Origin of the sequence: Flavobacterium sp. PL12, from assembly GCF_039123485.1 — a bacterium.
In the GTDB taxonomy this organism is placed as follows: Bacteria; Bacteroidota; Bacteroidia; order Flavobacteriales; family Flavobacteriaceae; genus Flavobacterium; species Flavobacterium weaverense.
In genome coordinates, this window is sequence record NZ_JBANDI010000010.1 from 1 (window position 1) to 57671 (window position 57671).

Annotated in this window: 35 protein-coding genes, 1 tRNA gene and 1 pseudogene (1 of these 37 running past the window's edge); 5 read left to right on the forward strand and 32 right to left on the reverse strand. The window is 33.1% G+C overall.

Annotation, left to right across the window (positions count from 1 at the left end):
• Positions 1–137: 137 nt before the first annotated feature.
• The 4 genes from istB to RCH19_RS06345 all read right to left on the reverse strand — a co-directional run bounded on the left by istB (position 138) and on the right by RCH19_RS06345 (position 2834).
• Positions 138–875 carry an IS21-like element helper ATPase IstB gene (gene istB / locus RCH19_RS06330; protein WP_343022512.1) on the reverse strand — a complete coding sequence of 246 codons (738 nt, stop codon included), beginning with the start codon at positions 873–875 and terminating at the stop codon, positions 138–140.
• Between the two features lie 17 nt (positions 876–892).
• On the reverse strand, positions 893–1342 hold the full coding sequence (locus RCH19_RS06335) for a transposase (RefSeq protein WP_343022513.1): 450 nt from the start codon (positions 1340–1342) through the stop codon (positions 893–895).
• Positions 1308–2441: an IS21 family transposase gene (istA, locus tag RCH19_RS06340; RefSeq protein ID WP_343022514.1), complete on the reverse strand. Its 1134-nt coding sequence runs from the start codon at positions 2439–2441 to the stop codon at positions 1308–1310. Before istA ends, RCH19_RS06335 begins: the two co-directional genes overlap by 35 nt.
• A 114-nt stretch (positions 2442–2555) precedes the next feature.
• On the reverse strand, positions 2556–2834 hold the full coding sequence (locus RCH19_RS06345; RefSeq protein ID WP_343022515.1) for a hypothetical protein: 279 nt from the start codon (positions 2832–2834) through the stop codon (positions 2556–2558).
• 459 nt (positions 2835–3293) lie between these two features.
• Between RCH19_RS06345 and RCH19_RS06350 the strand changes: the two genes are divergently transcribed.
• From RCH19_RS06350 to RCH19_RS06370, 5 genes are all read left to right on the forward strand, one after another.
• Positions 3294–4595: a tyrosine-type recombinase/integrase gene (locus RCH19_RS06350; RefSeq protein WP_343022516.1), complete on the forward strand. Its 1302-nt coding sequence runs from the start codon at positions 3294–3296 to the stop codon at positions 4593–4595.
• A 37-nt stretch (positions 4596–4632) separates the two neighbouring features.
• Positions 4633–5511 (forward strand): hypothetical protein, encoded by an 879-nt coding sequence (locus tag RCH19_RS06355; RefSeq protein ID WP_343022517.1) that lies wholly within the window; start codon positions 4633–4635, stop codon positions 5509–5511.
• A gap of 95 nt (positions 5512–5606) precedes the next feature.
• Positions 5607–5903 (forward strand): helix-turn-helix domain-containing protein, encoded by a 297-nt coding sequence (locus RCH19_RS06360; RefSeq protein ID WP_343022518.1) that lies wholly within the window; start codon positions 5607–5609, stop codon positions 5901–5903.
• 111 nt (positions 5904–6014) lie between these two features.
• Positions 6015–6437, forward strand: a complete 423-nt coding sequence (locus tag RCH19_RS06365) for a hypothetical protein (RefSeq protein WP_343022519.1) — start codon at positions 6015–6017, stop codon at positions 6435–6437.
• Positions 6437–8671, forward strand: a complete 2235-nt coding sequence (locus tag RCH19_RS06370; protein WP_343022520.1) for a DUF3987 domain-containing protein — start codon at positions 6437–6439, stop codon at positions 8669–8671. The genes RCH19_RS06365 and RCH19_RS06370 overlap by 1 nt, the downstream gene beginning before the upstream one ends.
• Before the next feature lie 332 nt (positions 8672–9003).
• Here the strand turns inward: RCH19_RS06370 and RCH19_RS06375 are convergent, their stop codons facing one another.
• From RCH19_RS06375 to RCH19_RS06510, 28 genes and pseudogenes are all read right to left on the reverse strand, one after another.
• The gene (locus RCH19_RS06375) at positions 9004–11073 is read right to left on the reverse strand and encodes a 3'-5' exonuclease (protein ID WP_343022521.1); all 2070 of its coding nucleotides are present in this window, start codon (positions 11071–11073) and stop codon (positions 9004–9006) included.
• Positions 11070–17345, reverse strand: coding sequence for a DEAD/DEAH box helicase (locus tag RCH19_RS06380; protein ID WP_343022522.1), 6276 nt, complete (start codon positions 17343–17345; stop codon positions 11070–11072). The genes RCH19_RS06375 and RCH19_RS06380 overlap by 4 nt, the downstream gene beginning before the upstream one ends.
• A gap of 6 nt (positions 17346–17351) precedes the next feature.
• Positions 17352–21902: a hypothetical protein gene (locus RCH19_RS06385; RefSeq protein ID WP_343022523.1), complete on the reverse strand. Its 4551-nt coding sequence runs from the start codon at positions 21900–21902 to the stop codon at positions 17352–17354.
• Positions 21903–21905: 3 nt separating this feature from the next.
• Entirely contained in the window at positions 21906–26711 is a 4806-nt protein-coding gene (locus RCH19_RS06390) for a hypothetical protein (RefSeq protein ID WP_343022524.1), read from the reverse strand.
• A gap of 11 nt (positions 26712–26722) precedes the next feature.
• Entirely contained in the window at positions 26723–29602 is a 2880-nt protein-coding gene (locus RCH19_RS06395) for a helicase-related protein (protein WP_343022525.1), read from the reverse strand.
• Positions 29603–30242: 640 nt separating this feature from the next.
• Positions 30243–30497 (reverse strand): annotated as a pseudogene (locus RCH19_RS06400) (WYL domain-containing protein); the annotation flags it as partial.
• A 97-nt stretch (positions 30498–30594) separates the two neighbouring features.
• Positions 30595–30679: transfer RNA gene (locus RCH19_RS06405), tRNA-Ser, on the reverse strand.
• A 166-nt stretch (positions 30680–30845) separates the two neighbouring features.
• Entirely contained in the window at positions 30846–31979 is a 1134-nt protein-coding gene (gene ribB, locus RCH19_RS06410) for a 3,4-dihydroxy-2-butanone-4-phosphate synthase (RefSeq protein ID WP_343022526.1), read from the reverse strand.
• An 8-nt stretch (positions 31980–31987) separates the two neighbouring features.
• Complete coding sequence (locus RCH19_RS06415; protein ID WP_343022527.1) at positions 31988–33421, reverse strand: LptF/LptG family permease; 1434 nt, start codon at positions 33419–33421, stop codon at positions 31988–31990.
• 8 nt (positions 33422–33429) lie between these two features.
• A complete protein-coding gene (locus RCH19_RS06420) occupies positions 33430–34140 on the reverse strand; it encodes an outer membrane lipoprotein carrier protein LolA (RefSeq protein WP_343022528.1) in 711 nt (236 codons plus the stop codon).
• A complete protein-coding gene (locus RCH19_RS06425; RefSeq protein ID WP_343022529.1) occupies positions 34124–36571 on the reverse strand; it encodes a DNA translocase FtsK in 2448 nt (815 codons plus the stop codon). Before RCH19_RS06425 ends, RCH19_RS06420 begins: the two co-directional genes overlap by 17 nt.
• A 17-nt stretch (positions 36572–36588) precedes the next feature.
• On the reverse strand, positions 36589–36963 hold the full coding sequence (locus tag RCH19_RS06430; RefSeq protein ID WP_343022530.1) for a diacylglycerol kinase family protein: 375 nt from the start codon (positions 36961–36963) through the stop codon (positions 36589–36591).
• Between the two features lie 10 nt (positions 36964–36973).
• Positions 36974–37471, reverse strand: a complete 498-nt coding sequence (tpx, locus tag RCH19_RS06435) for a thiol peroxidase (RefSeq protein ID WP_343022531.1) — start codon at positions 37469–37471, stop codon at positions 36974–36976.
• A gap of 189 nt (positions 37472–37660) precedes the next feature.
• Positions 37661–37918, reverse strand: coding sequence for a hypothetical protein (locus RCH19_RS06440; RefSeq protein ID WP_121926195.1), 258 nt, complete (start codon positions 37916–37918; stop codon positions 37661–37663).
• Positions 37919–37962: 44 nt separating this feature from the next.
• Positions 37963–38271 (reverse strand): thioredoxin family protein, encoded by a 309-nt coding sequence (locus RCH19_RS06445; RefSeq protein ID WP_343022532.1) that lies wholly within the window; start codon positions 38269–38271, stop codon positions 37963–37965.
• A gap of 82 nt (positions 38272–38353) precedes the next feature.
• The gene (locus tag RCH19_RS06450) at positions 38354–38992 is read right to left on the reverse strand and encodes a peroxiredoxin (RefSeq protein ID WP_343022533.1); all 639 of its coding nucleotides are present in this window, start codon (positions 38990–38992) and stop codon (positions 38354–38356) included.
• Positions 38993–39232: 240 nt separating this feature from the next.
• The gene (gene katG / locus RCH19_RS06455; RefSeq protein ID WP_343022534.1) at positions 39233–41419 is read right to left on the reverse strand and encodes a catalase/peroxidase HPI; all 2187 of its coding nucleotides are present in this window, start codon (positions 41417–41419) and stop codon (positions 39233–39235) included.
• A gap of 174 nt (positions 41420–41593) precedes the next feature.
• Entirely contained in the window at positions 41594–43051 is a 1458-nt protein-coding gene (nhaC, locus tag RCH19_RS06460; RefSeq protein ID WP_343022535.1) for a Na+/H+ antiporter NhaC, read from the reverse strand.
• A 215-nt stretch (positions 43052–43266) separates the two neighbouring features.
• On the reverse strand, positions 43267–44877 hold the full coding sequence (locus RCH19_RS06465) for a glycoside hydrolase family 3 N-terminal domain-containing protein (RefSeq protein ID WP_343022536.1): 1611 nt from the start codon (positions 44875–44877) through the stop codon (positions 43267–43269).
• 93 nt (positions 44878–44970) lie between these two features.
• The gene (locus tag RCH19_RS06470) at positions 44971–46269 is read right to left on the reverse strand and encodes an MFS transporter (protein ID WP_121926189.1); all 1299 of its coding nucleotides are present in this window, start codon (positions 46267–46269) and stop codon (positions 44971–44973) included.
• A 24-nt stretch (positions 46270–46293) separates the two neighbouring features.
• Positions 46294–47826 carry a family 10 glycosylhydrolase gene (locus tag RCH19_RS06475; protein WP_343022537.1) on the reverse strand — a complete coding sequence of 511 codons (1533 nt, stop codon included), beginning with the start codon at positions 47824–47826 and terminating at the stop codon, positions 46294–46296.
• Positions 47827–47978: 152 nt separating this feature from the next.
• The gene (locus RCH19_RS06480) at positions 47979–49250 is read right to left on the reverse strand and encodes a DUF5009 domain-containing protein (protein WP_343022538.1); all 1272 of its coding nucleotides are present in this window, start codon (positions 49248–49250) and stop codon (positions 47979–47981) included.
• Between the two features lie 23 nt (positions 49251–49273).
• Positions 49274–50482, reverse strand: coding sequence for an anhydro-N-acetylmuramic acid kinase (locus RCH19_RS06485; protein ID WP_343022539.1), 1209 nt, complete (start codon positions 50480–50482; stop codon positions 49274–49276).
• Between the two features lie 155 nt (positions 50483–50637).
• The gene (locus tag RCH19_RS06490; RefSeq protein ID WP_343022540.1) at positions 50638–53640 is read right to left on the reverse strand and encodes a glycoside hydrolase family 3 N-terminal domain-containing protein; all 3003 of its coding nucleotides are present in this window, start codon (positions 53638–53640) and stop codon (positions 50638–50640) included.
• An 86-nt stretch (positions 53641–53726) separates the two neighbouring features.
• A complete protein-coding gene (locus RCH19_RS06495; protein ID WP_343022541.1) occupies positions 53727–55235 on the reverse strand; it encodes a sodium:solute symporter in 1509 nt (502 codons plus the stop codon).
• Between the two features lie 53 nt (positions 55236–55288).
• On the reverse strand, positions 55289–56116 hold the full coding sequence (gene murQ, locus RCH19_RS06500) for an N-acetylmuramic acid 6-phosphate etherase (RefSeq protein WP_343022542.1): 828 nt from the start codon (positions 56114–56116) through the stop codon (positions 55289–55291).
• Positions 56117–56180: 64 nt separating this feature from the next.
• On the reverse strand, positions 56181–57386 hold the full coding sequence (locus RCH19_RS06505; protein WP_343022576.1) for a DUF1343 domain-containing protein: 1206 nt from the start codon (positions 57384–57386) through the stop codon (positions 56181–56183).
• 245 nt (positions 57387–57631) lie between these two features.
• Positions 57632–57671, reverse strand: partial view of a RagB/SusD family nutrient uptake outer membrane protein gene (locus RCH19_RS06510; protein WP_121926182.1) — the 3' end only. It continues 1688 nt past the right edge of the window; only the last 40 of its 1728 coding nucleotides appear in the window; its start codon lies beyond the right edge, outside the window; the stop codon is at positions 57632–57634.

The following is a 57671-nucleotide window of genomic DNA, read 5'->3' on the forward strand; positions in this document are numbered from 1 at the left end:
TGTTTATATGTGCGTAGGATACACTTTAAATATACTGATTTTCAGACTATTAAACTAATTATTTGAAAGTTATTTCTTTCTTTTTTTGTCATTTTCTCAACTCTTGATTCACATTAGTATTCAAATATACTTAAATATTAGCCTTTGTTTATCCCTTTTTTCTTTCTCATAGATTCTCCGTGCAGTTCGATTCTGTGAGATTGATGTATCAGCCGATCCAAAATAGCATCAGCTATGGTTTTTTCTCCAATTATATCGTACCACCCTTGGACTGGGATTTGTGATGTAACAATGATAGAACCATTGTTATGCCGGTCTTCAATGATTTCTAAAAGGGTAATTCGATTGTGGCTATCTAGTGCTTGGAGTCCAAAATCGTCCAGTATAATAACGTCTTGTCTTTCAATTTTGGCTAGTTCTCGCAGGTAAGAACCATCTGCTTTTGCCATTTTTAATTTAGCAAACAGCTTCGAAGTATTAAAATAACTTACTTTAAAACCTTGGATACAGGCTTGATAACCTAATGCTGTGCCTAAATAACTTTTGCCTACACCGGTGCTTCCTGTGATTAAAATGTTTTCGTTTTTTTCTACAAATTCACATTCTGCCAGGCGTAGTACGGTGTTTCTATCCAGATTACGGGTTTGGTCAAAATTGATACTTTCAATATTTGATTTGTAATGGAATCGAGCATTGGTGATGCTGCGTGCAATACGACGATTGTGCCTTTCATCCCATTCGGCATCAGTAAGCATCGATACAAATTGATCGAGTGTGTAATGGTCTGTTTTTCCGCTTTCAATAGCCGTTTTAAAAGCATTATGCATGCCATAAAGCTTCATTTGTTTCATTTTTGTTACTGTGGATTCATTCATGATTACTTGGTTTTAAATTAATTATAATATTGTTTTCCTCTTATGTTACCGTGGATAGGGAGTTCTTGCTCAGATTCTTGTTCAAAATCAATGTGATCCAAGTTGTTTTCTAGTATGTTTTGTATGGTCTTAAAATTGTAAATTTTAAAATCAAGTGCCCGCCTGCAGGCATTTATTAATCGTTGTTTCCCTACCTTTTTCTCGAAGTTTAGTATTCCTAAACAACTTTTATAAGCCTGTTCAGGATGGTTTCTACTTTCGATTATCTGCATAATATATTCAGCTACTGCCTCATCAATACTAATAGCCCAATCAATGAAGCGAGCAGCGCTCCACTGGGCTACAAATTGATGGGTATTGGCTAAATGTTCCGAGATTGTGGTATAAACATAAGGTTTGTAATTCCTTGGATGAATGGCTATCCGATTGTATTTATAATAGATCTCTACCGTTGATTTGGTGTACAATAGTTTTGCTTTTTTTCTTCACATATTGATAGGGAACGCTATAGTAATTTTTGTCCTGACTTAATTGAACATGTCCGTTTTGCATCACTGTTGCAAAGGATTGGTATTTGATTTCAAAACGTTCTTGTGGTAGTAGTTGCAGTTTTTGTTGTTCATCTTCTAAAAACAATTCTATACGAGAATAAGGACGTCCTGTGAGTTTTCTGCTATTATGAGCATCTAGTAAATCCCATATCTGCTGATTTAATTCTTCCAAGGAAAAGAATTTAGTTTCTTTTAGGTTTACATAAATCCTTCGGTACAATATTTTGACAGCTCCTTCAACCAATGATTTATCACGGGGTTTATAAGCTCTGGCAGGCAAAATTGTAGTTTGATAATGTTCGGCTAAATCAGCTAAAGTTTCATTAATTGTGGGTTCAAAACGGCTACTTTTTATCACTGCCGATTTTAAATTATCTGGAACAATTGCAGCAGGAGTGCCTTCAAAAAAACGCATGGCATTTTCTACAGAAGTTACAAAATCTTCTTTTTGTTGACTCATAGAAGCTTCTGCATAGGTGTATTGACTGGCTCCCAATATGGCTACAAAAAACTGTACTTCTTTAATTTCTCCAGTGTCTTTATCAATAATAGAGAGTGTTTTTCCAGCATAGTCTACATACATTTTGTCACCCGCTTTGTGATTCATATGCATTACTGGATTGACTTTTTTGCTCCATGCTTTGTAATGATGTCCAAATTGTGAACTCCTGTAGCCATCAGGATTTAGAACAATATACTGCTCCCACATATGGTTTACCGTAACACCAACTTTTTTGAGTTCACGTTCCATTTTAGGAAAAAAATCGTAAAGAATCTGCAATTTGGGACTGATTGATTCCACGGTAGTGTGTGAGAACAAAAGCTCTAGTTCAGCATCTGTTTTCTCATTAATTAATTCAAAACTTAATCCTAGCACTTCAAATAAAGAAATATACTTCTTTACTGTATTTCTAGAAAGGGATAAGTACTTACTTATGAATAGCTTACTTTTTCCGTTACAGTAGAATTTAATTGCTTTTCTAATTTTACTCATGTCTGTTATTTTGTTTGCCATAATTCGTATATTTTTTAACGAATGTATGGTGCTAACAACATGAAAAAGTTAGTAGTTTTTAATGGTCAATTGTATCCCAAAATTAGGTGGTCAATTTGAACTGGAATGGGGTGGTCAGTTTGCTCCGAAACTGATGGTCAATTTACACTGGAATAGGGTGGTCAATTTGACCGGTTTTTCCACAAGTATGTCCAAGGCATGTTTGAGAACTTTTTCTTTTTCAAGTTTAAGTACATTTCTAAGGTTGTTAGTAAACTGCCATCTCTCTTTTGAGATCCGTTTACTGGTGGTCATATCAATAGATTGCTGATTGTGCGAGATTCGCGCAAAGACAGGAGATTCTCCTTTTGTATTTGCTTTTCCGGGCTTGAGGAAAAAAATTACTTTTAACATAATTTAGGTTTTTAAATTAATAATCAAATTGATTTAAAAACTTTGAAAGTATCTAGCATTCACGGGGAATTCCCAGGGAATACTTGAATTTTAGTGTCCCTATTTTTAATGAAAAATAAGAGGGTCACTAATAGGGACACTAGCCTTTGATAGTATATGTGTGTTTTGAGTCTTGACAAAAAACAAAAAAGCCTTTAAATACTAGTATCTAAAGGCTTTTGACTTTTAAAGTTTCTTTTGAAACTTCATGTGGCGGAGAAAGAGGAACTAGAATAAACTTTTTCATATCATAACTAACCTTCTTAAAACATCTCTTAGATACTGTAGAATAAGGACTTTTGTATAATGTTGTGTACGAAAAAAATAAGTCAATTATAAATATATATAGCCATTGTGGGGATTATGTGGGGATATTTTATATATCTTTATCACATCGAAAAAACTAATACTTCTGTATCAATGGCAACAGTCAACTATTTAATTAAAGGAGAAAAAAATGTAACCAATATACTTCTGCGTTTCAAAAATGGTAGAAAATTCGACTTAACAGCAACTACAGATTTAAAGGTAGAGCCTAAAAAGTGGAGCATAACAAAACAGAAGGTCAAACTTACGGCCGATGATCCTAAAAAGGATGAAGTAAATAAATATCTGACTGAGCTTGAGAAATATATTTTTGATGAGTTCAATTCCGACAATAGTAAGGGAGAATTTATAGATAAATATTGGCTACGAAAAAAAATTGCAAATTTTTTTAATCGACCAGTAGACGAAATGGCTGTTGATCAAGTATTTTTTATTCCATTTATAGAAACTTTTATTAAAAATGCTCCAACAAGGATAATTAGGGGTAAAAACAAGGTCATTGCCAAAGGAACTATTACAAAATATACAACAACACAACATAAGTTAGAAGAGTATGAGGAACGATTTAAAACAAAGCTGAAATTTATAGATTTAGATTTGACATTCTATGACCGGTTTGTAAATTTTTTATCGCAAGAACAAAACATAAATTTAGGAACCATAGGTAATTATATTGGGACATTAAAGACAATTGCAAGGGATGCTAAATTGAAAGGGTTACCGGTTCATTCTCATATTGAGCACCCCAATTTTTTTGTACCTAAAGTTACGGCTGATAGTATCTATTTGAATGATGCTGAAATCAATTCAATATTTAATCATGATTTCGAAGGAGTAGAGCGACTAGAAAACACGAGGGATTTATTTATCATTGGATTGAGAACTGGGTTAAGAATTTCAGATTTTTTAAGGTTGAAGGATACTAATATTAAAAATGGTTACATCGAAATTGAAACTCAAAAAACAGGACAAACGGTTACGATTCCGCTACATACTCAAGTAAAAGCTATTTTGGAAAAAAGAAATGGATTTCCAAGAGCCATTTCAGATCAAAAGTTTAATGAGCACGTAAAAGATTTATGCCAAGTTGCTGGATTTAAAGAAAAAGTTCAAGGTTCTAAAATCAACAAGAAAACCAGAAGAAAAGAAGACGGAATGTATCATAAATGGGAATTGGTTACCTCACATATTTGCAGACGTTCTTTTGCTACTAATTTATACGGCAAGTTGGACAATTTAACCATTATGGCTATCACTGGTCATCAAACAGAAACCCAATTTTTAAAATACGTTAAAATAACAAATACTGAGAAAGCCGATAAACTTAAAGAGTATTGGAATAAACAAAATGAAGAACAAAAAATTCAGGAAAATATAATGACAGTAGTTAAGTAGAATAAAGTTTGTTATATTTAAAGTTTATTTTATTTATATGGATTTTACAAATTTGGAGGGGTTTTGTGAAAGGTTACAAAATACAGATTTCTTAATTAACTCTACGCTGGGTTATGAATTGATGATATTAAAAGGATACGTTTATAATATCAAGCATGAAGTTCTTAAAGAGCTGATACCTTTAATGGGTAACGATCATGATTTTCTAGATTATATTGTTTCTAAGATTGGCCCTTCAAATTACGTAAAAAGTGTAGATATTTTATCTGTAAAAAGATGGTTAACTGAATATCATGTTGATATTGACGAGATTCTTGGTAATAAATTGTGGAATATTGCTTTTAGAGATCTTATTAATACAAATTATCAAGAATTCCCTACTTCTTCTCCTGAAAGAGATATTGCACATTCACTTCAAAATGATTTTTATCTTTTTTTCTGTAAATACTTTGTAAATGATTTAATTGAGTTTTTAGAAAGTAAAAAAACAATTACTTACGCAAGCGAGTTGAAAAATAAATACTTGAATATTACTGAAGCAAATAATCAAAAAACAAATAGTTTCATTTATCAAAAGGAGAATATTGTCAACAACAAACCTGTAAAAATTATGCAAGAAAATAATTCTATTGAATTTATAAACAAGATTGATGCAACAGATAATTATGAAAATTCAAAGCAACTAACAGTTAATCAGGCATTAATATTGTTGGATAAGTTAGGAATATTTTCAAATAATATTTTAGAAAGTATGCCTAACACTAAAAAGGCTAAACTTATCAGTCAAATAATAGGTAAGAACGAGAAAAATATTACTGTGGCAATCCAAAAACTTGAATTAAAAGCAAAAGAAATAACAGTAGGCTACCAAAGAGATTTAGATAAAATTCAACGTCTTTTAGATAACTTGGAGTAACTATTGGAGTATCTTTTGGAGCTACTCCAATAATAAAATTTGACATACCTCTCTATAATTTTGTTCCCAACTATAACGATAAAATAAATATCAAGATGGAACAAAGCAAAATTACACAAGTACACGGGGTTAGCTCCGAAGAATTAAAACAAGATTTCAAATATATTGTAAGGGCAGAATTTAAAGAGTTTGCTCTAAACTTCCAACCAATCATTCCGGCCGAGTATCTTACTCGCCAAGAAGTAGCTGAGATACTTAAAGTATCGCTGGTAACACTTTCCGATTGGAACAAAAAGAAAATACTTAATCCATATAGATTGGGTAATTTAATTAGATACAAGCGCTCCGAGATCGAACAAGCATTAATATGTATTAATGCTAAAAAAGTTTAATAGCTCAAGCTTTTTAAAAACATGGGTTGATTTATACTAAAGGCAAATCAGCATGTTCAGTCTGCTCATAAATTAAAATTAACTGTAAATCTAACGTTACACTAACTCACAATGGATAAATATTTATACACCTGCCATTATTGCGCAAAAGAATACAAACCTAATCGTCGACACAAGCAACGGTTTTGTAGCAATAGTTGTCGAGTAAATTCTTTTAACAGAAATATCAAAAAAAATCTAATCGTAAAAAAAGATACTGAAACAGAGATTAAAAAACCAATCAAGATTGATGCAATGAGTTGGTCCGGAGTTGGAAATGCTGCAGCTGGTGCATTAGCTGTAAATATGGTTTCTAGTTTATTAACTAAGAATGAAAACAAACCAGCTACAAAGAAAGATTTAGAAGATTTAAAAAATTCACTAAAAGTTAGATATCAACCTATTTTAAATATGCCATTTAGATATGATGGAGCAAAACCCTTTTATGATTTGAAAACACAAAACATTATTTATTCCTTAACTTCATTAGTCTAATGGTCTCACTTTATAAAAATTTCGGAAACAAATTAAATGATGAAGACATCATTAATATTTTAAAAGATGTAAAATCAGGTAAATTTGAAAGTGAAATCAATTCTATTCGTTATGCTCTAGAATCGGGCAAGGAAAAACTAGCTGATGAATTAAAAAGTAATTTATTAGCTTTTACAACGTCTGGAACATTTGGCAAACAAAGAAAAAGAGAATTTTTAAAAACCTATTCACAAATAATAAACCTTGATTTCGATCATTTACCAATTGATGAATTGGATCGTCTTGTAATTCAAATAAACGATTGCAAGTTCACACTTGGGTCGTTTATTAGCCCAAGAGGTGAAGGGATTAAAGTATTCGTTAAAATCAATTCTAATGAAGAAAAACATCTAATTGCATATAATAAAGTGGCTAATTTTTACAAAGCTCTTACAGGTTTAGGTTTTGACCCAAAATGCAAGGACATTACACGCTTGTGCTTTGTTTCTCATGATCCAAATACATTTATAAACGATGATGCAGCTGTTTTCGAAGTAGAAACATTAGAAACAGTAAAAGAATTAAACGCTAAAGTTGAAAAGCATACGACTAATAGTCCTTCAACAGATGAACTACTTGATAAATGTTTAAAACTCACAGAAAAAAAAGAACAATATCATAGCGGTAATCGTAATAATTTTATTCACTATTTTGCTAGTAATTCCAATCGGTTTGGTGTTTGTGAAGCAGATTCATTGGATTTTTGTACTACTACTTTTGATTTAGACGAAAAAGAAATAAAAAAGGCAATCAAAAGTGCGTACAAAAACCAAATTGCAGACTTTGCAAAGTTTGCAAACATGCAAAGCCAAGAATTTTATAAAAATGAAAATAGCAATAATAATGTAAGTATTGAGGACGAAGATTACTTAAAAAAAAGTCCAGTAATTCCTCAATCAGTTTATGATTATTTGCCGCCAATATTATTTGAAAGTTGTAAGGTGTTTAAAGAACCAAGAGAAAGAGACACATTTTTAACAGGAGCATTAGCTATTCTTTCAGGATGTTTACCCAATGTTTCGGGAGTTTATGGCGGTAGCATTGTATATCCAAGTTTGTTTTCGTTCGTATTAGCACCGGCAGCATCAGGGAAGGGAGCTTTAAAGTTTGCCAAAGCATTAGCCGACGAGTACCATAAAACACTTTTAAAGCAATCGAATGAGGATAAAAAAGTTTACGAGGAAAAAATAGCAGCATATAAAATGTTAAAAGCTAAAGGCAAAATTGAGAAAAACCAAGAAATACCAATAGAGCCGAAATTTAAAGTAGTTTTTATACCTGGTAATGTTAGTAATGCAAGAGTGATACAGCATTTGGATTGGAATGAGGGTAATGGTATTATTTGTGAAACTGAAGCAGATACTGTAGGTACAGCAATGAAAAATGAGTGGGGTTCTTATTCGGACATGCTTCGTAAATCATTTCATCATGAAAAAATATCAGTGAGCAGGAAAACGAATTCTGAATATATAGAAGTTAATGAACCCCAACTTTCTGTGGCGTTATCTGGAACTCCAAAACAAGTCTTTAATATCATTGCTTCGGCAGAGGATGGTTTATTTAGTCGTTTTATTTTCTATGTTTTCAAAACAGATGCAGTTTGGTTAGACCCATCACCAAAAGGAAATCCAATTAATTTAACTGACTATTTTAAAACACAATCCAATGAAGTTTTTAAAATGGTTGAATATTATGAAAGAGACGAAATAATTTTTCAACTAACAGACGAACAATGGGGCAAATTTAACCCTGCTTTTAGCTCTTATTTACAACAAATAAACACTTTTGTTAGTGAAGACGCTTCAAGTATTGTAAAACGTTTAGGATTGATATTATACCGTTTTTGTATGCTTTTTACAGCCATCAGAAAATTTAAATCAAACGATTATCATAAAGAAGTCTTTTGTTCTGATTTAGATTTCGAAACTGCTTTAACACTGATACGAGTCTATTTACAGCATAGTATAATTATGTTTGAGAACTTGCCAAAGCAAGGAGAGCAAGGAGCTTTCAAATCAGGCGAAAAGAAAAAGCAGTATTTTGATGCCTTACCATTTGAATTCCAGAGGAAGGAAGCTGTTGAAATTGGTAATACCTATAGATTGTCAGAAAGAACAGTAGATAATTTATTAAAAGCCTGTTTGGGAATGCACTTAACACAGCCGGAATACGGTGTATATAAAAAAATAACCTAAAGTTTTTTTGTATTTAATGTTGATTTTTAACAAATTTTTATTTCATCCTAAGACTAAACAAGATCAAGTTATTTAGTAAATTATCAATTATCCCTATCGTTTTCGGTATTTTGTTTATTAATCTTTTACCAGAGGTTAAAGAGTATAAGCGTTTTATAAGCTGTGAAATTTGAATTAGGTACTCGGCAACGACGAGTACCTAATTGGGTAATACTATCAATAATAAGGAAGAATCTTTTATTTTCTATCTTATAGTGGAATATAAAAAGAACTTCGGTGTTGATCTTATTTAAAGAAAATGACATTTGCAAGTGACCTTTAACTGAAAACCATTATAATTTTATCAAATCTGAACCCGTACCAACACCACTGATCAATAAACGTTGTATAGCTCGACTAGAAGCAACATAAAAAAGAGATTTTTCAGCCTTTACTATATTTTCTAACTTGTTTTTATCAAGTTCATTTGCATCGTATGGTAATTTTGGAAAGGTACGGTCATTAACATCAACTAAAAAAACATGCTTAAACTCTAAGCCTTTTAAACCGTGAAATGTTGATAAGCGAATACCTTCTTTTTTACTGTTCAATAGTCCTTTATCTACATAAGGTATATTATTTTTATGTAGTAAGTTTCTGAAATCATTCACGCTATCTTTAGTTCTAGCTGCAATTACGATTTCATTATAGTTAATGCCTTCATCAAATAATTTATTTATTTCTTGTAGGACGTTATCAAGTTCAGACTGCTTAGTTGTAAATAATTGATATATTGGTACAACACCATGAAATAGTGAAAGATAACCTGATTTTTCTTCCGTTTCTCCGTCAAAATCATCATAGTGCTCATTTGCTACGATTGAAAATGCTAACCTCTTAATTTCCTCTGTAGTTCTATAGTTGATGCGCAATCTTTTACTTCTGTTGCCACGGATATTAATAGCTGCTTTTGAGAAGTTGATTTTGCGATTATAGATATTCTGAAGAGGATCTCCTACCAAAAATAAATCATCTGGGGCTATTGGGGTAAGAGCACGGATAAAGTTTAATTCAACGTTTGTAAAATCTTGTAATTCATCTACGATTACTTTCGAATAAACAGTTTGACCATCTGATTTTAGATAATTTGCAACTTTATTATAGATTTCCTCTTTGTAATAAAAACCACTCGCTAATTTTTTTTCTAAAAAGAATTCGATTAGATTCCAAACGTCTAAGCGTTGACTTTTAGATATCGCTTTCCCACGACCAATTCTACTCGCTTTTATATATTCTTTCTGAGAAGAAATATTTTGAACTAATATAACCTCTTCATATTCCTCCTTTAAAAAATCTTCATCAAAGTTGGATAAGTTTTCTTCTAATACTTGTCCCCAGACTTCTTCAGGACTTTTTACAGCATTCATACCAAATACTTTATCAGTAGTTTTTCTTAAGCCAAATTTTTGGGCCAAGTCAAAAGCTAAACTATCGATGTTGGTAATGTGGTAGCTATGTTTAGGTATGTCTAAGTCAGCGGCTAAGTCTATTAAATTTTCACTGAGTTCTTTGGTATAGGTAGTAAAAAGAATCGGCTTTTCATCAGTCTTGAGTTCAGCCAAATATTTTAATCGGTGAAGTGCGGCAACTGTTTTACCTGTACCAGCACCTCCAGAAAGTTTTATTGATCCATTAAATTTCCCGTAAACAAATATGGATTGCGATGGATGCAAATAATATTTCCACTTTTTAAGTGAGCCTTGAAGTGCATCGTTTAATATTTCATCATCAGTTAATTCAATAAAAGAGCGAGAATTGTTTTTACTCTGAATAGCATTTGCAGCACCTTCAATGATGTCTGTTTTTAGGGTATCAATATTTGCCCCATCAAGTAAATAAAATAGATTTTCAAAAACATCTACAGGTAAATAACTTTCTATTTTTTCTAACGCAGAAAAATCATTAATTTTTAAAACGGAAGGAATCAACACAGCGGGAACACCAATTTCCAGCAAATCATTGGAATTGTATTTATTCATAAATAAATCGTCTTCAGGCATCGCAATAGAAGCATTCTTTTCTTGAATAGATTCATCGATACTAAAGACTTGATAAGCCTGCGTTTGATCGTTCCAATTAATGACTTTGTTTTTAGCCCAATCCATTGCTTCATCATGGTTATCGATCCAAATTAGTAGGTATAATTCACCAGGAGTAACCTCTTTTAAAATTGCTCTATATTTCTGGTCAATCCTAGCTGTACGGAAGGTTTGATCTTTGAATGTATTTATAGATTCAAGGTTCAAAGCCGCACTTTTTGAATTGGTTCTAAATTTGCTGATAAAATCGGTGACTTTTGATTGGGTACCTTTATTTATCTTCAAGAATGCATCCCAAAATTTATCGTAAATAAATAATTTCATAATTTAATATTTTTTAAATTTTCATTGTCATAGATTGTGAAACCAGCTTTTAACAGAATAGTTTTAGATTCGGATGAACTTGGATTAATAGCAATTTTATGTTCAGAAAATAGCAATTCAGCATCTGCCAAAACATCACCTGTTGTAGGATCAATCCAGCTGTCTAAATATTCTGCATTAGAGGCAGTAATAATCCCTTTATTTAAAGCTAATTGAATTACAGGATGTAAATGGTCTTCGTATAAATGCCAAAGCGATTCCATCCATCTACCATCACTTTCTGTTAGCTCCGTATCTTCGATATCGACTTGGATAAGATTGTCTGATTGAAAAAGATTAAATAAGCGCCAAAATGTTTCCCAATCTTTCTTCTCAATTGAATTTATATCACCTAAATTTAGTTGATTAATCACATCATTTTCCCCAATATTCACCCAAGTATTCCATTCTAAAAATGAAGGCGTAAAATCATTTTCTACAGGAAGCAAAGCATTAAAATCTTTGATTTTATTTGAAATAATATAGCTGTCATATAATAATTCTTTTGATACTAATTTTGATAATTGAGAAGGATTAAAAGATGGATCTAACAGTTTTTTTGTCCACGAACCTAAAAAGGAATACCAAGCCTGTTTATTATCTTCGACAGGAGGGTAAAGCATTTGTGTTAGTAATCTTTCGACACTATTTATACTTAATGAGTAATTTACTTTCTCACCTTTTTGAATAGTGTGAAGAAGTTTAGTGTAATTATAACTAAAATTATTTTTGAATAGCGTTGCAACATCATCATAATTTACCTTATCACCTTCTAATTGTTTTTGAAAGTAATCGAGATCAGTCCAGGTGAGAGACCAAGTTTTGAATTCGGGCTGTGCAATAATTGCTTTACGAATGCGAATATCGTTTTCAAAAACGTTGTTTTCTGCAGAAGCATGAAACTGATACCCATCTAGATAAATAGCTGTCTTTGGAATCTGGTCTCGCCATTCCTTTTCTTTAAATAAATAGCTACCGCAAACCATCAAAAAGTCAGTTCGCGTATTAAAAGCAATTCCATCTTTCGGGCCTAGAACTATTTGAGGTCTAAGCCAATAAAGAGCTTTAATATCTGCTTTTTCAGTACTTAACTCGTAATAAACCGTTCCGTTATTTTTTTTCTCAGAAAAGCTCCAACCTTCTTGCTGCTCAGCATAAATAGAAAGAAGCTTCACAAAACGTTCTTCTAATTCCGATTCTTCAATTTTCCCTGAATTGGTTAATGACGTTAAACCATTATTGGTTTTTATCCATTCTTCTGTTTGGCTATAAATTTTACCAAACCATTTTTCGGCTCTCGCACGACTTAAATCAGATCTATTGTATTGATTTCCATAACTATAAATACATTTATAACAGCCGTCATGATCCGTTAATTGGCAAGAACAATCTCTAATGGCTTCATAACTCAATCGTAATAAAAGAGAAAATTCTTTGTCGTCAAAAATTTGTTCTAGATATCCTGTACCGCCAGGAATTGTATCATACAATAATAAAAATCTATCAAATTTATCTGTAATCTGATTGAATTCTTTATAAGATTGAATCTTAATGTGTCCGGGGTTTCCCTTGAAGTATTTTTTCAAACCTAGCTCCAAACCAGCTTGAAACATTCGTATATCGGTTTCACTATTAAATTCTTGAATAGGAAGGACTATTTTCAAAATTTCGGTTTGCATTTCTCTAAAGAAATAAATTTCTTCGAAGACTTCTGTTTTTCCTGGTTCATATCGAACATCTCTATGCTTACAGTATCCATAATGAAAATCTCTAGCTTCAGTTACTAAATGCGTAGCTGATATCGATTTACCGCAATTCTTACAGGTAACAAACCCTTTAGTGAGGACTTCTTCTTCATTTATTTTTAACTTACGAGCGTCGTTAGAGTCGTTTCGACCAAAGTTGACGGAAGTTATCGTTGCACTACTAACATACTCAATACCAAATGGAATATCTTTTAAGACCCATGCACCAGCAGATGTATTTTGATCCAATAATATATGGTTGATCACGTGGTACTGTTGTTTGTCTCTCTCATCATTACTATCACTCAATGTTGCCTTAGCCGCATTATTAAATGATTTCATAGAGGTCATTTTAACAAAAGTATGCACATTTGAAGATGAAGACCAAGATGGATCACCACATTTAGGACAATTTCCTGGTTTAGATAAAGAATCCACCTGTAAATGGTCGCATTTTGAACAAAAACGTTTTTTATGCTTTATTTTATGATCATTCCAATCAAAGGTATTGATACCAGATATTTCAAATCTATAACCTTGGGTATAAAAAAAGTTTTCAGGAGCTAATTCTTTAATTGCTTGTACAGCGGAACGAACTATTTCGAAATCTTTATCTAAACTCCTTGAGGTGCTTCCTTCAACGGTTGCACTCAATACATGTGCATTCAATGTAACTCCAGTCTCCGGGAATGCATAATTTGGAAGGATTCCTACGTTTGTGAGATGTTCTAAAATGTTTCGAGCAGCGATATTTTTTTTGATTCCGTTCAGATTTCTTTTTTCTCTAACATACTCGTCATACAGCGGATCTCCTTTGGCTAGATTTAATATTTTAACTTCACTATCCATCTCTTTTTTACGATTTTCAATAGTAAGAAGTTCTGCTCTAATTTTAATAAAGACCTCTAATAAATTACTATAAAAAGTGCCTGATAAAAGTGCCTCTTGGATTTCCCCAAAAACATTTAACTTAATTGAATCATCATATTGTTTCAAAAATGATGTAGTAAGAAATAATTCATTTGCATCAATAAATCGATTTACTCTATTTATAAAAAAATCTGGACTTGTTAAATCACGATTGTACAATTTTAAGTCTCTAACAAAAGTTGGAATGCTATTTTCATTCGGATTATTAGATGTCCAACTATCAAAACAAAATGCCGTAAAATGCCGTCGGAGAATATCTTTAGCTTCAAGGTAGCATCCGGGTGTATTTACTGCACCATTCATCATTTCCATAGGATCTGTAAAATAATACAAATCATGATTTTGGTTCTTTGCAAAATTTACAATCACCGCTGAACCAGAACTACGGCCTGCACGACCAATACGTTGTAAAAAATTGGAAGGTAGGGGAGGAATACTGTTGTTATAAGCTGTATTTAGGCTACCAATATCGATACCCATTTCTAGCGTGCTGGTAGCTATTAGAGTATTTACGGAATTAAATTTCTCCCTTTTTTTAAAATCAATTTCAAGCTGTTCTCTCACTTTTCGTTCGAGTAAGCCTGTATGCTCTTTTGCAAAAACACGAGGCGAACGATTTCTATTATATACTTCCTTATAGTAGTTACTTGCTTTAGGCTGAATTAGATGGTAGTGACCTGCGCATCTATAACTTAAACAACTACCATTTTCAAGGAATTCAATATCGTCATAGGTGTATTGCTTGTCCTCGCAAGTACTACAAACAAATGTTTTGATGTTTTTATGAATCCAAATTGCTTTTGGGACCAAACAATAGTTTTCATGTTCTCCAGCCGTTTCTTTATTTAGTATTCCTACTTGAACTAATGCAGCTGTCCATTTTTCATAAAATTCATTAACAAAATCAGTTGTAACCGCTGCTAGATTGAATGATTTATAAAAGTAAGAATGGAACCAATTAGTTGTCTTTGCTCTGGTTGTATCTAGTAAGTTATCTCTTGACTGTTGATTGGTTATCAATTTAGGAAAACGTGCGCTTAGATGAAATTTAGGATTAAGAAAGTGACGACTGTCCTTTTGCCAATTCAAATCCCAAACACTTAATTTTTCTTTTCGGTATTTAGATAAATACTCATGATTTATTGCACCTCTATTTCTAGCACGGTGCAAGATGAGGTTTGTAAAACGAATATAAGATGCTTTCTCTAAAGTTGCGCTAACATCATTCTCAGAGATCCAATCCTTAATGTGGTCCCATGTTTGCTCCAATAGCACTTTATCAAATGTGGTTGAAGATGCTCCAGTTTTTTCTAGCGTACGTCCAATTTTTGAGTTAAAACCAAACTCAGAATAAATTTCCCAGCGAAGTCGCTCGTCAAATTCTTTCAAAAAATGAGGCGCATACTTATCACCCACTAGAAAATCTTTTGGAGATGATTTACCAACATAATCTTTTGGAAAAAAGCGATATAAATAACTGTTAAGTGAATCTCTACCAGACTCGTCTGCTAGAACTTTCCAATAATTTATAAACTCGTCAGCCAATTCCGAAAGTTGAATTGGTCGGTTTAGCTCGTTAATTACTTTTTGAACTGCAGCTCTTAATGCAAAACGGTAATTTCGACTTTCAATAAAACCTGCTTGATGTGCAGCATCTTGTACAGAATTGGTAAAAGCTAGAATTTTACGTCCTTTATCATCAGCAGGATCTAAATCTGTCGCTAGCGTTTGGCTCACAGCAATAGAACTAAGAGTCGGAATTTTGGTACCAATAATTGCTATAGTCCCGTTTGAATTGCAACAAGGGCATACCTCTTCTTTTTTATTGTCCTTTAGTTTTCTGACTGCTTGAATATTAAAGCCCTCATTATCTTGATCTACTACTTTAAGTGATTTTGGATTGATTTTTAGTTGCAAAAAATCATCAGGCTGATATCCAGTTGCTTGAAAATCTTCGAGAGATAGTTCGCCTTTTGGGAGTATGTAATAGACATTTTTATTCCTTTCAAAATATTTTTTATAGATCTCGTTAGTATCTTTGATAAAAGTATCGCTGTCTTCTAATTTTACTCCTAGCCATCCTGAACTGTTACACTCACGGCAATACCATGGCGGCAAAGCACCTATTTCTTGTTGAGCATCTACCTGATCTCTAAAGGAGAAAGAAGCAGGTTGTTGTAAAGTATATTGTACACCACTAAGTTCACGTATCCAAAGTTGGATTTGTAAATACATGAAAGGTGATTTTGGATTGTCGGGATCTTTAGCCTCAGAAATTAAAGAAAGTAGGGATTCTAGTACTCTTTCTTTAGGGTTATAAGCATGTTGCTCATCCCATTGGGGTAATTTTCGATAGGAGTCATTCACCATTGATAAGTCACGGATAATATCTTCAAGAGTTTTAATTCCTGAATTTTTATTAATCACTACGACTAAGTCTCTCACAATCTTTAATTGAATTAAGCCAGTCGCTAACTCATTTTTATTTTGTTGCCATACGTCAATGTGCTTCTGTATAAAAGTATCATATTCCGCATACTCATGGTAAATTAATTTTTTTAATGTATTGGGTAGTGGGATAAAGTCATTAAGCACTTCCTCTTCAGCAAAGAACAAATTGGGGCTTATTCTATTTTCTGTAATTATTGCCTCGGTGGTAATTTTTTCACCAAAAACTTTGGTAGCATATTCGGCCAACAATGCAGGGGCTTCTGGTCCCGAACCAATAGTAGCCGATGTGCCGACTGGACACAATTGTCCTGCAGCCATGTTCAGTTTTAATTTTAGTCGTCTAATTAGGTTGGCAACATCGGTACCTTGAGCCCCATCGTAGGTATGTAATTCATCCAATACCAAAAATTGTAGAAGGCTAGAATCATTAAGGTTGTGCGTCCATAATTTATGAAAGTTATGCTTCATCAAAGCATAATCTAACATCTTAAAGTTAGTTAGCAGAATATCTGGCGGAGAATCTAAAATACTGTCTCGATGTTCTATGATATTCTCCTCACCCATAACTTTCGGAAATTGACCTTTTGGTCCATTACCTTCTCCAATGAATAAACCTGCCGATATTTTACCTTTTAGTCTATCATCTTCAAAAATCATTTCTGCCAAACGCTTTGCCTGATCTGTAGCCAAGGCATTCATAGGATATAGAATGATGACCTTGATACCAGGACGATGCTGTTGTTGAAAACAATAATCTAACATTGGGTACAAAAAGGATTCTGTTTTACCAGATCCTGTTCCTGTAGTAACAATGGTTGGCTCAGGTGATTTGTTTAGAGTAGCCAATTTTGTCCACGACTTTACTTGATGATCATAAGGCGGCCATGATGGTTTTATGGTTAGCGGAATCGCATCCACTTCGGACTGTTCTGCTTTTACAAAACGAAGTTTAAGAGATACGTAGGGTCCCTTAAACATACCTTGTGTGGGATGATCAATAAAATTTTCAAAGCCTTCAGCTACTTCTTTTTTGCGAAAAGTAAAAGTGGCCTGCAAGTATGATTTTATCGATTCTTTTATTTCAATGGCCTGTTGTAAGCTTAGCATAAATGGTTAATTTTTATGATCTTCAATTTTAAAATTTATTTTATACTCTGTAGGTTCTGCGTGAAAATTTGAATTATTTTCAAAAGATTCGTCATTAAAATTAAAGGGACTTTTTATAATATGTATCGTATTATCACCTACTATGGCAAGATCGTATTTTTCAACATTCATTTTACTAATGGCTGTTTCTTTTTCAGCTTTACTCAGAAAAAAATACCCGCCAGAATCTTTTTTAACTTCTAAAAAGCGCCATTCTGTATCGCCTTCTTTTTTATACTCTAGATCGTAATGTCTAGCATCTGTTTTATTAGAAACATGATTTACTAAGAACCCTTGCTTTAATAAAGAATTTTTCACTTTGTCTTCTTGCTTTTTTCCTGAAGCTGCTTTGTTTCTGACTCCTTTGGAGTTATATGAACCTCCTTTATAACCGGATCTTAAACCATTGGAAGAAGGAAAGGTGCCATTTGATAAAGCGCTTTCAACAATAATTAGTGCAGTATCTTCATGATCATTATTTTCATCAGGATCTCCATATTCTGCAGTTTTAGCCCTTGTTTGTTTATCGCATTCTAATTTTACCTCATTTTCAAACCCTTCAAAGTACATTAAACCGTAGAGTTTAGGATTATCGTGTTTGATGATTTTTTCCATATCCTCGATACTTTCACCATAGGAATACGCTTTCAATGTGGTTTTGTATTTGATACTCACATCAACTTCCTTTTCTATAACAAATTGTAAATTAATTTGAAATTTATCCTCAGTCCACTTTATGACTAAATCATTATATTTTGGTTCTAAAATTACAGTATTTTGATTTGCAAAATGAGCATATATACTATTGGATTCATTATCAAAATGAATTAAATTAGTAAAGAAAAGTTCTTTTTCATTTCTATCTGTGGATGCGGCACACTTTATCCATAGCAGCTGTTCAAAATGGTTTGAATAATCTTTGATGTAATTATTAAATTGTTGTTTATGCCAATTTTCTAGCGTTTTTAATTTGATTACATCCTCTAATTTTAGAGTCACATTAATAGACAACCATTTTAAGAATTTAACTCCGATTTCAGTTCCAAGATTAGAAAAATCAATGTTTTTGTAAAAGTTGGGCAATGGAACACCAAGATTGGTTGTAATTGAATTTATAAAATATAATTCGTTGTCACCATCAGCAACCTTGCCTGGAAAAACTTTTTTCCAGAAACTCAATTCTTCTTCGCTGATTCCTAACAATTTTTTTGCTTCTTCTAGTAAATATTCTTTTTCGTCTGATTGTAATATGTGGAATGTTTCCTTTACACCATCTTTAAATATGCGACGGTAAGTATTTTTAAGATCCGCAACTTTAAAGACTACACAAACGATTTCTGCTATTAGATCACAAAAAAGCGAAATGCTTTTTAATCCGTCAAGAGTACAATTTTCGGAATATTTGATAACTACTAAATTATCCTTAGGTATAAAATCGAATGTATCAAAATTGTGTACTTGCCCATCAGATAAAGTATAAGTAGCTTCTTTAACAACTTTGATTTTTAGTTCTTTAAGATTTCGAGCCGTATCTGTTTTAGCGTCTTTGTTCAATGCTTCTAATCGATAACTTAACCAGTAAGGTTTAAGGCGATTAATGTAATCATTTAACTCATTAGTAACCTCATGGTCTTTACCCACATTAAATTCAATGTCGGCAACAATATCTTTAATTAAGTTTACACCAAAAAACTTAGCTATTCTATTTTCACCCGTTCGTTTAGGCAAATTGATAAACCAATAGTTGTCTAGTATTTTTTGAGGAAGCAGTTTGTTATCGGAATAGTAAACGTTACTAGCAGGAATTAAACTATACTCTTTACCAACTCCTCCTTTTCTACAATAGTATTCAATATTTGTAAAATCGGGTTGATAGGATTCTAGTTTGGTTTGTTCATTGGCTCTAAAGTAGTCATAGAGTAATTTATAAAATGACTGACTATTTCCTTCAAATTGGCTTTGGTCATTTTGCAACACTTGATAGATTTGTTCCGGATCAAGATCGTTAAATGAGTTTTTTATATGAAGCAAGTCTATAATTTCCTCAATTATGTATTCTTTAATTTTTAAATCTGTAAAAAAAGTGTCCGTTGTATTTATTGATTTAAAAGTACTTATACCTGCGATCGGCATAGAGGCCACTACGTTTCTAGTTATTCCAGAAGTAACAATCTGAGATAAAAGGTATGATGGTTTATGTTGTATATCTGTTCTAACTGTGTTGTAGGTAGTATAAAATTGATCGGTACTAGTCCAACGAAGTTGTTCTAAAAACTGTTCGTCTTTAGCAATCCAGGCAATTAGTTTTTCTATAGAAAAAGCTTTGTTTTTTAATATTGCATCGAAACTTTTTATGGACTTTACAGCATAATTTTTATGTACATTAGTGCTTTGTCCTTTATGTAGTTTGAGTATAAAGTTAGAGTATTCGTCATGATCATGTCTTCCCAAACTTTTTTGAATTATTTCGAATCTAGTATATTGATTGACGTTGAGCCACTTAAAAAAGTTGATGATAACTTCCTCTTCACCGTTAATTTTAAAGAATTCATTGCTAGCTAAATAGTCATTGTTATCTTTTATGCCTTCAAATATTTTTTCGGTTGCTATTCCTGCTGTGTATTCTTTTCCAAAATACAATTCATCTGCATATTTTACAGCATGAGAACGAGAGAGCAACGGGATTTTTTCAATAGAAGATAGATTTCCTCTTCTGTTAGGGTTATCTTTAAAAATTGAAAACAAGGACAGCACCATTTGCTGAATAATATCCTGCTGATTGGTTGCTGTCTTTAAAGTTTTATTGGTTTCAGAAACAATCTGTAGAATAACTCCAATAATGTCATCCAAACCAATGTTGATAATGGGATCCAAAAAACGTTTCACCGCTCTAGCATCACCACTTTCATTTTCAAATTTTAAACCGGCAATTTCTTTACTAAAAGTTTGTCTTATTTTATTGTATAATTCTATCGAAATAAATTGAACGTGGTCTTTTATATAATCCGGAAACTCCAAATCGCTATCATCTGTATCTTTTGTAAAAACTCTAATGTTAGAGGATACAATAGTACCTTTGGTATTTAACAATAGTGGTAGTTGTAGTGCGTTACTGTGCAAACCGTTAAAACAACCCTCTTCGTTGATTGCTAAAATTCCTATCAATTCAATTCTTTGTTCTAGGTTTAGCGATGGGTTTAACTCTTGCACCAATTCAGAAAATGCTTCAGCAGAATATCGTTTAGCATTATTCATTTTTTCAAAAGACTTTTTCAGCAAATTCGGAAAATAATCCCCTAGATCATTTTCTTCTACCCATCTAGAAAAGGCTTCACCATGATAAACTACTTCTTCTTTAGTCACATATTTACCGTCTAACGTAGGGTAGCATCCATTGCTCTCCCTCTTTGCAATAACGTTCTCATAGAATGTTTTCAGTACTTTACGACCAGTAGGAAGTTTTGGAGTAAGAAACTGATATGCACGCCAATTGGTAGGGCTTGTTTTTAAATGTTTTTCTGCAATTTCTCCTAAAGCAGTTACAATTTCATTAAGTATAAAAGTATTTTGTGCATTATTGTTAATTTCTTTTCGATTATTGGTCAAGTCAAACGTAGCATGAATGATACAAGGTAAGGCTGTTGTTACATCAGTAGGAAAGTAATTGAAAAAAAATCCCTCCACTTCCCAATTGTCTTTCCAGGCTATAGCATACTTGAATTTTACTTTTTCATCGTAATGTTGCTCTGTTGATCTATAACAATTCCAGTTTGTCTCGTTAATATTGATTTCATGAGCAATGTCTAGCGTTTTGTTTAGATCTACTGTATTAATTCCGTCCTTAACCACTATTATTTTCTTGATATGTGGTAAAAATAGCAACGTCTCTTCTTTTATAGTAGCAATCTGTTCATCGATTGTAGCCATTTCTTCCTTACAATCTAAAACAACCTTGGTAACAAAATCACCTAGTTGCTCGGGTATTATTTCGGGGAAAGCCAAGGCGGCAACTGGCTTTTCGCCAACGGCTAGTTTCTTCGCTTCAATTTCTTTTTCAATACGCTCTTTTACTACATCTTTTACAGCTATAAATTTGTCGTAGTACTGCTCAGAATAATTTTTTGAAAAACGAAAACTCACCTCCTTGGTTAGAATACTTACCTGATGCACCCAGTTAAGAATAGATCGAAAACCCAAACCTTTGTTTCCAATAAATTCTACTTTGTTTTTGCTAGAAAGTCCTGTGTACATCAAAGATTCTATTCCTTCTAGACTAAAGGCTGTACCATTGTTTGCAATGCTAAGCACCTTGTTTGTAGTATCCAGCTCTATGTAGATGCAATCACTTTGGGCATCATCGGCATTTTGCATCAATTCCAAAATTTGACGACCGTTGTAATCGGCAACGGTTTGGTTTTCTTGCCCATAACCAGATAACATAATCGACGGATTATCTGTATAGGTTTTGGTATAAATATCAATTAGTTTTACTATTCCTTTTGTGGTTAATTGGCTCATGGATCAGTTTTCTTGATTAAAACGGTTTTCAAAATGTACCCAAGCTTTTTTGTAATCTTCTACTCGGTCGCACTTAGTAAAAGGCGCATAATAAGTTACTTTGTCGCCCCTATATAATTCTGATTTGGTAATGGTGTATTTATACGTTTCGCCAGCGGGCAGCTCTTTAATTTTGTCCCATTCTCCGCGGTCAAGGCCAACGCCTACGAGGCCTTTACTACAAGTAAAAACAATATTTCCTTTGGTGTCATACCAAGTATCGTCTTCGTTCTGTTGCAATACAGGGAACTGAATATTGTACATCAAGATGAGTTCTTCTAGGTTAAGGTTAAGCGCCATGGCCGTAATTACATCTATTTCTACCAATGCCATTCTTCTTTCAAAATAATTGCGCAAAGGAGTATCCCAAGTCCAAGTTGGATCAAGCGAGTCAAAATCTTTTAAACGATTGTCTTCTATAGACCAAACTTCTTGAGTGAATGCTTGATGAAAACTTTCGTCCCAAAGTGGTTTGTAATATTTGTTTAAACAATTGAGTTGTAAAACACGAGCGAATAATGCAGGCTTGTATTTATCTGAAATTCCAAGTGGTAAACCTTGAATTCTACTATCTGTTAAGTTTGATGTTCCAATAGTTTTTATATAAAAATCATAAATTAAAGAACTCGTTAATCCTGTAAATTCTACCAATAATTCTTTAGTTAAAAGAGTTACTGATATTAATCCAAAAATATGAGTAGTATTTGGAGGGATTATTGCTCCTGACAAAGTTCTTTCTCCTGCTTGGTTTAGCATTTTTCGAAAAGCTACTTTGTAATAGTCTAACCAATTATCATACGAACCATCTTTTTGGTGAAATCCTTTGATAGTTGAAGCATAGCCAGCAGTAACATTTAATGGAGTGTAATTTGTACGAGCTGTATGCTCCTCATCTATTTTGTTAAAATCGATAATGTCATAATCAGCTTTTTCTACACAAATGCTTCTGGGGGTTTTGTACATTGGGTTCCCCACAAAAATATGTGGTCCTGAATACACCATTTCAAATGTTGCAATGTTTGGGTATTTTGTATTTCTTTCTATAAAACCTGCCGTTACATCATTTGTTTCGTGCCACCCTTCCGAAATTTTAGTATCAAAATCAGATATTGAAGTTGAAAATTCACCAATTTTATGAATAATAGTAACTATTTCTTTGGCGTGTATTGATACTAATTTTACTCCTTGCCAGTTGTCAGTATTTTCAAAAGTTTTGGCTAAAGTCTTTAGCACTTCGTCGTTAATTAAAACTTTTCTAGAAGGATGCGCTTTTATATTCCATTCAAAATTTTTGGTAGATTCATTTTTTACTTTCAATCCATTACAAGGCTCATTATTTATTAAATCAATAAAGCAACCATCAACAGTAGACGGATGAAAAATATTATTTATAGAATCAAAATGAACCTTACCGCTTGTTCCAGCATAAATATGAATACCATATTTTTCTCTATGCGCTACTTCTGCAAAGAGATTAAATGCGTTTTGAAACTGAAAATGATATTTCAATCTTTGATATATTTCTTTTCTTAATTCAGCACCATTAGGGTCGTCATACACGCCTTCGGGATGGATTAATCCTAAATATCCTTTAGGATTAATCCAATGTAAACCGTTTTCTAATACACATTTGTACAAATTGGTTTGTTGCCCTTTCAATAATGGATAATTTTGGTAAGCATTTAGAAAAACAGCAGTGGCTTCATTCTCTATGTTTTCAGCAAAATAAGAGTTCTTTTGACTAGCTATCTCTAAGAATGCGGCTTGCAATTTTTTTACTTGTGGCGCTGATGTTTTGCGTATCTCTATTTCAGGAAAAACTTCAGACATTAGTCCTTTTTCTTCAAAAGTAACTTTCAACCAAGGTGGGTTCCCCACGGCGATATCAAAACCATTGCGTTCACGAAAAACCTCTATAAATTCTAGTTCGTAATGAAAGAATTTATATTGTTCAGCATATTTGCTTACTAAAATGGCTCTTTCGTTTACAAATAATGAAGACGAGGATTGCTTTAAGGCATCGATCAATTGCTTGGCGATTGCTCTTTTGTCTTTGCGGTAATCACGTGCTGCATTTTCATCAGCTGCTTGTACCAAATGGATATCATCGAGATCGATGTTCAAAATTTGAACTAGGTCGTTATACCATTCTGCTCTTGTTGGTAAATCTTTGGCATCACGCAGATCCCAAAACCATAGGCTGCACCAGTAATCCATAAGCTGTTTTAGCTTATGGTAAGGTGCATTGGGTTTTAGCCTGTTTTCGGCAAAAGCCTGTTTTTGTTCATATGAATACGATTGAAAATCAATAGTGAGTGCTTCCTGCTCGTTTCCAAAAAAATCAGAATTAGCTCGGGTTATGAGACCAATGTTATTTTGAATTTCATAATGTTCTAATAATAAGGCATCAACAGCATTGGCTATTTTTTGTAGTTGCTCAAACTCTTCTTTGCGTAATGGTTCACAAAAGTTTTTTCGCCATTCGGTTACGCGTTTGGCTTCGGCTGTATAGGATTCTTTAATCAATTTGATCCCTCCAGAAGATGCCATACCTGGATCTGGTAGTAAAAAATGGTATATTTCGTCGGTAGCTCTTAGTATTTTTTCTTTTCCAAATTTTAAATGTTTTGGTGCTGTGTTCCACCATTCTTTTTTTATAAAACTTTTGGTTCCTTTGGCTTCAAACGAAAACTCTTTGTATTTAAACACCTTGAGCCATGATCCTACTACTGCATTTCCTACCCCTAATCGGTACCCAAAGAAAGGCGTTTGCATGTCTTTATGTATCACATTAAGCCATAGGGAAAGTTTTCCTAATTCTACCGCAGTAGGGTTAAGATCGACTCCATACACATTGTTTAGTGCGATGTATGCTTTTATTTTCTGTAATTCTTCTTGGTATTTATTGGGATCAACCTGTTTTTTTAACGCCTGCTGGCGGTAGGTAAGGTAGGCTTTTGCCAATTGATTTATTACCTCATTATGAAAAGCTGCTGCTCCCATGGCTGGCTCTAGAATTTTTAGATCTAGCAAGTCCAAGGCTTTCATTTCGCCTTTATCTAAACGTTCCAAAATGGGTTTGAGTGTGTATTTTACCGTTGTTTGGGTAAGTACCTCTGGCGTATAATACGAGGCCGATTTTTGGCGGTCACGACCACTCAAACGGTAAATAAAAGTGCCTTTGGGGATCACCTTTAACTCTTCGGAAGCATCTGCTTTTTCGGTATGGAAAACCTCGTTATGATCAAAATCGTCTAAACGGAATCGAGGTACCAAAAAAGAGCCATCGGTGCGCACCACTTGATCTGAATTTTCGTTTTTCTTTCTTTTTCGGTGCACTTCGATATAATCCGTTTCGGCCAAAAAGCCACGGAAAGCCAATAAACTTTCATAGACAGAGCCTAACTGGTTGATGCCTAGATTAGCATAGGATATGCGCCCACGATTTTTTTTATTTTGCTTTTTAGAAAGCGATAATTGACAAATTACGTCTTGCCAAACCTTATTTCTAATTTTAACTTGATTGAGGTAATGCAAGTTTTCGGGAGCAAACATAGGAGAGTCCAAATGTCTAATTTTAAAACTCTTGTTAACGCCGTCATGCTCTCTGTAACCACGGTTCAACAAATCAAACAATTGAAAAAGTGATTGATGAAAGAAATAGCCATTAAGACTAGATTCGGTAACCAAAGGTACTTGTTCTAAATCACGCAACATTTCTAATGAATATCCGTGCTCATAAACTTCGTCGTTGGCGGGTAAAATATCCAAATCTTCTCTAGATTCAGCATAAAACAAGAATAACAAACGATAGACCATGTTCAGGCAGTCGTCTTTCAATTTGGTAGCATCTATATCTTCCTGTTTTAGTCCTTGCGCTGTCCACGCATATACGACCTCATTTGCCAAGCATTCAACAGCATGAATCACACCTTCTTTTAAATCTTGGGTAACTTCGTAAGCGGCTTTGTGTGCATCTTCTTCTAGTTGCTCCATAAAAACCATATCGGCAGTAGGAGCGAGCAGGCTTTTGCCTAGCAAGAGGTAGAAAACAGTATAATAATCTTTGTTTATCGCTGCATCATCAAATAAGGCTTCTAGATCTAATTGCAAGTAAGACCCTCTAAACCATTTTTCAGATTCTAATAAAAAATATTGATTACCAGCGCAAAGTAGGATATATTTTGGTCGATTATTCTCGGGCATCAAGAACAATTGATTTATTGCTTCGTTGATAATCATTGGAGAAATACTGGTACCATCAGGCACCGAAAAAATATCTGCCCATTGTGCACGATGGTATTTTTGTTCTTTTGAAAATTTATCCTCTACGTCGCTATTTATATTATATGATTGTTCAAAAAGACCGTCTGGTTCTTCATCAGCCGTTTTAATCATAGCATGCATTTCCATTACCATTAAATGTGGCTTCTCACCACTGTAGAGAATATGGCGGACTGGTATGAATGATTTTTCATTTATGTAAAAAGGTTTTTTGTACTTATCTTTCGTTGCGTCATATTTTAAAGCATTTAATACTTTAGTATGAAACTCATGAGACAAGTTGATCTTATCTTTAGTTCGCAAGTGATTTTCTATAAACCTTTGTTTAAGTTTAAAATATTCCGGTTTTAGTTGGCCAATTGTTTTATTAAACTCTTTGATTGCCTCAACGCTAAAACCTGATTTGTCAACTACTTTTTTGCTAAAGTTGTCGTCAAAATAATTGGCAGTAAAATAATCGCCTATATTGTTAATGAAATGAATCATTTGTATTTTTTTTAGTTGTTGTAAAAAACGGCTACTACTTTTAAAAATGGATCTCCATTTAAGCTGGTCAAATCTTTAAAATATTGACTAGAATTATTGAGAATAGTTTCCATTTGATATTCTTTGTCCTTCTTTCTTTTCTTAATAAAACCTGTTTCTACAGCATCTGCAAACTCCAATTGTATTTGATGCTCTTTACTATGTTTCCAGTTCTTGAGTTTTTCTTCATAAACAGCCATTTTTTTCTCCATGTCCAATTGGAGCTTTTGTTGCTCTTGATCCATGTGAAGCTGATGTGCAAAATCAATAGCTTGTGGTAGAATGGTTTGTAATAGAACCAATTCCGAGTCTGGAATTTCTAGAGTGTATTGATTATCGATTAATTGGTATTCTTTTACAAAATCTTCAAAAGCGATGGGTCTGCCTTGCAAACCACCGTTCATCAACATTGGGATCACAAAAAAGTCAGACAAAATAGACTGCCCCAGATTGTTGGCCACGATGCCTTGAATCAGGAAAAAAGCGGTGTTTGGAGCAATTTGAGACAATTTGGCTACTAATGCCACATCTTTATCTACAGAGGCTTCCAATTGTGTCATTAAATATTTGATCACAGGATGCAGTTCATATAGCATCTGAAACTTTGCCCATTCGCCTTTTTTCTTTCGAGCTTCTTCAATAGATTTTTGTACGTCGTCTTTATCCAGAGATAGTTGGTATATTCCTTCTTTTTTTACTGGTTTTGCTTCGGCAGGCAAATCATATAGAATTCGATTGAGCTCTTTAGTATTTTTTACTTCTAATAAATTACCTTCAAAGATAGCATCATCAAACTTTAAATATTTATCGGTTTTCAGTTGTTCTATAAGGGCAGAATAATAAGACTTATCATTTTCAAACAAGGAATTCATTTCGGCAACAGGCTGCGCAACTTGCAACTTTGTTGTAGCATCGCTAAACAAGGCATCAAATAAATCGTCTGTTAATTCCTGAACCGCTGGATTGTCTAATAAATTAATATTTCCGGTAGCAATAGTTTTTATAACCAAACTTTCCTCGGAAGTAGCATCATAAAGTTTGTAGACAGAAGCAGCATCTCCCAAGGATTGATAAACCGTCTCTTCTTTTTCTTTTAGTTTATTAACGATATGTAAATCATCTTTCAGTCCCTCAAGGTCAGATTTTGCAATGATGTAATGGATGTATGGGGTTTTGGTTTGGCCGTAACGATCAATACGCCCATTTCTTTGTTCTAATGTTATCAACGACCAAGGAATGTCGTAATTGAACATGTGATTACAAAAATAGTGTAAGTTAACCCCTTGTGAACCTGCATCAGAAGTTAGTAAAATACGATAATTAGAATCAGCCTTACCAAAATCTTCAATAATGCGCTGTTGCTCCATATCTGTTAACGAGCCATGAAAATCAGCAATAACTTCGTTATCCAATTTAAAATCTTCTTTTAGCTTATGACGCAATGATTTTAGTGTCTCAATACGCTCTGCAAAGACCACAATTCGAAAATCATTTTTTCTACCATTCCATTTCAATTTAATTAATTCATCACGGAAAGCGGTATATTTTGTATCTAGTCGTAAGCTAATAATGGTTTCTAATTGCTCTTTAAGATTTTCTAATACGTCTAAATTTTGTTCTACTATTTCTTCCCGTACTTCAATATCTTTTACTTTTTGAATACGGTTCTTTATTGTACTCAAGGCCGCCTCCGGAGATGACATATAGGACTTAAAAAGACCGATGGCAAAAAGCAAATCTTTCTTTTTACCCTTTTTTGTTTTTTTACCAAAGAGATCTTCTGTTAAATCCTCCGTGTTTAGTCCTCCTAAAGCGGTGAATTTAATTTTTTGCTGAATAAATAAGAAATCATTTTCTGCATCAGACAAGTCTGCATGAATAGATCGAATCTCTCGTTCCTGGAAATTTGAACGGACCACTTCATCGGCGATATCGTTTTTAAATCTTCGAACATAGTACGGTTCAATATCTTCTTTAAAATAATTTTGTTCATCCTTAATGGCCAATGGTTCAATCATATTGATAAGATTGGCAAAGTTTTGTTTTTTACCATTGTGCGGCGTAGCGGAGGTTAAAATAAGGGATTCACATTTGGTACTAAGCAGTTGCGCTAAGCTACCGCGAAGGGATCCAGAATTAGAAACGGTATGGCATTCATCAATAACAATAATATCCCATTTCGTTTTTTCTATATAATGCTGAAACTTGGCATTATTTTTTAAAGTGTCAATAGATACAATAGTCTTGTCATAATAATCAAAAGGATTTTTATTGGCAGGGAGATCTGATTTAATTTTAGAAATTCCGTCCGAATCCAATCGTACTAAAGGGATAGCAAAACGGTTCCAAATTTCTTGTTGAAATTGCGCTAAAATAGATTTAAGCGCCAATACCATAATTCGTTTTCCTTTACCACGCTTAATCATTTCTGCCAGAAAAATACCTACTTCAACTGTTTTACCTAAACCTACACCATCAGCAATTAATAATCTAGGTCTTGGTAAATCAAAAGCTTTCAAGGTTGGTTCTAATTGATATTCCGCTAGGTTAAAAGCTGCCTTGTGCGCAATTGTAATTTGCTTACTGTAAACAGAGGAATTGCGAATTTGGTTTTCTACAAACAGTTTTGTCTTACGGTATCCATAATCAATATCGGCAACTAATTTAGTCTTACTTGGATCTAGTACGCGTATGTTTTTATCAATATTAGTATCGAAAATAAATCGTTTCCCTTTTACTAGTTCAGAAATACCTTCTACTTTTAGTATCCAATTACCATTATTTTCTGTACTATCGTTTATTATAAAATCTTCATCACGAGTGGTGATGCGTTGGCCTGGTGTAAAATTCATTAAATAAAATTATTTTATTTTCCGTGATTCAATTTTGAAAGCAGTTTCATAAAGGAGATTTTAGTTTAGAGAAGATCTTTTTATCTCCAAAAAAACTTGTTTAAATCTTAAATTTACTCGCTTACAAGTAATTAATAAATATATTTTTTACTGGAATATATGTGATAAAAGCATCAACTTATATTATCAGTAAGTATCTTTTAGTTCAATGTAAATTTATACGTTTTTATAAGAATAACTATTTTAATTTATGAACAGCTGGATCCATAATAAGTACCTCTGTGGAAATGTTGAAAATGATACATTTTCAAAAATAAAATTTTTAAAAGGAATTACTTTACGGTTTTCCGCATTTTGGTATTTTTAAATGGGAATATTCTATTTATGTCTTGATAGCAATTGATTCTGTTTGGCGCAATTTGTTTCATAAAACGTAAAATAGCACCTATTTTTCTTAATTTCCTATACCCACTTTTAGTGATATTGAATTAATGATGTGTAAAGAGTTTTAAAAGTTCCAATGAATTTTATGTTTTGATCATTTGCATTTGACGTATTGTAAAAACTTGTTTATCTAAACTATATATCCTTAAGGGCTAGATTTTTGCATTGATCATATTACCAGGGAAATCAACCGATGTTATATATATCGTTTTAATGTTGCCTCGAGCATTTCAATCATTTTATTTTTGAGACTAACCGGCTCCAAAACTTTTACCTCTTGACCCATGGAGAGTAATTCCATTATAAAATCGTAGGTTGGGCTCAAGAATAGTTCGATAATACACTCTTTTTCGTTTTCCGAAACGATTTCTTGAGAATGGTGTAATGGAAGTGATTTTATGTAATCGGCCTGACCGTGTGAAAGCCAAAGCTTAATTTTTTCGGGTTTTGTCCCGTCAAAACAGCTTGATTGTGGGGGTAATGTGGGGACATTATCAAAATAAAAAACCCTAACTTACTGATTAACAGTTGCTAGGGTTTTAATTAAGCGGAGAAAGAGGGATTCGAACCCCCGGACCTGTTACAGTCAACAGTTTTCAAGACTGCCGCATTCGACCGCTCTGCCATTTCTCCAGTCTATCGCTTTCATTATCTGATTGCGAGTGCAAATATAAGCACCTTTTTCGATTTACAAAAACAATTTGAATAAAAATTTCAACTGTTTGCAGAACTATTTTTTAATTGTTTCATTTCCTTCATTTTAGCTTTATAAATATTTTTAAAATAAAACTAAAATGTTCTAATAAGCGACGTATTCTGTGATTTCAAGGCCGTAACCAATCATTCCAACACGCTTTTCTTGTTCCGTATTTGAAACTAATCTGATTTTAGAAATATCAATATCATGTAGAATTTGCGCTCCAATACCAAAATCTTTATTATCGATTTTAATTTTTGGTGCTTTCATATGTCCGGTGCTCTGTAATTCTTTTAATTCTGTGATTCTATTTAGCAAATTAACCGCCTGCATATCTTGATTAATAAAGATAACTGCGCCTTTTCCATGCTCGTTTATTATTTTGAACATATCATCTAGCTGTTGGTCGCCGTTGTTAGTCAAAGTTCCCAATATATCGTTATTTACTTGCGAAGAGTTTATTCTTGTTAGAATTGATTCTCCAGCATTCCAAGTACCTTTTGTCAAAGCAATATGAATTTGCTTATTGGTAGTTTGCTGGTACGCTCTCAATCTAAAATCTCCAAAGCGAGTTTTTATTTCGAAATCCTCTTTTTTAACGATCAAACTGTCATGTTGCATTCTATAAGCAACAAGATCTTCTATAGAAACTAGTTTTAAGTTGAACTTTTTAGCGACATCAACTAATTGTGGTAACCGAGCCATAGTACCATCTTCATTCATGATTTCAACAATCACTCCTGCTGATTTAAACCCCGCTAAACGAGCGAAGTCAATAGCTGCCTCTGTGTGACCAGTTCGTCTTAAAACACCACCTTGTTTTGCTATCAATGGGAAAATATGTCCAGGTCTCGCTAAATCGTGAGGTTTGGTTTCGGAATTTACTAACGCAAGAACTGTTTTGGCTCTATCAGCAGCTGAAATTCCTGTAGTAACGCCATTTCCTCTCAAATCGACAGATACTGTGAATGCAGTTTCCATTGGATCAGTATTATTCGTAACCATTACATGTAATCCTAGCTCTTTACAGCGACTTTCTGTTAAAGGAGCACAGATTAATCCACGTCCATGAGTTGCCATAAAATTGATCATTTCTGGAGTTACCTTTTCGGCTGCAGCCAAAAAATCGCCTTCGTTCTCACGATCTTCATCATCAACAACAATTATTATTTTTCCTTGACGGATATCTTCAATCGCTTCTTCAATTGTGTTAAGCTGTATTTTATTTAAGTCCATTGTAGGTATTAGTTTTGTGTTGGAAATATTTTTTTAATTAATTTTTGGAAAGGAGCAAGGATGACATCGATATTAATTAATCCGATATCATTTGTGGCTCTGTACGTCAATAGAACCGCGAGAGGTGTCAAGATGAAAGATGATAACCAAGCTCCCATAAAAGGAGTCATTCCGTTTTCTTGCGCTAATCGTTTTCCAAAAGTATTTATAAAGTGAAAAGTAATGAATATCAAAATTGCAAATACGATAGGAAGTCCTAGACCACCTTTTCTAATTATTGCTCCTAGTGGCGCACCAATAAAAAACATTAGAAAGCATGCAAAAACAATTACAAATTTATCGTAAAGTGCCAATAAGTGATTGTTGATATTTTTACGTTTATTGAAAAACTCACTATTTGAAGCGTCAATGGAATAAATAGAATTTGCAATGTTACTACTTGCCATTTTTAAAATATCTACTTGTTCCGCTTTACTAAAGACTGATAAGATATCATTTGAAATTGGTTTGTTTTTCTTCGTGGCTGTTAATTTATTATTAAGTGGAAATACAATTTTACTATTGCTATTTTCAGAGAATGCAAGAATATCAGTTTTGATGTTTTTATTCAATGAATCTAAAGTATAGTTCAATTCATTAACATTAAGCATTGTATTTGTATTGGCTACAGCTTCTTGATCGACATCAACTTTATTAAGTTCTGATAAGTCAATATTAATAATCTGTTTTTTAAAAGAGCTTTTTGCAAACGGCATTTTATTGCGATCCTCATATTTTTTAGGAACAATATCTTCGTAGTAATAGCCATCATTAAGAACTAGTTGTAAAATGCTTGATTTTTCGCTACTGATTAATTCTCCGTTTTTAGCTTTGATAACGGTTTTACTTCCGTCACCTGTTTGAGATTTTTTATGGATAGTAATTCCAGTAAGTGTATTTCCCTCTGGTCCACTTTTCTTATTAACTTTAATATTGTAAAAACCAACATCGTTAAACTGACCTTCGGCTATTGCTAAAGCTGGCTTGAGTTGCGCAATGTTTTTTCGAAAATTAATAAACTTGTATTCAGCAAATGGGATGACATTATTTGCAAAGAAAAAGGCCACGATACTTAAAAGAACGATAAATACAGTCAAGCTTCTCATAGCTCGTTGTAGCGAAATACCAGAAGATTTCATCGCAGCAAACTCATAGTTTTCCGCTAGATTACCAAAAGTCATAATCGAAGCTAATAGAATGGAGAGTGGAAGGACTAAGGGCACAATTCTAGGCATAGAAAAAGCCAGGAATTTTATGATCATTACTAGATCTAAATCTTTCCCAGCTAATTCAGCTATAAATAACCAAACTGTTTGAAGTATAAATATAAAAAATAGGATTACAAATACAGTTGTAAATGTAGTCAAGAAGGTTTTTAATAAGTATTTGTCAAGAATTTTCACCTAGTGCATTAATCTAATTTGTTTATGTAGTAATTTGGATATTTACTTCCCGCAAATGTAAATTGATTTTTTGACAAAGGTTGGTTGGTTTTGAAAGAATTAACCGTTAATGTAGTTTTTGTACCTTTTTTTCCTACTTCAATCAAATTGTAAATGTGTTTTGTTTGTACATCAATACCTAGTAAAACTTCTTTTCTTTGATCTTTTGGATTTGTAGAAACTAATTTGATATACTGAATCTTTCTCCCTTTCACATTTTGAATTATATCCATATTATATCTATAACCGCTATTGAAAAAAGTCAACATTTTAGATGGTGTAATTGCGCTATCGTCCTTTTCGTTGAAGGTAGAAACAGTCACTTCTTCGTCTTCTGGAACAATAGTATATGTCTTTTTACCATCAAAAATTTTGGTTACACCCATGAAATTCAAAACATATTGATTTCCTTTCATGGTTACATTTCCTTTACTATCCTGATTGATATTTTCTTTAGAATTATTTAGAGAGTATTTAAAATCGATTGTAATATTATCGTAGCTCTTTACCTTAGAAGTTACTTGGTCAAGTAAATCTTTTGCTTTTTTATCTTGTGCTTGTGTCGAAAAACCAAAAAGAAATAAAGCCGCTATAAAAAGAAATTTTTTACCCACGCTTTTTATTTGACTTTTTTTAGAATCTTGAATCATTGCTTTCATTGTATTATTTATTTTGTTCATTGTTGAAAAATTGATCAAGAGAACTCATATCTAGAATATTTACACTACGTGCTTTACTTCCTTCAAAAGGGCCAACAATTCCAGCAGCTTCGAGTTGGTCAATTAATCTACCTGCTCTGTTGTAACCTAATTTCAGTTTTCTCTGTAGTAATGAAGCGGAACCTTGCTGTGCATTTACAATAATTTCCGCCGCTTCTCTAAATAAAGTGTCTCTGTCCGCAATATCCATATCAAGATTAATGCCACTTTCCTCACCTACAAATTCTGGAAGTAAGTATGCGGTTGCATATGCTTTTTGTGAACCAATAAATTCTGTTATTTTTTCAACTTCTGGTGTGTCAATGAAGGCACATTGTACACGCACCACGTCATTTCCATTTGTGTAAAGCATATCACCACGACCTATTAATTGATCTGCACCTTGAGTATCAAGAATTGTTCGCGAATCTATTTTAGAGGTAACTCGAAAAGCTATTCTTGCAGGGAAGTTGGCTTTTATCAAACCAGTGATTACATTCACAGATGGTCTTTGCGTCGCAATAATCAAGTGAATTCCGATGGCTCTGGCTAATTGTGCTAACCTAGCAATAGGAACTTCAACTTCTTTACCTGCAGTCATAATCAAATCGGCAAACTCATCAACGACCAGTACGATGTATGGAAGAAAACGGTGTCCATTTTCAGGATTTAGCTTTCTAGCCTTAAATTTATCATTGTACTCTTTTATATTTCGAACCATTGCATCTTTCAGTAGAGAATAACGGTTGTCCATTTCAACACAAAGAGAGTTTAATGTATTGACTACTTTAGCGTTATCTGTAATAATGGCATCGTCCATGTCTGGCAGTTTCGCTAAGTAATGTCTTTCAATTTTATTAAAAAGTGTTAATTCTACTTTTTTAGGATCTACTAAAACAAATTTTACTTCGGCAGGGTGTTTTTTGTATAGCAGAGATGTTAAAACAGCATTTAAACCAACAGATTTTCCTTGTCCAGTTGCTCCAGCCATTAATAAGTGGGGCATTTTAGCTAAATCCACAACAAATGTTTCATTTGAAATTGTTTTTCCAAGCGCTATTGGTAGTTCCATTTCCGCTTCTTGAAATTTGGCTGAGCCAATAACACTTTTCATAGAAACCATCGTTGGATTCTTATTAGGAACCTCGATTCCAATAGTTCCTTTACCAGGAATAGGAGCGATGATACGAATTCCTAAAGCAGATAGTGACAATGCAATATCATCTTCTAAGCTTTTAATTTTCGAAATTCGGATTCCCGCTTCTGGTACAATTTCGTATAAAGTAACCGATGGTCCAACAGTTGCTTTGATTTGAGCAATTTCAATTTTATAATTACGAAGCGTATCTACAATTCTATTTTTGTTCTCTTCTAACTCTTCTTGGTTGATTGTAATTCCGCCAGTAGAATATTCTTTCAACAAGTCGATTGTTGGGAATTTATAATTGGATAAATCCAAAGTAGGATCAAATAAACCAAAATCAGCTACTAATCTTGATGCTAGATTTTCTTCAATAATATCTTCTTCAGGAGCTGTTTCGATTACAAATGATTCATCTGCAGAAGGGATCACTTCATTGAATGGAGGAGGAGTGATTTCCATTGCAATTGGTTTTACAACTGGATCTCTATTTATATTTGATGGATGGCCTATTGTAGGTTTTAATGCTTCTTTATTGATTTCAAATTGTGAACCTTTCTTTTTCAAGTGAATGGTATCAAGTTCTTCATCAGGAACTGCAAACTCTTCTAAATTATAAGCTTCTTTATTACTGTTTAACGGATTTGGAATAGACATGGCTTTTAAATCTTTCTTAGTATCGCTAAAAAAAGATTGAATACTTTCAGGAGATAATTTCATTTTGAAAATAATGTAAATTATCAGTCCAAATAATAAAACTAATAATGTTCCGGTTTTTCCAAGATAATCCTGCAGGAATAAATTTAATTCATAACCTATTACTCCACCTAACTCAGGTGCAGATGTTGCAAAAAATCCAAATAAAACAGACAAAATAATAATGACAAACAAGTCCCAAAACCAGATGTTTTTTAACTTTCTTACGGTAATTCCTAAAACCATGTAAATACCAGTAAGAAAAAATAGTCTTACAAAGATAAATGCAGCAAGTCCAAAACCTCTATAAATAAGTAGGTCAGCTAAATACGCACCGAATTTACCCAACCAGTTTTCAACGACTTCAGAACGATCACCTAATTGCTGTACAGCGCTTTGATCTTGCTGACCATAAATGAAAAAAGAAATAAAGGCAAATAATAATGCAATCGAGAATAATACCAATAGCGAACCAAAGACAACTTTATGCTGTTTCGTTAACTGTACCGGAATTTTAGTCTCTTTCTTAGTGTCGGTTTTCTTATTCTGGGGAGCTGTTTTTGTTGTTTTTGCCATTCTTGCTTGTAAAATACCTATAAAAATAAAGGTACATATATAATTAAACCAATTGCGATTGCAGTCATTGCTGCAAAAAATACCGCTCCAGCTGCAATATCCTTTATAAATCCAATTTTTTCATGATAACCAGGATGGATAAAGTCTGCTATTTTTTCAATAGCAGTATTTAATCCTTCAACACTTAAAACTAAACCAATAGCAAAAGTTTGACAAAGCCACTCTATTTTGGAAATTCCAAAATAGAAGCCAGCAATTGTCATTATTATTCCTAAAGAGAACTGAACCATAATACTATGTTCAGTTGTAATCAGTTTTTTAGCTCCTTGAAATGCATATGTCATGCTTTTGATTCGGCCAGTTATGAATGTATTGTCTTTTTGAAATTCCATCAGAGATACATTATAGTACTGCTAATGCAGCGTCGTAATTAGGTTCGTCAGCAATTTCAGGAACTTGTTCTGTATAAACAATTGTTCCGGTAGCGTCAATAACAATGATAGCACGAGAATGCAAACCTGCTAAAGGTCCATCTGTCATTTCTAAACCATTATTTTTACCGAAATCACCGTTTTGAAAATCAGATAAATTGATCACGTTTTCAAGTCCTTCAGCACCACAAAAACGTTTTTGAGCGAAAGGTAAATCTCTTGAAATACACAGCACTTTTGTGTTTTCTAAAGTAGCAGCATTTTCATTAAATTTTCTAACTGATGCAGCACATGTTCCAGTATCAACACTAGGAAATATATTTAAAACTAAATTTTTACCAGCATAATCACTAAGTGATACAACGGAAAGATCAGTGTTAATTAATTTAAAATCAGTCATTTTTGTACCTACAGCTGGTAATTTTCCTGATGTGTGAATTGGATTTCCTCCTAATGTTATTGAAGCCATGATGTTTGTTTTTTTGTGAGGCTCAAAAGTATGAAAATTATTTAAGATTTTGTGCGCAATTGATGTTATAAAGTTTGTCTATTTACCTTACAGGTTAAACATTTTAAGGTGAGAAAACTGCATTTTTTAAATAAAAAAAACGCACTCGGTAACGAGTGCGTTTTTCATTTGTAATCTATTTTTGGAAATTTATTTGTCGATTGAACCTAAAACACGTTTCATAAAAGTATTTAATGCTTCTTTTTTGTCTGTTCCAGATTTCACTAGTTTATTCACTTCTAGCGCACCGTACATATTAGAAATTAATTCACCTATGACATCTAGCTCTTCATCTTTCAAAGAAGAAATTTCAGTCATTGCTTCAAGAACTTCGATTGTTTCAATAATGTAATCTTCGTCGTTCTCCTCTATAAATTGCGTTAAATGCTTTATTACGGGTAATTTCATAGGTGTATTTTTTTACTATTTTAAATTCAAAAAGTTCAGACTAATTATACAATTTCTTTAACTAAATCAATCAGTACTTCTTGTTTATTTGTTTGCGTTTCGTTTACTAGTTTTCCATTTACAAAAGTGGCAAAAGTAGGCAAGTTGCTTACATTAGCTAATTTTCTAGATTCAGGGAAGTTTTCAGCGTCAACAAGTGCAAAAGTAATAGCTTCATTTTCAGTCGCTAATTTTTTAAACTTCGGTTTCATAATTTTACAGTTTCCGCACCATGATGCTGAAAATTGAACAACTACCTTCTCATTTTTTGAGATTAAATCTTGTAAAGTATCTTCGGTTAATTCGACTAACATATATTTCTTTTTAAATTTAATTTAGATTTCAAAATAGCAATGGCAATATCAAAATTGATAACTGCCATTGAAATATTTATTATTAGTTTAAGCTTAAGTATTCAGCTGTACTTTCTCTATCAGCACTCATTGCTTCCTTTCCAGCTTCCCAGTTAGCAGGACAAACTTCTCCTTTTTCTTGGATGTGTGTGTAAGCATCAACCATACGTAAGTACTCGTTTACGTTACGACCCAATGGCATATCGTTTACACTTTCATGAAAGATTTTTCCAGTCTCATCGATTAGGTACGTAGCTCTAAAAGTTACATTAGAACCTTCGATAATTACTGAATCAGTTTCTTCAGAATACTCTGTTGAATCAATATCAAGAATTCCTAAAATGTTAGATAAGTTTCTATTAGTGTCAGCAAGAATTGGGTACGTTACACCTTCAATTCCACCATTATTTTTTGCTGTATTTAACCAAGCAAAGTGAACTTCGTTAGTATCGCAAGATGCTCCAATTACAATTGTATTTCTTTTTTCAAATTCAGGTAGTGCAGCTTGAAAAGCGTGTAATTCAGTTGGGCAAACAAAAGTAAAATCTTTTGGGTACCAAAACAAAAGTACTTTTTTGTTGTTTTTTGTAGCTTCTTCGAAGATATTGATTTTCATATTATCTCCCATTTCTGAAATGGCATCAACTGCAATACTTGGGAATTTTTTTCCTACTAAAGACATATTATTTTATTTAAAATTATTATTGTTTTTCTCTTTGCAAAAGTACTAAAAAATGACAATCTAATCGATTAATTTTATGGTATTTTCCTATCAAATTATAAGTAAAAGTTATGACAAATAATTTTCAATGCTGCAACACCACATTGACCTTATGTGGCTAATTTATAAGAAGTTATAGCATAAAAAAATCCACCTATTACTGGTGGATTTTATAAAATTGAATTAATAATAGTTTCACTTTTAATTTAAATCAAATCGATCCATATGCATAACTTTCGACCACGCTTTCACGAAATCTTTGATGAATTTTTCTTTATTATCATCTTGCGCATAAACTTCTGCGTAAGCTCTAAGGATTGAATTGGAACCAAATACTAAATCCACACGAGTTGCAGTAAATTTTGTTACACCAGATTTTCTATCAACTATATTGTATAAGTTTTCAGAAACTGGTTTCCAACTGAAATTCATATCCGTTAAATTTACAAAGTAGTCGTTTGTTAAAACTCCCTCATTAGTTGTAAATACTCCTTCTTTTGATCCAGCATAGTTCGTTCCCAGAACTCTCATACCACCAATTAAAACTGTCATTTCTGGAGCAGTTAATCCTAGCAATTGTGCTCTATCTAGTAGTAACTCTTCTGGTTTTACAGTATATTCTTTTTTTGTAAAGTTTCTAAAACCATCTGCTGTTGGTTCTAGATCATCAAAAGATTCTGAATCTGTCATTTCTTGTGTTGCATCGCCTCTTCCAGCATGAAACGGAACTTTAACATTAGATCCTGCTTCTTGAATTGCTTTTTCGATAGCAGCGTTTCCACCAATAACAATTAAATCAGCAATTGAAACTTTCTTACTTAATCCACTTTGAATTTTAGTAAGTGTCATTAATACTTTTTCAAGACGAGCCGGTTCATTTGCTATCCAATCTTTTTGGGGAGCTAATTGAATTCTTGCTCCATTAGCGCCACCTCTATAATCAGAACCTCTAAAAGTTCTTGCGCTATCCCATGCTGTATTAATCAATTCTGTACGAGTCAATCCGCTATTTAGGATAATTGTTTTGATTTCCTCAATTTCACCATCACTTAATATATAATCAACTGTTGGAATTGGGTCTTGCCAAATCAATACTTCTTCTGGAACATCAGCACCTAAATAACGATTTTTAGGACCTAAATCTCTGTGTGTTAATTTGAACCAAGCGCGAGCAAATACATCTTCAAAGTAAGCTGGGTCTTTGTAGAAACGCTCTGAAATTTCTCTATAATTAGGATCCATTTTCATCGCCATATCGGCATCAGTCATAATTGGATTATTTCTTCTCGTAGGATCAAAGGCGTCAACTGGCTTGTCCTCTTCTTTAATGTTTATAGGTTCCCACTGCCAAGCTCCAGCTGGGCTTTTCTTCAATTCCCAATCGTATGTAAATAAAAGATAGAAATATTCGTTATCCCATCGTGTTGGATTTGTGGTCCAAGAACCTTCTAAACCACTTGTTACAGTGTCAGCTCCATTACCATTGTTTGTTGGATTAATCCAACCAAATCCTTGGGTCTCAATTTCACTTGCTTCTGGCTCTTTACTCAATATTGTTGCATCACCATTTCCATGTGCTTTTCCTACTGTGTGTCCACCTGCAGTTAAAGCAACTGTTTCTTCATCATTCATTGCCATTCTTTTGAATGTAATACGAACGTCGCGAGCCGTTTTTAAAGGATCAGGAATTCCGTCAACGCCTTCTGGATTAACGTATACTAAACCCATCATAACAGCAGCTAACGGATTTTCTAAATCACGCTCTCCAGAATATCTACTTCCTTCACTACCTGATTTAGCTAACCATTCTTTCTCAGCTCCCCAATAAACGTCAGTTTCAGGATGCCAAATGTCTTTACGTCCACCAGCAAAACCGAAAGTTTTGAATCCCATTGATTCGTAAGCCATATTTCCTGCTAATACCATTAAATCAGCCCATGAAATTTTATTACCGTACTTTTTCTTCAACGGCCATAAAAGTCTACGTGCTTTGTCTAAATTTCCGTTATCAGGCCAGCTGTTTAAAGGTGCAAATCTTTGGTTACCTGTATTACTTCCTCCACGACCATCTGAGATTCTGTAGGTACCGGCAGAGTGCCACGCTAAACGAATCATTAAACCACCATAGTGTCCCCAATCTGCAGGCCACCAATCTTGACTTTCAGTCATCAGATTTTTTAAATCAGTTTTTAATGCTTCTAAATCTAATTTGTTAAACTCTGCTGCATAATCAAAATCGCTATCCATTGGACTTGTTTTAGAATCATGCTGGCTAAGAATATTTAGATTTAAAGATTTTGGCCACCAATATTGATTAGTGCTTACTGTTCTCGAAGTATCTTCTTTATGGTTGAAAGGACATTTACCAAGTTCGTTTGAATGTTCCATATATTGAATTTTTAGTTTATAAATTTCTATTACAAATTTACAATAAAGATACGTTATAATTATTGATTTTGATTATAAGATTTTATGAACTTATAGTTTTTTGCTATAACACAAAAAAGTACCAAGTCTTTTAAAAGAAATGGTACTCATCAAAAAAAATAAATTTTATTCGACCTAAATTTTAGCTTCAGTAACTAGCTGTCTAATTTTAATATTAAAAGCTGCGAATAGTAGCGTCATGAATGGACTAATAATATTAAAGAAAGCATATGGTAAATATTCAAACGTAGAAACTCCTAAAGTACCCGCATGATAAGCTCCACAAGTATTCCATGGTATTAAAACAGATGATACTGTACCTGCATCCTCTAAAGTTCTACTTAAGTTTTCGGGTGCAAGTCCTTTATCTTTGTATGCTTTTGCAAACATTTTACCTGGAACTACAATAGCTAAATATTGATCAGAAGCAGTTATGTTTAGCGCTAAACAGCTTCCTACCGTAGCAGCAAATAAACCAAAAGTCGTATGAGCAAGTTTAAGTAAAGCTTGACTTATTCTAGAAAGCGCACCTATAGCGTCCATTATTCCACCAAAAACCATTGCACAAAGAATTAGCCAAATCGTCCCAAGCATTTTTTGCATTCCACCAGAAGTGAAAAGTGATGCTAGTGTTTTGTTTTCAGTTGCAATAGTAATATCCCCAGTAATTGCATCCATAACACCTTTATATGCAGATTGTACGCTCATAGTTTGGACACCTGCAATTTGATTTATAATATGCGGTTGGAAGATTACTGCAAAAACGCCGGCTAATAATGTACCTATTAATAATGCAATCAATGGTTCTGTTTTTTTGATAATTAAACCAATAACAATTACCGGTACTGCAAAAAGCCATGGAGAGATTGTAAAAGAAGCCTCAATATCTGTAAGCAGTTTGGCTATATTTACGTCTCCATGAATATCGACTGATAAACCAAGAACTATAAAAAGAATAAGAGTGATGATATAAGTAGGTATTGTGGTCAAAGCCATGTACCTAATATGCGTAAACAAATCGGTTCCAGCCATAGCAGGAGCAAGGTTAGTAGTGTCAGACATTGGTGATAATTTATCACCAAAATAAGCTCCAGAAATAACTGCCCCAGCAACCATTCCTAAATCGAATCCTAAAGCACCTCCAACACCTATTAGAGCAATACCAACAGTTGCACTGGTTGTCCAAGAACTTCCCGTAGCAATTGATATTATAGAACATATTATTAATGTAGCTGGTAAAAAGATTGCTGGACTTAATATTTGCAATCCATAATAAATCATCGAAGGAATAATACCGCTAACCAACCAAGTGCCTGCTAATGCACCAACCATTAATAAGATTAAAATAGCGCCAACAGTCGATTTGATATTCTCTGCTACTTCTTCCATCATTTTACTAAAGGTGACTTTATTAAAAAAGCCAACAATAGCAGCAACCGCAGCACCTAATAATAGAACAAATTGATTACTACCACTTAACGCTTCGTCACCATAAACGTAAACATTGAAACCTAGCATTACTATAAGTGCGGCAACAGGAATTAAAGCTTCTCCAATTGATAATTCTTTATTTCTGTTTATTTTTGTATCCATTCTTTGTCTTTTGAGATTGCAATATAGATAAAAAAGTTACTATCAGCCTAAACAGATTTTGACAAAATTGTCATTTCTCTATTTTTATCGATTTTAGTTTTTAATTTTAAAAATTTTAGAAAAGTTTACAGCAAGAAACATTTTATCGAAAAATTATTCAAGTTTTCATCTTTAGAAATAATTTTCGAAACTTAAAAAAATGTACGGATTGTAATTTATAAATCGGTAATCATCACAGGTAGCGTTCCTTGGCAAGGAGCGTTTGATAGTAACTGATTAGCAGCCACTTTTTGAAACTCTGGAAAATCTTGGTAAACTTGGACAATTCCTAAAGCAGCTTTTAAGTTTGGAATTACTTGTAGCGCGTAAGGATTTCCAAATACATATAAGATACATTTCTTTGTCGTAAATATTTTTTCCAAAAATTCTAAAACTTTTTCTTCGATATCAAACTTATTCAAAGGTTTCGCTTTTGGAACAAACAAGGAGATGAGTATTGTGTCAAATTCAGCAATATCATTTCCTAATTCAGCTATTGCCAAATCATTCCCCATTTCATAGCTAAATTCTGAGGAAGGTAATACGGTAGACACATTTTTAAAAAATAGATTATCTGTATTTTTATAAAGGCTAATTTTAGCTAATTTATTCGCGCGCTGGGCTTCAAAAACAGTATTTGTATTTTGATTATCTCGTAATGTAGTAATACAATTTTCAGCGATTTTATAATTTAATTTTGACGTAGTTTCAAAATCGAAGTCGCCGTTTAAAATTGGATTTAAACTTGAATCGGGATTTAAAATTCCTGCTTTCTGCTTTGCTTTCCATAAACGATTGAAACTTTCATCAATTCGCTCTTCTGATGCATTTTTTAGTATTTCCTGAATTCCTTCCGCAACGTTAATTGCAAAACATAAAACATCATTTCCAGCGTTAAAAGCTTCCCATTCTAATTGTCCTTTTTTCGAATAAAGATCAGAAACACTTTTCATATTTAGTGCGTCTGAAATGATTAGTCCATCATAGCCCAATTGCTTGCGCAAAAGTGTCTCTATAATAGGTTTAGACAAAGTCGCAGATGTATTCTTTCCATCGTTTAAGGCGGGAACAGCTAAATGACCTATCATTATAGAATCCACTTTTGCATCAATTCCTTTAATAAAAGGTACCAATTCATTCTGTAATAGCTGCTCTAGATTTTCCTCTAAAATTGGTAAACCTAAATGAGAATCTACATTTGTATTTCCATGGCCAGGAAAATGCTTAAGACATCCAAGTACGCCAGCATCATTCATTCCTTTCACATATTCTATAGCAAAATCACTAACTTTTTCTTTCTCTTCGCCAAAAGAGCGATAGCCAATCACCGGATTATTCGGATTATTATTGATATCAGCTAACGGTGCTAAATTGTATTGTATTCCAACAGACTTTAGATCTAAACCAATTTGTTTTCCTACTTCGTACACTAAATGAGACTGTGATATCGGTAAAGCGCCAAGAGTGATTGCGTAAGGATATTGCGGTGTTTTTTCCACACGCATCGCTAATCCCCATTCAGCATCAATACTCATTAAAAGTGGAGTAGGAGCACATTTTTGGTAACGAGTTATCAGTTCTCGTAATCGTTGGCAACTATCATCGTTTAGAATAACTTTCTTCTTTGTTTCATAATTAGTCGCAGCGCTGGCTCTACTATGAAAAAAAGTTAGTCCGCCTATATTATGATTTTGAATTAAAAGTTCCATCTCTTGGATATTCTCTTCCGTGTCATTTATAAAAACTGCGGGAAAGAAAAATTGTCCTATTTTTTGTTCTAATGTCATGTTGTTAGTTTTTGAATAACGAGATAGCAGTTATTACTTGAATTTTTCAATTTTGCGAATCGAAATTAAATTATTTGTAGTACTATCTATTAATTATTCTTCATCTTTAGGTTTACTAGTCTGGTAATTAATATTCTCTGCTTTCTTACCAAATTCCTTTGGAAATATCAAATATCTTGAAAGTATCAATCCCGGAATTGTCGCTATAAAAACCCAAATAAAGAAATTTCCATATCCTAAATAATCCTGAATATAACCACTTACCATTCCTGGAAGCATCATTCCAAGCGCCATAAATCCCGTTGCTATAGAGTAGTGAGAAGTCTTCGATTCGCCATCTGCAACATAAATCAAGTACATCATGAAAGCCGCAAAACCAAAACCGTAACCAAATTGTTCTGCTATAACAGTGAGATAAATATAGAGTACTGAACTAGGATGAAAATGAGATAACAATACAAATCCAATGATCGGTAAGTGCATCGCTAGAATCATTGGCAACATCCATTTTCCTAATCCATCTCTTGAAATAGCAATTCCTCCTAAAATTCCACCTACAGTTAAGGCAATCAACCCGAATGTTCCATAAATAAGTCCAACATCTTCAGTTTCTAATCCCATTCCTCCGTCGCTTATTGGATCCACTAAAAATGGAGTAAGCATTTTAAGCAGTTGTGATTCGCCAAGACGAAATAAAAGTATGAAAGCTAAAACTAATACAATTTGTTTTTTCTTAAAAAAGCTACTAAATACTTTGCCAAAATTTTTCTCTTCCGTTTTACCGTCAGCAATTGGAAGTTCACTTTTTGGAGTAGCAAAATAGTTGTACACAGTTAGAATTGACATCACTATCCCTACAAATATCATTGTGTAAGACCAAGCCTGAACATTATTACTGAAACGATGTTCTAAATAGCCAGCTAGTAAGATTATCAATCCGTTTCCAGTAAGCATCGACGCTCTATAAAATGTACTTCTAATCCCTAAAAAGAATGATTGCTGTTCTTTCTCCAAAGCAAGTAAATAAAAACCATCACTAGCAACATCATTTGATGCGGAAGCAAAGGCAGCAACCCAAAAAACAGCTAAACTTAGTATAAAAAATTGGCTGGCTGGAATAATAAAACCAACTATTAAAAAAGCAATAGAAATAAGCAATTGCATCGATAAAAACCATTTTCGCTTCGTTCCATACAAATCAATAAATGGACTCCACAAAGGTTTTATTACCCAAGGCAAATACAATAAACTAGTATATAAACCGATATCTTCATTGCTTATCCCTAAGTTTTTGTACATCAATACAGAAACGGAGATTATGATTACATACGGGAAACCGGAAGCAAAATTTAAAACGGGAATCCAATACCAAGGTCTATTATCTGTTTTCATGTAAGGAATTTAAAATAGATTAATTTATAGTGTAAAATTCACTTCTGTAGCTTCACTTTCATTGCCATAATAATCAATAAATGTAATCGCATATTTTGTGTTTTTATCAACTTGATAAGCAGGAATAATAACTTCGACCGTGTCGCTATTTAAACGATATGCTACTTTATCAACGATTTGGCTAGCATCTTTAATATCAATATTTGAATTAAACTTTGCTGCATAAACCATAAGGTAGCGTACTTTACTATACATTGGATATTGCACTGTAAAGCGAGAAGAGATTGGATCTGTTACAATATTTGCTGGTGTTGGTACAATGACCATATTTCGAACTGCATTAGGAACTACAGCTGGAAGAGCAGGATATTTATATTGATTTTCGGATAACAATTTTGTGACACTTTGGTTTCGATTCATAAATGATTTTGCACTAAAAAAAGCATTTCCTTGAATGTTTTTAAAACTTCTGGCGTAATCAATTTGATTTGGAATTTCCTTTGCATTATTCCATCGTTTATCTGAATCAGCATTTACTTTGTACGTTCCGTTACCAATATAAACATTAACGTTTGTCGAATTTTCAGACCACCAACGTAAAAGTTTTGAATGAGAAGCTGTGGGATGATCCATACTCCAATATAATTGTGGAACTAAATAATCAATCCATTTGTTCTCCATCCAAGCAATAGGATCAGCAAATAAATCGTCATAATTTGTTTGTCCAGACTTGGTGTCAGAACCTCTTGGATCTACTGATTTATTTCTCCAAACACCAAAGGGGCTAATTCCGAATTGTACCCATGGTTTGATATTTTTTATCGAAATAGAAATGCATTTTACGAATTCATTTACGTTAGATCTTCTAAAATCTTCCAAGGTTCTTCCGTCTCCATATTTCTTGAAAGAAGCACCGTCATTAAATTTTTCTCCAGGAACTTTGTAAGGATAGAAATAGTCATCAAAATGTATTGCATCAATATCGTAATTCGTTACTACTTCCTCAATCACGGCTGTTAAATGGTTTTGAACCTCTGGAAGTGCTGGATCATAATAATATTTCCCTGCATATTTTATCATCCATTCTGGAAATTTAAATAAATCGTGCTCCGGACTTAGCTCTTCGGTTTTTAAATTCATGGTTGCGCGATATGGATTCAACCAAGCGTGAAATTCGAAACCCCGTTGATGTGCTTCAGTAATCATCCATTCTAGTGGATCAAAATACGGATTGGGTGCTTTTCCCTCTTTTCCAGTCAAATATTTAGACCAAGGAGCTAATTTTGTTGGATAAAAAGCGTCACCAACACTTCTAATTTGGACTATAACCGCATTATAATTTAATTTTTTGTAAGTGTCTAAAATTTCTAAATAATCTGCCTTTTGCTTTGCAATATTGTCATTGCCACTTTTCGGCCAGTCGATATTAACAACAGTTGCAATCCAAACTGCTCTAAATTCACTTTTAGGATGTGCTGTCATTTCTTGAGCCTCGCTTTTAGAAAATGAGATTAAAAGAAAAGGGAGTAGTAAAAGAATGTGCTTGTAAATTTTCATTATCGTTTTTTATTTTAAAGTATTCAAAAATAGCTTTTTTAGAGAAATCTACCCGCTAAATAGAGTTTATAATTTCACATCTTTCCTGAAATCAATTTCTTTGCCAACTTTATCATGGTTCATTAAAAAAACCGTGTTTTTTAATTTAAAAGCTATACTTTAAAAATCAATTCATACTTGTAAAAAACCCACAATATTAATGACCAAAAAACAGCATAGGACAATGCGTAAAATAACGATGCGTTTAGCGGATTAGCGAAAAGTGGAACGATATTATGATTGTAAATATAAGTCTGTAGATTAATTTCTTCCGTTGCTATTTGTGGGTTTTGCATTTTAATTGAACCTAAAATCCTTGGGATTATCCCCGAGAAGAAAAATACAATCATTGGATTCACTCCCCAAATCAAAAATAATTTGATCCATTTTTTATAATTTGCAACATCAATAATATAGTATAAAATTGCTAAGCATATTGTTGCAATTCCAGCAGTATATATTGTATAAGAGCTTGTCCACAATGATTTATTGATAGGGAATACAACATCCCAAACTAAGCCAAGAATTATTAAAGATGCACCCACAATTGAAATCCTTTTTACAATTTCTACTTTAGTAATAGACATGTTCAATACTTGACCGATAAACATTCCTAAAATCCCTGTAGCAATTGCTGGTAAAGTACTCAAAATTCCTTCTGGATCCCATGTTTTTGATGCGGCCCACAAGTGTCCGTTTAATAATAAATTATCGAGCCAAGCTGCTAAATTAGTTCCTTTATCAAAATTTGCTTCGCCAAATCCTGGAACAGGAATTAGAGCCATTAGAGCCCAGTAACCTAATAAAATAGATGCTACTACAGCTACTTGGATTTTAAAATTAGTTTTTAAATATAGAATGGATGTGAAGAAATAGACAATAGCAATTCGTTGTAAAACTCCAGGAATTCGTACGTCTTGATATACTGGTATTCCGCTGTAAGCCAAGAATAACATAACTGTAAAAATAATTAAAACGAGATATGTTTTAATTTTTAATGTAAAGTTTCCTAAAAGTGCATACGCTACCGCGAAAGTAATAAGTATTCTAGCTAGTAATAAAGGAATGCCTTCTAACGAAAAGACTTCAATACGACCGAAGAAATATAAAAATAAACCCAAGCAGAAAATCCTTAAGGAACGAACTAATATTTTATGAAAAACGGCTAAATCAAAATGTTTAGTTGGCATTGCGAATGGAATAGCAGTTCCCATTATAAAAATAAAAAAAGGAAAAACTAAATCAGTAGGAGTGCACCCATGCCATTCCGCATGTTTTAATGGAGGATAAATTGACGCCCAACTTCCAGGATTATTTACAATTGTCATTAACAGAATAGTAAATCCTCTAAAAACATCGAGCGAAATTAAGCGTTCTTTTTGCATTATATAATAGTTGTATTAGTTTATTAATTAGGGAACGAAATTTTACCCATCGAAACAGATGGAATTCCTTTTCGCTTACCAAAATCAGATTTCCCTCCTGAGACTGTTTCATTGGCTAGTATGGCAAAGAGTATCGCTTCCTTGGCATCGCCAGAAATTCCTAAATCATCTGTTTTTGCAAAATTGCAAGTCAATAATTCTTTTAACCATTGAATTAATAGTGGATTGTGCGCACCACCACCAGATAAATAAATGATAAAATCTTCAATATTGTAAATCGTGCTTTTTATTGTTTCTTTTATAGCAGTTGCGATCGTTTCAGCGCTAAATCGTGTCAACGTGGCGAGCAAATCAGGAACCGGAATATTTTGAGTACTGCTTAAGGCTTGAGCCTTTTTAACATATTCCATATTGAAAAGTTCAGGTCCAGTGGTTTTTGGATACGGTTTATTAAAAAAAGAATCAGATTTTAAACTTTCTAGAAGTGCAGCGTTTACAGTTCCAGTTTTAGCAATTTCGGCATCTTTGTCATAAGATTTTTCAGGAAAATTTAGTTTTGTAAAAGCGTCTATTAACGTGTTTCCTGTTCCTGTATCCGTTACAAAAACCTCTTCGGGATTATTAGAAGCTGGTAAATAGGTGAAATTTGAAATTCCTCCCATGTTCAACATAATTCTGTTTTCTCCTTTTTTAGAAAAAAGAAAATAATCACCATAAACTGCTAAAGGTGCACCTTCGCCACCTGCAGCAACGTGTTTTTGTCTAAAGTCAGATATCGTCATTATTCCAGTTTTTACCGCAATGTGATCACCATCTCCAATTTGTAAAGTACCATTTGGAAATTTTTCCTGCTGGTGCAAAATCTTTGGAGCGTGGAAAACGGTCTGGCCATGAGATGCTATTAAATCAACTTTATCAGCAGTAATCTTCCATTTATCAAGACATTTCAGAATCATCTCCGCATGCAACGTTCCAATCCATTCGTTTAGTAAAACTAGTTTTCGAAATTCAATAGTATCCTTTGCAAAAATAGATTTGATATCTAATTTTATATTCTCGGAATAATCAACTGTTTCAAACTGAATCAATTTAATTTCGGTGTATTCACCAGCTCCTGAAATCTCGCACAAAGCCACATCTAATCCATCTAGTGATGTTCCAGACATCAAACCAATAATGGTTCGTGATGGTTTTTGTGCAATTTTGTAAAGTGATTCGAGATTTGAATTCATGATTCTATATATCAGTAATAAAAAATTAATTCATTTTTTAACAAAATAAAAAAGTTAAAATCAAAGAAGGTTTCATTTGATATTTTCTTAAATGGTTTCACTTATCTGAATTGGTAAAGTTAAAAGTTTTAAAGAAAATTATATCTTTTAGGATCTTATTTAATAATGGCATTTTGGATAATTTGTTGAATTTCTTCTCTAATATTTTCTCTGGCCAATTTATTTCCTTCTGATGTAACTTCTGGATAAGTTCTGTTTGAAAGAAAAACATATACGATTTCCGTCTCAGGATCAACCCAAGCAATATCGCCGGTAAAACCGGTATGCCCAAAACTAGCTTCCGAAACGCAGCCACATGTTGGTCCATCTTTTTTAACTCTCTTATCAAAACCTAAACCTCTTTGAACTCCTTCAGCAGCGTAATACGACGTATTGAATACATCGAAAGTGGCCGTAGAAAAATAGGTTTTGTTACCATAATTTCCTTTTTGTAAAAACAGTTGCATCATTTTAGCCACGTCCATTGCATTCGAAAAAATTCCTGCATGACCGGCAACTCCACCTTCCATTGCTGCAGCCATATCATGCACATGACCTTGTACAACTTGGTGACGGAAATAAGTATCTACTTCTGAAGGAGCAATATTATTTTTATCAAACGTCGTCAACGGATTATATAATGTATTGTTCATTCCAAGCGATCTGTAAAAGTTTTTCTTACTTAAAACTTCTAATGGCTTTTTTGTTTTTCTTTCTAGATATTCCTTTAAAATAATAAAGGTAAAATCACTGTATTTGTATTCTTTCTTGAGTGATAATGGGCTTTCAGCAATTAGTTTCATTATGGTATCGTGATAATCATTTCGTAGAAAAAGGTTATCGGCTACTTTAGTTGAAAATTGTGCGTTTGCCACTTTACTATAATACTTGTCCATTGGTGTATTATCACTGTTTAAAGTCGCTTTATAAAACGGAATCCATGCTTGAAGTCCAGCATAATGGGTCAGTAGATCCTTAAAGCTGATGTTTGCTTTATCTGTTTTTGAGAAAAGTGGGACCATTCTTTTTAATTTTGTATCTAGTTTTACTTTGTTCCTATCATACAATTGCATCACATTGGGTAGAGTCGAAATCATCTTTGTTAGAGAAGCTACGTCATACAAATCTGAATTGTTAACTTGTTTACTACCATTCTCGTACGTAAAAGTTCCAAAAGATTTTTGGAAAATTACATTTCCTTTTCTAGCAACTAGAACTTGCATTCCAGGAGTCATTTTGCCATCAATTGCTTTTTTTGCAATGCTATCGATTTTAGACAAAATTTGAGAATTCATATTTTCATTTTCAGGAGCTGTGAAACCCAATCGGTTTAGTTTCTCAGTTGAAAGACCATGATTTACAGGAAATGATTTATTGATTGATACGGGTAGTTTTCCTTTGGCAGCGACCGCACCAAAAATCAATTCTGCTGACACGATTTGGCTCACGCTTGAGTTTTGATAAGAAACTACTAATCCTTTAATATCTTCAAAATTTGTGATAGCAAGTAAAGTATATGGTTTTGCAAAAACAGCTAAGATTACTTTATTATGTCTGGCAATTTCTTTTAACCACAGCATTTCTTTATCACTAAAATCTTGTTTCGCCCACGTTTTATTTTCTTTATGATAACCAATAATTACCGTATCGTATTTTTTTAGTTCTGTGTTTAAGCTGTCAATATCTGTATTTGAAACTTCGGTTACTTCTGTATATTTTTTTAATGTAGATAAAAAAGAACTGTTAATATCATCTCCTAGTTTGACATAGGCTATTTTTTGACTTAGATCTTTTATCGGAAGAATTTCTTTCTCATTTTTTAGAACAGTGATTGCATTTTCATACAATTTATAACTTAACGCTTCATTTTGTGCAGGATTAATGTCAGCTATAAGACTTTTGATTTCGACAGGTTTGTAAGTATTTAAACCAACTTTAAATTTGTAGCGCAATATTTTTTTTACGGACTCTGACAAACGCGCTTCTGTTATAATTCCTTCTTTGTAATACGATTCTAATTTTATCATTGCAACAGGTACATTTTCTGGACCTAGAAAAATGTCATTTCCTGCAAGTAGCACCGCTAACTCGAGATCACCAGCACCTTTAAAGTCGCTAGCACCTTTCATCGCTAGTCCATCTGTTATTATCAAGCCTTCGAAGCCCATTTGCTTTTGAAGTAAATTACTAACTACATTGTAAGAAGCGGAGGAAGGATAATTTTCCTTACTTTCTAAACTTGGAATATTAAGGTGACCAACCATTACAGAAGCGAGACCTTCATCAAACATTCTTTTGTATGGATAGAGCTCGACTAAATCAATTCTTTCTTTCGAAAAAGTTACTAATGGTAATGTGTAATGGGAGTCGGTGGAAGTGTCGCCATGTCCAGGAAAATGCTTACCTGTCGTGAAAACGCCTTGACTTTGAACGCCGTTCATTAATGCAACCGCTTTGTCAGAAACATTAGTCTTGCTTTCGCCAAAAGAACGATTCCCAATGATAGGATTTTTAGGATTAGTGTTAATATCAAGCACAGGAGCAAAGTTGAAATGAATTCCCATTCTTTTAGCTTCGGCGCCCATTTGTATTCCTACTTGCGTGATTAAAGATAAATCTTGGATCGCTCCTAATGTCATATTCCAGGGGAAAACGTACGTAGAATCTAGTCTCATACTTAAACCCCATTCGGCATCAAGTCCAATAAATAAAGGCACTTTTGCTTTAGCTTGATATTCATTTGTGAGCTTAGCTTGGCGAATAGAACTACCTTGGAAAAAAATAAGACCTCCAACTTTATACTCGTCAATTAATTTTTCAACACTGTTTTCATGAATAGAATCCTTATTCGAATAAGCCGAAACCATAAACAATTGGCCAAGTTTTTCTCTTACAGACATTTTAGAATAAATACTGTCAACCCAACGTGTTTCAGCGTCTGAATCTTTTAAAAATGTCTTTCTTTCTGATTTAGGTAGTGCATTATATACTTTCGCATCTTCAATGAACGAATCCTTTTGTAAGTTCGATACTACACTTGTTTTTTTTGAAGTAGCACAATTAGTTATTACCATTAGAAAAAGTGTGTAGACGCTAATTTTTATAAAGAAATTTTTCATTTAATTCAATTTAAGTAAATAGTGTACCTAACTCTGAATAGAGTGGTAAAAAGGGAGCAATAATTAAAGCGGGTTTGTACTGGATACTAAAAACTTATTTTTGTCTTGCTGTGAGAGCTAGTTAGTAACAATCCTAAGTACGTCAGCATTCCGTTAAGCACTATCAATTCATTGTCAAACACATATCCAGCAAACAAAGTTCTTGAATATTCATTTATCAAATAGGTAAATAGGGGAGACAACAAACAAATGTAAGGTACTAGTTTGTCATTCACATTTCTTGTTTTTTGGAATAATCCAAACGCATATAGTCCTAACAATGGACCGTAAGTGTACGATGCTACTCTGAATATCATTCCAACGACAGAGCTGTCATTAATCGAATTAAAAACAAGAATAACTAAGAAAATTAATGCTGAAAAACTAATGTGAACTAAATGTCTTATTTTGACATTGTTTTTCTTTTTCAGGTTTTCCTGCTTATCCATTCCTAAGAAATCAACGCAAAAAGAAGTTGTTAAGGCTGTTAAAGCAGAATCAGTAGTTGCAAACGTGGCAGCTATAATTCCAAGTAAAAATACAATTGCTGGAATAATGGAGAGATGATTTAAAGCTATTTCTGGGAAAAGTAAGTCGGTTCTAGGTTTTCCTGTTATTAAATCTGTTGGAATCGCAATACCTTTTTTATTCGCATAAATGTAAAGTAAAGCTCCTACGCTCAAGAAAAATATATTGATCACAACAAATATTCCCGTGAAGGTAAACATGTTTTTCTGTGCTTCACCAATGTTCTTGCAACTCAAGTTTTTTTGCATCAAATCTTGGTCAAGTCCTGTCATAGCGATGGTGACAAACATTCCTCCTAAAATTTGTTTTACAAAATGGAATTTACTTCCCAAGAAATCATCAAAGAAAAATATTTTTGAATAATTACTATTCTTGACTTCTTCGAATGCGCCAATGGCACTTAAGTCCATGCTGTCACAAATAAAATAGATTGTCAAGAAAACAGAGCTTACTAGGAAAAACGTTTGCAAGGTATCCGTAATGATAATTGTTTTAAGTCCGCCTCTGTAGGTATAAGAAAATATAAGTAGTAACGATATTAAAACAGTCACAGCAAATGGAATTCCGTAATAATCGAATACGTATCGCTGTAGAACAATTACAACTAAATACAATCTAAAAGCAGAGCTGATCGTTCTACTAATTAAAAAGATAGACGCGGCTGTTTTGTAACTGTAAAAACCCATTCTTTGCTCGATATAGCTATAAATGGAGGTCAAATTCATTCTATAGTACAAGGGCAGTAATAATTTTGTAATTATTATAAAACCAATTGCGTTTCCTATAATAAATTGAAAGTACTTAAATTGTTCGCCACCAGCTGCACCCACTTCTCCTGGAACAGAGATAAAAGTAACACCAGATAAAGCAGTTCCAATCATTCCGAAAGCAACTAAATACCATTTTGAATTTTTGTTTGCTGTAAAGAACGCTTCATTTCCATCATCTTTCCGGCTCACTCTATGCGAGATATAGAATAATACTCCGAAGTAAACGATGATAAGGATCAGGATTGCGCTTGGTGTCATTTTATGTGGTTGTTGGTTTGTTAGTATTTAGGATGAGGATCAGCGTGTGACTTTTAACTCTCTAAATTTTTATTTTCAGCGAGTAAAACAGCTCTAACACTTTTATGTTTATTTAATAATTCTGAGGCTAGTTTTTCATCGATATTTAATTCTTCAATAATCATTTCAACACCTCTTTGAACTAATTTTTTGTTAGACAATTGCATGTCAATCATTTTGTTACCGTATACTTTTCCTAACTTAATCATCACTGAAGTAGAAATCATATTTAAAACTAGTTTTTGAGATGTTCCTGCTTTCATACGTGTACTTCCAGTAAGAAATTCTGGTCCTACCACAATTTCTACAGGAAAATCTGCTTCTTTTGAAATTAAGCTGTTACTATTGCATGAAATACTTCCTGTAGAAATATTGTTTTCTCTTGACATTTTTAAACCACCAATAACATAAGGTGTATTTCCTGAGGCGGCAATACCTATAACAAAATCGGCGCTTGTAATATTATGCTTTTTTAAATCTTCCCAAGCTTGATTAAAATCGTCTTCAGCATTTTCAACTGCCTTTCTAATCGCATAATCACCACCCGCAATAATTCCGATAACTAAATCGTGTGAGACCCCAAAAGTAGGAGGGCACTCTGAAGCATCTAAAATACCTATTCGGCCAGATGTCCCTGCACCTATATAAAATAAGCGACCACCTTTTTGCATTTTTAATACAATGGCATTTACTAATTTTTCAATATTGGGAATTTGTTTCTTAATGACACTCGAAACCTTTTTATCCTCTGCATTTATTCCCATAAGTATTTCCTCAGTACTCATTTTTTCGAGATTAGCATAAAGAGATTCTTTTTCAGTATCCGGATTATTTTTAGCCATTTTTTTATTTTTTAAAGGATCATTTTAATTTACAATTATAGTTTTTGTTTGAGAACTCATAACACTAATAAAGAAGATAATTAGAGCGCATTTTCTTGAAGGAGTTCAAATCTTTTTGCCAACTCTGTCTTATCTTACTTTCAGAAACACCATTTTCTATTTGGGTTTGCAATTTCTTAGTTCCTGCTAATTTTGTAAAAAAAGCGTTAAAGAAATTTTTCTTATCTGCTGTATTTTGGTAGGCTTTAATAAGCCACTTCAATTCTAATTTATTTACCCTTTTATAAGATGATAAATCTTCCCCAAAGCATAGTTTACCATTATGCATCGGATCTTTTGCACCAAAATTTGGTTTTGGAGTAAAACTAAAATCAAAACTTTTTTTATCTAAAAAAGGCGAACCATAAATTTGGAATTGTTTCTCCGTTCCACGACCAACACTAACATTAGTTCCTTCGAAAAAACATAAACTAGCATATAGATTTATGGATTGATCGTTAGGTAAATTAGGCGATGGTTTTACTAATAAGCTGTAAGGCATATTGTGTTTATAGTCGACACAAGGTTTTACAGTAAGTTTACATTGAGCTGCGTTTTTTAACCACTTTTGACCATTAATCATTTTTCCATATTCTCCTATTGTCATTCCATGAAGTAGTGGAATAGGGTGCATACCAACAAAACTTGTATACTCTTTTTCTAAAAGTGGACCGTCAATTATACAGCCATTTGGATTAGGCCGATCTAATATTATAAGTGGAATTCCGTTTTCGGCACAAGCTTCCATTACGTAATGTAATGACGATATATAAGTGTAAAAACGTGCACCTACATCTTGTAAATCAAAAACCATTACATCTATTCCAGCTAATTGTTCTTTTTTAGGTTTCTTGTTATCTCCGTAAAGCGAAATGATACTAAGTCCTGTTTTTTGATCTTTCCCATCTACAACATGTTCGCCAGCATCTGCAGTTCCTCTAAAACCATGTTCGGGAGCAAAAATAGTTCTGACATTGATTTTTTTTGATAATAAAAAGTCAACTACATGAGTTTGATCACTTAAAATTCCAGTTTGATTTGTAACGATTCCTACTTTTTTATCTTTTAATAATGGAAGATAGCTTTCATAATTATCGGCACCGGTTTCTATAGGTCGATTACTAATTTCAAAATCTTTTTTTGAATCTAAAATTGGTATAGTAGTATTACAATAAGTTCCAATGTAGAATATAGAAAATGTAAAAACCAAACCTCTTTTTATAAGCTTCATCATCTTTATTAAAAATTAAATTATGGAATGCATTAGATTAAATAAAAGTAACAGTAATTATTTTATAATTTAATAAACTGAATTTTATAAATGCTGAAAAGTAGTATTATATTATATTATAATTGAAAAAATATAATAGTAATGAAACAATATTATGAGCTACTTTAATAGGTGTGTAGCTTTAAAATACTAGCTCTAGTTTAAAAAATACTAGAGCTAGTTAATTTATTTAAGTGTGGTATTTATTACCAACCTGGATTTTGTTTTAATTCTACTCCTTCAGCA

What these genes read in the sequence shown, in the direction of transcription:
- RCH19_RS06450 (WP_343022533.1), bottom strand. Translation starts at nt 38,992, where the DNA reads ATGTCTTTAGTAGGAAAAAAATTCCCAAGTATTGCAGTTGATGCCATT.
- RCH19_RS06365 (WP_343022519.1), top strand. Translation starts at nt 6,015, where the DNA reads ATGGATAAATATTTATACACCTGCCATTATTGCGCAAAAGAATACAAA.
- katG (WP_343022534.1), bottom strand. Translation starts at nt 41,419, where the DNA reads ATGGAACATTCAAACGAACTTGGTAAATGTCCTTTCAACCATAAAGAA.
- RCH19_RS06440 (WP_121926195.1), bottom strand. Translation starts at nt 37,918, where the DNA reads ATGAAATTACCCGTAATAAAGCATTTAACGCAATTTATAGAGGAGAAC.
- murQ (WP_343022542.1), bottom strand. Translation starts at nt 56,116, where the DNA reads ATGGCTAAAAATAATCCGGATACTGAAAAAGAATCTCTTTATGCTAAT.
- RCH19_RS06475 (WP_343022537.1), bottom strand. Translation starts at nt 47,826, where the DNA reads ATGAAAATTTACAAGCACATTCTTTTACTACTCCCTTTTCTTTTAATC.
- RCH19_RS06395 (WP_343022525.1), bottom strand. Translation starts at nt 29,602, where the DNA reads ATGAATTTTACACCAGGCCAACGCATCACCACTCGTGATGAAGATTTT.
- RCH19_RS06420 (WP_343022528.1), bottom strand. Translation starts at nt 34,140, where the DNA reads ATGAACAAAATAAATAATACAATGAAAGCAATGATTCAAGATTCTAAA.
- RCH19_RS06390 (WP_343022524.1), bottom strand. Translation starts at nt 26,711, where the DNA reads ATGATTCATTTCATTAACAATATAGGCGATTATTTTACTGCCAATTAT.
- RCH19_RS06385 (WP_343022523.1), bottom strand. Translation starts at nt 21,902, where the DNA reads ATGAGCCAATTAACCACAAAAGGAATAGTAAAACTAATTGATATTTAT.
- RCH19_RS06425 (WP_343022529.1), bottom strand. Translation starts at nt 36,571, where the DNA reads ATGGCAAAAACAACAAAAACAGCTCCCCAGAATAAGAAAACCGACACT.
- RCH19_RS06470 (WP_121926189.1), bottom strand. Translation starts at nt 46,269, where the DNA reads ATGAAAACAGATAATAGACCTTGGTATTGGATTCCCGTTTTAAATTTT.
- RCH19_RS06375 (WP_343022521.1), bottom strand. Translation starts at nt 11,073, where the DNA reads ATGAAATTATTTATTTACGATAAATTTTGGGATGCATTCTTGAAGATA.
- RCH19_RS06355 (WP_343022517.1), top strand. Translation starts at nt 4,633, where the DNA reads ATGGATTTTACAAATTTGGAGGGGTTTTGTGAAAGGTTACAAAATACA.
- RCH19_RS06485 (WP_343022539.1), bottom strand. Translation starts at nt 50,482, where the DNA reads ATGAATTCAAATCTCGAATCACTTTACAAAATTGCACAAAAACCATCA.
- istA (WP_343022514.1), bottom strand. Translation starts at nt 2,441, where the DNA reads ATGGCAAACAAAATAACAGACATGAGTAAAATTAGAAAAGCAATTAAA.
- nhaC (WP_343022535.1), bottom strand. Translation starts at nt 43,051, where the DNA reads ATGGATACAAAAATAAACAGAAATAAAGAATTATCAATTGGAGAAGCT.
- RCH19_RS06505 (WP_343022576.1), bottom strand. Translation starts at nt 57,386, where the DNA reads ATGAAGCTTATAAAAAGAGGTTTGGTTTTTACATTTTCTATATTCTAC.
- RCH19_RS06480 (WP_343022538.1), bottom strand. Translation starts at nt 49,250, where the DNA reads ATGCAAAAAGAACGCTTAATTTCGCTCGATGTTTTTAGAGGATTTACT.
- RCH19_RS06380 (WP_343022522.1), bottom strand. Translation starts at nt 17,345, where the DNA reads ATGCTAAGCTTACAACAGGCCATTGAAATAAAAGAATCGATAAAATCA.
- RCH19_RS06495 (WP_343022541.1), bottom strand. Translation starts at nt 55,235, where the DNA reads ATGACACCAAGCGCAATCCTGATCCTTATCATCGTTTACTTCGGAGTA.
- tpx (WP_343022531.1), bottom strand. Translation starts at nt 37,471, where the DNA reads ATGGCTTCAATAACATTAGGAGGAAATCCAATTCACACATCAGGAAAA.
- RCH19_RS06465 (WP_343022536.1), bottom strand. Translation starts at nt 44,877, where the DNA reads ATGACATTAGAACAAAAAATAGGACAATTTTTCTTTCCCGCAGTTTTT.
- RCH19_RS06445 (WP_343022532.1), bottom strand. Translation starts at nt 38,271, where the DNA reads ATGTTAGTCGAATTAACCGAAGATACTTTACAAGATTTAATCTCAAAA.
- RCH19_RS06345 (WP_343022515.1), bottom strand. Translation starts at nt 2,834, where the DNA reads ATGTTAAAAGTAATTTTTTTCCTCAAGCCCGGAAAAGCAAATACAAAA.
- RCH19_RS06430 (WP_343022530.1), bottom strand. Translation starts at nt 36,963, where the DNA reads ATGGAATTTCAAAAAGACAATACATTCATAACTGGCCGAATCAAAAGC.
- RCH19_RS06490 (WP_343022540.1), bottom strand. Translation starts at nt 53,640, where the DNA reads ATGAAAAATTTCTTTATAAAAATTAGCGTCTACACACTTTTTCTAATG.
- ribB (WP_343022526.1), bottom strand. Translation starts at nt 31,979, where the DNA reads ATGGACTTAAATAAAATACAGCTTAACACAATTGAAGAAGCGATTGAA.
- RCH19_RS06360 (WP_343022518.1), top strand. Translation starts at nt 5,607, where the DNA reads ATGGAACAAAGCAAAATTACACAAGTACACGGGGTTAGCTCCGAAGAA.
- istB (WP_343022512.1), bottom strand. Translation starts at nt 875, where the DNA reads ATGAATGAATCCACAGTAACAAAAATGAAACAAATGAAGCTTTATGGC.
- RCH19_RS06350 (WP_343022516.1), top strand. Translation starts at nt 3,294, where the DNA reads ATGGCAACAGTCAACTATTTAATTAAAGGAGAAAAAAATGTAACCAAT.
- RCH19_RS06370 (WP_343022520.1), top strand. Translation starts at nt 6,437, where the DNA reads ATGGTCTCACTTTATAAAAATTTCGGAAACAAATTAAATGATGAAGAC.